Here is a 56,106-nt window from a genome sequence, read left to right on the forward strand (position 1 = left end):
ATGCCTCGACCGCAGGGTTCCAAAGTTCCTCCTTCTTGCCGACATCGCGCACGATCTCAGCGATGCCGCGGACGGAGACCCAGCTCGTCTTGTCGGAGAACGAGATGTTGATGTTGCGATCCTTCGCCACTTCCTGGGCGATTTCGGATTCTGTCGCGATGAAGAACCAGAGGTCGCCGTCGTCGGTGACTTGAACTGCTGTCAAGGGCCGGCTGAGCAGGTTCTCTCCCGACCGGGTGGTCAGCATGCCCACCTTGATGTCCTCGATGATCTTGACGACTTTTTCTACGTCATTGGTGCTCATGTGTTCCTCCAAAAAGAAGTATTGGATTTGCTTGGGCTGTTTTAGTTGGTTGGGATGCGGTTTGAGACGAGATGCCAACTTGTGAGTTTCAGTTAAAACCCTGGCAACCCCCTTGCGGCAGGAGCGTCAGGCGTAAGGTCGAACCCACGTGGAGCCAATGAACCTACAGAAATTGCCGATGAACCGCCGACCTCGCAAGCACCTGCATCTGAATCTCAACGATGACCAATTCGACGATCTCATCAGCGCCCTCGAGAACCACCGGGATTGCTTCCAACGCTTGAGCGAGGAAGCGGCGAACGGTTTTGGCCTTGGCATCCCCTATTGGGATGGACGGGTGAATGAGATCCAAGAGCTGATCGACGCGGTCCGGCATTGTGCTCGTGGCGATGGGGCGGAATAACCCGTTGCGGGTGTTCCTCCGTCCCTGCGGGATTCCAGGCTCCCGATGACATCACTTGTATGCCTGCCCCACAGAACGTTCTTCGGCGGCCCGGCCGCTGGGCGACCGATTACTGGTCTTTGCCCAGCAGCCAAGCGCCGGAATACGTACCGTGCAAAATCCTCGTCAACTATTGAAATGCTGGGCGTAGCTCTTCACTTCGGGTGCACCGTGGAAAACGGGGACTGGGTGCGTGACCGTGCTGCATTCCCAGTACTTCGAGCGAAAAGTCACCAAGCCCTGCAACTCGGCGCGCTCGAAGAGATCCGAAATCGGGGTTGAATCTTTTTCGCATCCCACGGTCTCCAAGGCCGGATTAGGCGTAGCCACATAGAGGAATTTCAGCTCGTCCGTCCGGGGATCGAGCATTGCGACCAGAACTGAGCGGCCATGCATGCTTACTAGTCCCATCACGTCGTTGACGGATTCCGTTGACACCGTCATCACGATTGGCATGCCCTGGGCCCATCCGTACTCGGACAAGTGCTTGCGGCCTTCACGTGACCCGAGAAGTTCCGAGACTCGCTCGGCCGTTTTCGTCCTGACTATACGTCCTGGCATCTGTTTGACCTCCACCTTGTTCGTAACTGTCCGGGTGATCCCGTTGTTCTTGGAACTTCGTGCAGCTCTGGCTTGAGGTTGCGAACTGCACGAAATCCACTGCATTTACGTCACTTAAGGAGTTCTATCTTAATTGGACCTGGTTGTCTCGAAACATGAAGGAAAGTCCAGTTCGCCAGGGAGTGAGCTCAGAAATTTCCATGTCAGATTGCGCTTTTGATGAATTATTATCACCGTGGATAGTTAAAAACGGCCTAGTCAATTAATGAAATATGGTTATATTTCAGCAAGCGACCACTTGAATTACCAAGTGCCCAGCAAAGCAAGACTTCTCGGGGAACTTTGAGGTTTTGTGTAGCCGGGGTCACTTTAGTTGCACTTGCATGTTTTGCCGCCCGGGGATTCGAGGGCATCGAATCGCGCCGTGTGCGGCTGCCTGACCCGATGTCGCCATGCAGGTCATTCCGGCAGTTGCGGAACTGCCGCGCGCGGCGGTCAATGGGGTTTCGGTGCGGGAAGGCAGTTGGCGGAACTCAGGGGCCACTCAGGAAGCGCTGGCCTGCGGCGGTCTGCGCGCACACTGGTGGCATGGAAAAACCGGAATCCGTATCCACGCAGCAGCTGACGGTCGCGCAATGGACCGAGAAGCTTTCGCAGACCACCGGAGTGCCTGGCGGGGGAGCGGGAAGCGGAGTGATGCTGTCCGTGGCAGCGGCGTTGATCTGCATGGCCGCCGGCTACAGCGAGGATGCCGAGGCTGAGGGAGAAGCGGGGCGCATTAGGCGACGAGGGCAAATCTTGCGCAACGAATCCCTCCAGCTGGCGGATGAGGACGCTGCTTGCTCTGCATCCTTCGGCGCGGCTTTCCATGCTCCGGCAGGCGCCGCCCGGTCGGCGGCGATTTGTGGTGCGGCACTGCAAGCTGCCCGGTCCTCGGCCGCCATCGGGAAGCGGGCCGCGGCGGCGGTTGATGACATCCGATGGCTGGCCGAATATGGAAACCAGGCCCTGGTTGCCGACGTGGTCGTCGCCTTGGGAGCGCTGCGGGCCTCGATCTCCGGGTGCCGTGCCAACGTCTGCTTTGATTTGTCGACGCTGCAAGCGCACCGGCACTCTGGGCGACCCGAGGGTGAAGACGCGCCTCTGCATGGCACCCTTGAACAGTTGGACCGCGCGCTGGCGAGCATCGATAAACTGTCCGCCGACATCGACGCCCGGATCAGGGACCGCCTGTCAGGCGACTAGCCCTTGTGGCGGGCTTTCATATGGTCGTAGGCTTCAAGGGCCTGGGCTCGCGAGGATTTCAGATCCACAATGGGCTCGTGGGCCACCGGGGCGAACCGCGCCACGTAGGATCCCTGCGGATCAAATTTCTTCGCCTGAAGCTCGGGGTTGAACACCCGGAAATATGGGGCAGCATCTGCGCCGCTGCCGGCAACCCACTGCCAATTGGCGCTGTTGCTGGCCAGGTCGGCGTCCACCAGGGTGTCCCAGAACCACTGCTCGCCGACCTTCCAGTGCACTCCTAGATTCTTGACCAGCAGGCTGGCCGTCACCATGCGGACGCGGTTATGCATCCAGCCGGTTTCCCAGAGCTGCCGCATGCCCGCGTCGACCAGGCGGAAGCCTGTCTCGCCGTGCTGCCAGGCGGCAACGTGGGCCGCGGCCTGCGGATCGTCGTCCGGCCACGCCCAGTCGAAGGCGTCGAATTCGCCGCGCAGGTTCTGCGTGGGCAGTGAAGGGTGGTGGTAGAGCAAATGCCAGCAGAAATCGCGCCACGCCAGCTGGCGCCGGACCGCGGCGACGCCCTCGGACGCGCCAGGATTCGACGCTGACTGCCGGCCCAGAGCTTCCCAGGCCTGGTGCGGACTGAGGTGCCCCCAGCGCAGGGCGGGGGACAGCGCGCTGGTCCCGTCCAGGTCCGGCCGGTCATGATGCTGCGGGTAGTCGGCGGCGATGGATTCGGCGACCTCCTCCAATCTTGAGTGCGCCTCGGCTTCTCCAGGGACCCACCTTGCGGCCAGCCCACCGGACCAGTCGGGGTTGGTGGGAAGCAGGTCCCAGCTCTCCAGGTCCTCGCTGTCTGGAAGGCTGTTCACGGTTTCCTGCGGTTCAGGGACTGGCAGGACCGGGCGCAGCTCGGCATCGCGCAGCTTGTTGTAGAACGGGGTGAAGACCTTGTAGGAGTTGCCCTCCTGGGTCTGGAGTTGCCAAGGCTCGTGCAGCAATGAGCCTGCGTAGCTGTGCGCTTCGCGTCCCGCGCCGCGAAGCTTCGCCTTGGCCAGCGCATCGACCTCTCGTTCGGCTTCCGAGTATCGGCGGGTCCAATGGATGCCCTGCGCTCCGCAGTCCTCGGCCAGCGTGTTGATGATTTCCGCTGCCTGTCCGCTACGCAGAACCAGTGGAACACCCAGCTCGGCCAGTGATTCGCGGAGGCTGAGCAAAGCGTGGTGGAGCCACCAGCGCGCGGCGCCGCCAAGCGCCCGCAGTCCGGGGGATTGCTCGTCGAAGACGTAGACGGCGATGGCCGGACCTGCAGCCATGGCGGCGGTCAGCGCCGGATGGTCTGCGGTGCGCAGGTCGTCGCGGAACCAGACAAGCTGGAGCGGGGCGGTTGTGCGGGGCATGCAGTTCCTTTGGCTTGGGAATAATGCTAGCTTAGCTAACTTTTAGCCCGGCAAAAGTCCACTATGGTGCGGAGTATCAGATGGCGACTGTGCGGACGCAAAAGGATGGGTGCGGGAACCTTCGGTTCCTGCGCCCATCCTCGGCCGAATTCAGGAGGGCCGCCTGGGCCCAAGGGCTTTAGATACCCAGCTCATCACGCAGGCGGGCCACGTGGCCCTTGGCATCCACGCTGTACTCCACATGACTGATCTTCCCTTCAGGGTCCACCACTGCCGTTGAGCGCAGCGTGCCCACGAAGGTCTTGTCCCCAAAGGTCTTTTCGCCGAAAGATCCGTAGGCTTTCGCCACGGCATTGTCCGGATCGGAGAGCAGCGGGAAGTTCAAGGACTCATCCGAAGCGAACTGGCTATTGGCTTCCGGCTCGTCGGGAGAGATGCCCAAAACCGAATAACCAGCAGCGTGCAGCGAATTCAGGTTGTCGCGGAAGTCGCAGGCTTCGGTTGTGCAGCCCGGGGTTGCCGCCTTTGGGTAGAAGTAGACGATGACATTCTTGCCAGCGTAGTCGGAAAGCGAAACAACCTCGGATTCGGTGTTGCGCAGGGAGAATGCGGGGGCCTGCTGGCCCACGGCCAGGGGAGCGGAATGTTCAGCCACGATCTCAACTTTCGTATTACGGTAATTTCTTTTCATTCTAGGTGTTTCCGGTCTCCCCTGCTAGGGGGAAGCCCGAAAAGAACTCGAGCGCTTCAGCAATAGTGCACAGCACCTCAAGGGCATGTAGGGACTGCCGCACCGAGTTCGTTTTGTGGAAATTTTCAGATTGCCTGGGGGCTCCATGCCGCTGACTTACACTGAGTGGCAACGACAGAGAGGAGCCCCAGTGGAATCGACACCAGTTATGTTTTCGCGTGGCGATAGGGCTGATGCCGCAGATCAAGAGGGCACATGGTGGGCCAGCGCGCCTCATCTGCTGGATGTGGCCGCCGGGTGCAAAGGCCACGCCACCCCCATCCTGCATGCGCTGAAACAGATCGAAGGAGAGCTGCCGGTGCCGGGCAACGGCTCGACGCGGCAGTTGTGGGAATTTTTCGCCTCGGTCGCGGCCCTGGATCTCGTCGCAGCGCGCACGCTCGAACCGCATTTTGATGCCGCCGCAATACTGCACCAGGCTGACATGCCGTGGCCCCAAGCGACCACGTGGGGTGTTTTTGCCGCGGAGGCACCTGGCCAGCGGCTCGAAGCCAGCCGTTTCTCAGGGCAATGGACGCTGACTGGAATCAAGCCTTGGTGTTCCCTGGCGGGAGAATTGACTCATGCCTTGATCAGCGCGCACACCTCGCAGGGCCGGCAATTGTTCATGATCGAGCTGGGTGGGCCGGAAACGGAACTTGCCGATAGCAGCTGGGTCAGCCGGGGATTGCAAGATGTCCCGAGCGGATCGCTTCGGTGCATGGATACTCCGGCGCAACCGGTGGGGGAAGCCGGCTGGTATCTTGAACGCTCCGGCTTCGCCGTGGGAGGCGTTGGCGTCGCGGCGTGCTGGTTCGGCGGGGCCGTCGGGTTGTTCCGGCACCTGCTGGGCACGGCGCGCACGCGCGAACCAGACCAGCTGGCCTTGGCTTGGCTGGGGGAGGCCGACAGGCTCCTCGCCTCCGGGGCCGCCATGCTCGAACGCGCTGCGGAGCTTGCGGATCGAGAACAGCTCGGCCCGCGTCAAGCCGCGCAGACCAGAGGAGAAATCGCCCGGATCTGTGAACGCATGATCCACATCAGCGGCCATGCCACTGGGCCCGGGCCGTTGGCCTTGGATGAAGAGCATGCCCGCCGGGTTGCAGATCTCTCGATATACATTCGCCAGCACCATGCCACACGCGATGATGCCGCGCTGGGACGGATGCTTCTGGAGGACCGGAGTAAGGAACAAGAACCATGGTGACGTTCAGCCATCTGCAGCAAGGAACCTCTGCCCAAGCTTGGCGTGACTGCGGAATCGAGGATCTGGAGGTTCTGCCGTTGGACCAGGTCTTCGAATCAGCGCAACGGCTGCTGGTTCTCGCAGCCCACCCCGACGACGAAACGCTCGGCGCCAGCGGTTTGATGCAGGAAGCCCTGCGGCGCAACATCACCGTGGAGGTGCTCCTCTGCACCGACGGGGAAGCTTCCCATCCTGGCTCCTCGACCCACTCCGCACAGCAGCTGGCCCGCTTGCGTGCAGGGGAAGTCTCCCAAGCCATGATGCAGCTTGGCCGGGACAGCGGCACCGGCCCCGGGATCACGGTTCGCAGGCTGGGTCTTCCCGACGGACAGCTGGCCGCACATCGCGCAGAACTCCACGAAGCCCTGCTTGACCGTGCACAGGAAGCACCGTGCGTGCTGGCCAGCACCTACCGGGCAGATGCCCATACGGATCATGATGTCCTCGGACTCGTCGCCGCGGGCATCGCGCAGCAACTGTCGCTCTTCCACCTGGAGTTCCCCATTTGGTACTGGCATTGGGCCTCACCGCTCGAGGACGGCCGATGGTGGCATTGGAACAGGCTCGAACTGGATTCGGCAGCGCTGGATGCCAAGCGAAAAGCCTTATCCGCGCACCAGTCGCAAACGCAGCCCCTGTCCGACCAGCCCGGGGACGAGGCAATGCTCAGTGCCGAAGTCATGGAGCACTTCCTGCAGTCCCAGGAGATCTTCCGGCTGACCCGTTCCGGAGAGAAAGATACCGCCATGACCTCTTCGGTTTTCGAAGATCTCTATCTGGATCAACCTGATCCGTGGAACTACAGGGACAGCGGGTACGAGGAAAGGAAACGCGGAATACTGCTCAGCTCCCTGCCCCGGAAGCACTACGGCACGGTGCTGGAACTTGGGTGCTCCATTGGAATCCAAACCTCGGCATTGGCTGAACGCTGTACGTCTCTGGTGGCGATTGACTCAAGCCGAACCGCGCTGGAGCAAGCGCAGCGCGAAACCGCGCGCTTCGAGCACGTGCGATTGGAACAGCGTCTGCTTCCCGAGCAATGGCCGGAACTCGCCCATGGCACGGTCGATCTGGTCGTCATCAGCGAGATCGGCTACTTCTTGGCCGCCGACGAGCTTGAAGAACTCCTAGGCCTGTGCGAATCTGTCTTGGCCCCCGGCGGTGAACTGCTGCTCTGCCACTGGCTCCACCCCATCGAGGGATGGCCTCTGGACGGGCAGGCTGTTCACCGGATTGCCCACCGCCGGCGGTGGGACCGTCTGGTGATGCATGAAGAGCGGGACTTCTTGCTGGAAATCCTTCGCAAACCCGGGCAGTTGGATGGCTAGAAGACTGCGGACAATACTGGTTGTCATTCCCGCCCATAACGAAGAGCGGTACATCCTCGACTGCCTGGAAGCCGTGGACCGGTCGAAGTTGAACCTGCAAGCGGTTTGCCCAGGCATCGCCGTGCACACCATGGTGGTGCTGGACACCTGCACGGACAGCACTGCGCAGCGTGCCAGCGACTTCGCGGCCACACACCCGGGCTATTTTGCCCACCACGTGAACTTCGGTAATGTCGGAGCGACCCGCGCCTTCGGTATTGCCCGAGGGCTCAACCGACTGCCGGGGCCGCACGGGACATCAGAAACCTGGATTGCCTGCACCGATGCCGACACGAGGGTTCCAGAGAACTGGCTGAAGGAATTCGCCGTGGCCTATCTCGGGGGAGCTGATGCGGTGACCGGCACTGTGGAACCCGACCGGGTCGAATTGGCCCCGCAACTGTACCGGCAGTGGCGGGAACGCTACGTGCTGGCGCCCCACCATCCGCATATCCACGGGGCAAACCTCGGGGTCAGCGCCACGGCGTACTTGCAGGTCGGGGGTTTCAAGACCTTGGCAGCCCATGAGGACGTTGAGCTCGTGGCCAGACTCAGGCGTCGCGGATACCGCGTGGTCGCCACGGACCAATTGCATGCGGTCACCTCAGGCCGCTTGGAAGGGCGGCTGAAATCCGGTTTCGCGGATTATCTTTCCGCGCTCGCCGGCGAAACTGGAACCTGCGCTGACAACTCCTTGGATACCATCAGAGCCGGTTGAAGCGGCAGCGGGATTTCATTGGCTGCGAACAGAGATGATGATTTGCTTCAAGCGCTGTCTCTTCCTGCCCGAACATGGAACGCTGGATGTGGAACATCGCGCAGAAATCCGAGCGCAGCCGAACGTCAGCAAGGAGCATCATGAGCCAGTACGCAGTGACCAACCCCGCGACCGGAGTTGTCGAGGCAACCTACCCTACTGCCACCGATGAACAGATCCAAGAAGCGCTGGCCACCGCAGATGCCGCCTATGCGGACTGGTCCCGCACCACGCTGGACGAACGCGTGGCGCTGCTGGAGAAAGTCGCGGACATCTACGAGGAGCGCGCCGAGGAGCTGGCCGCCATCATCACCCGTGAAATGGGCAAGCCCATCAGCCAGTCCTTGGGCGAGATCGGGCTGGTCGTTTCCATCTACCGCTATTACGCCAAGAACGGGCCGAAGTTCCTGGAAGACGAGGAACTGGAGGTCGCCAGCGGCGGCACCGCAGTAGTCCGCAAGGAAGCGGTGGGCGTGCTGCTGGGCATCATGCCGTGGAACTTCCCGTACTACCAGGTGGCCCGGCTCGCGGCTCCGAACCTGATGATCGGCAACACGATCCTGCTCAAGCACGCCCCGCAGTGCCCGGAATCGGCCCTGGCCATGGAGCAGATCTTCAAGGACGCAGGTGCCGCCCAGGGGCTGTACGTGAACATTTTCGCCACGAATGACCAGGTTGCAGACGTCATTGCCGACCGCCGCGTCCAGGGCGTCTCGCTGACCGGCTCCGAGCGTGCAGGCTCTGCGGTGGCGGAAATTGCCGGCCGCAACCTGAAGAAAGTCGTGCTGGAGCTCGGCGGCTCCGATCCCTTCGTGGTGCTTCCGGACGCGGACATCAACCGCACCGCGAAGCTCGGGATGCGGGCGCGCTTCGGCAATACCGGCCAAGCCTGCAACGCGGCCAAGCGCTTCATTGTTGATTCCTCGGTCTACGACCAGTTCGCCCAGGCCCTGACCGAGCAGGTCGCCGGCATCAAGTCCGGGGACCCCACGCAGAAGGAAACCTTCCTCGGCCCGCTGTCCTCGGCCTCTGCGCAGTCGGGGCTGGCTTCCCAGGTGGAAGACGCCATTTCCAAGGGTGCGACAGTGCTGGCTGGCGGCAAGCCGGTGGCTGGCGACGGCGCCTACTTCGAACCGACCATCCTTGCCGATGTGACCCCGGATATGCGTGCGTTCTCCGAGGAGCTGTTCGGCCCGGTGGCAGTGCTGTACAAGGTGGACGGGGAAGAAGAAGCCATCGCCTTGGCCAACAACAGCGACTACGGGCTGGGTGCGTCCGTCCACACCCAGGATCTGGAGCGTGCGCACCGCATCGCCGCGCAGCTTCAGGCGGGCATGGTTTCCATCAATGAGCCCTCCGGCTCGGCCGCAGAGCTGCCGTTCGGCGGCGTGAAGCGCTCGGGCATCGGACGCGAGCTAGGCAAGTACGGCATGGAAGAATTCATCAACCGCAAGCTCGTGAAGGTCTCCAGCCGCTGACCCGGACTGTGCATCTTAAGCGCATGGCGGCGCTCCCGGAGGGGAACGCCGCCATGAGTCTGCCGCCGCTAGTGCGAGCGGACCTTGGCTTCCAAGCCGCGCGTCCAGCGCTTGGTGACTGCCTGGATTACCGCAGCGCTGGCTCCGGAGATCACGGCAAAGGAGAGCACCTTGCCCAGCTTTTCCTGTTGTTGCTGCTCGGGGTTGGTCAGCGTGGGAGGGAGGTCGCCGGTAGTTTTCTTCCACACCGTGCTGACCAGCTTGGTTCCGACCCACCCGGCAGCCAGGGAAACCACCGTACCGAAGAGCTTGACCAGAATTTTCATTGTTCATACCTTCCGTTGACGTGCATTGCTCGTTGGATTACTTCATGAGGCTGCCGGGGTGTTCCCAGCGCACCTCAGCGGGCTCCTTGTCATCTCGCCAACCGCGCCAGACCGGATGCCGCAGCCGCCCGTCCTTTGTCAGTTCGCTGTAACGGACCTCCGCCACATATTTCGGGGTTACCCAGTGCGCATCGCGCTGGAACTGCGCCGGGATGTGCTTGACCGGTGGGGTCTTGCGCGCGATCTTCTCCAGACGTTCGCGGATCTCCTTCAACTGCAGATCCGAGAACCCCGTGCCGACCCGACCGATGAACTCCAACTCATCGCCGGCGGGGACGGCCAGCAGCAGCGAGCCGATACTTGACGCGCGGTTTCCCTGTCCCTTGGTCCATCCGATAACCAGGGCCTCCTGATCCAGCAGGTGCTTGATCTTCACCCAGCTGCCGCTGCGCCGGCCCGGTTCATAGTCGCCGGTGCATTCCTTGGCCAGCACCCCTTCCAATCCCAGCTCGAGGCTTGTCTTCAACGCGGCCTTCAAGGTGGGTCCGGTATGAGCAGGAGGTACCTTAATGTACTGTCCGTCGGAGACCGCATGTTCAAGGTATTTGCGGCGATCCACATATTGTTCACCGATCAGGTTCTCGGGCTTTCCGCCCTTGCTCCGGGGAAGCTGCAGGGCATCGAAAAGCATGAAGTTGAGCTTAATGGCCTGCGCTTGCCGGAGCCGGTTCTTGCGCCGATGCGAGATGCGCTGCTGCAACAGGGAAAAGCTCGGGCGCGCTGAACCGTCCAGGGCGACGATTTCGCCGTCCACGATCGCGCCCTCGGGTGCAAGCACCGCAAGTTCCTGTAGCTCGGGAAAATCTTCGGTCATGTCGTTGCCGTTGCGGCTGAGCAGTTTCACCTTCCCGTTCTCGACCTTGGCCAAGGCGCGGTACCCGTCCCATTTCATTTCGAAGCACCAGTCGTCGCCTTCGATGATGTCCTCCGGCACCCCGGAGCTGGCCAGCATGGGTTTGGGAACCTCGTCCAGCAGGCTGGATTCAGGGATGTCTTCCGGAACCGTCGAATCCTCGGAAGGCTGCTCCTTGGTGAGCTGCAGCAGCCAATTGTCCTGGTCTCCCATGCCGCGAGCCTGGATCAGCACGAAGCGGCGCGGAATGCCGCCGAGCCCTCCGTCTTCGCGTCCGGACAGCACCGCGATGATCTCCTTGCCATCCCGCCATTTCTCAATGGTGCATTCACCGGCATCCCAGATCGACACCTCTCCGGCGCCATACTGGCCCTTGGGAATCGTTCCTTCGAAGGTTCCGTAGTCCAAGGGGTGGTCTTCGGTCATTACAGCCAGCCGCTGGATTCCCCTCTGGAGCGGGGGCCCCTTCGGGACGGCCCAGGAGACCAGGACCCCCTCGTGTTCCAGCCTGAAATCCCAGTGCAGCCTGCGGGCATGGTGCTCTTGGATCACGAAAGACACGGGTTTTGCCGAATCCGGAGCCGCAGCCCGCGCGGTTTTCCCGACCGCGGGCGGGTGGGGCACGGGTTCTGGAGTGAGCTTTGCATCGCGCTTGGAGCGGTAGACCGCGAGCCGATCCGTGCCCTGCGCAGCCGAAGGCGCCAGGGCCGCCAAGGGATCAAGGCCGTCGGACAGCCGGTCCAATACTTCGTGGAAGTCTAGGTGCTCCAGACCGGGGGACTCGATTTCTTCCCATGTGCGAGGCGCGGCCACCATGGGACGCGAACGCCCGCGCAGCGAATACGGGCATACCGTGGTTTTCGCGGCGTTATTCTGGCTCCAATCCACCAGCACCTTGTTCTCGCGCAGGGATTTCTTCATATTTGCCACCACAAGCCGGGGGTGCTTGCGTTCCAGCGAGGCGGCGAGTTCCTTGGCCACCTCATTGACCTGGTCGGAGGTTGCCGTGCCGTCAAGACCGGCGTAAAGGTGGATTCCCTTGGATCCGGAGGTCACCGGAAAAGGCCGCAGGTCCATGCCTTCAAGGATTTCGCGGCATAGCAAAGCCACTTCGGCGCACTGGGCCAAGCCTGCGCCGGGACCGGGATCCAGATCCAGCACGAGCCGGTCGGGATGCTGTTGTTCCAGGCTCGCATTGAAACGCCATTGGGGAACGTGGATCTCCAACGCTGCGACTTGCCCGAACCATGCCAGTACTGCCGCATCGTTGGCCAGGGGATATGTATTGGAATGGGTTTTGTGCTCCAGACGGGCTGTGGGAATCCAGCTTGGGGCCGAATCCTCCAGATCCTTGCGGAAGAACACGGTTCCCGGGTTCTGTGCCGTGCCGATCCCGTCCACCCAGCGTTTTCTGGTTGCCGGGCGCCATGCCGCATGCGGCAGCAGCGCCGGGGCCACCCGCTGCAGGTAGTCGATGACTTCGCCCTTGGTCGTCCCGGTTTCCGGGTACAGCACCTTATCCAGATTGCTGACCTTCAGGGTGCGGCCATCAACGGTGACCGTTTGTTCCCTGCGAGCCATATCCACCCCTTTCCGTAGGCTTTGACCAACACTCTCCCTGCCTGTGCCCGGCAAATCCACCTTTCCTAGGGACTTTTGCGATTGGGCTGCAGGGGCACCATCGATGACCTTGAAACGGGCTGGCAAGCATGGTTTCGCTCTATGCCTGTGGCGGAAGCGGTGCTTCACTGGGCCTATGAGAGCTATATGGACTGGATCAATCGCCTTCGGGCTGGTCAATGTACCGGTGAAAGCCTACGGCGCGACCGAGGACCACGATATTTCCCTGCACCAGGTCCACTCCGCGGACGGCGGCCGGATCAAATACGAACGCCGCTGCGAGATCTGCGGCAAGAAGATCAAATACAAGGACATCGACAAGGCCTACGATGACGGCGAGCGCACCGTGGTGCTGACGGACGAAGATATGGACGCGTTGCCCGCGGAGAGAAGCCGCGAGATCGAGGTAGTGCAGTTCATCCCGGCTGACCAATTGGACCCGCTGATGCTGGAGAAAAGCTACTATCTCCAGCCCGATTCCAAATCGCCCAAAGCCTATGAGCTGCTGCGGCGGACCTTGGAGGATACCGACAAGTTGGCCGTGGTGCGTTTCGCCTTGCGCCAGAAGACCCGGCTGGGCGTGCTGCGGGTGCGGTCGAAGGCCATGGTGCTCCAGTCGATCATGTGGGCCGATGAATTGCGGGATGCCGGGTTTGCCGAACCGGAGAAGACCGCCCGGATCAGCGCGCAGGAGTTGAAGATGTCCGCCACGCTGGTGGAATCCTACAGCGGGGACTTCACGCCCGAGGACTTCAGCGACGACTACCAGATCCAGCTGCAGCAGCTGATCGATGCCAAAATCGAGCAGGGTGAAGACCTTGATACCGAAGCGACTTTCGGAGCGGCCTCCTCGCAGGATGGCGAGGAAGGTGTCCTTGATCTGATGGAAGCGCTCAAGCGCAGCATTGCAGGCAACGGCAAGTCCGCCGGCAAGGGATCTGCGGGCAAGCCATCCGGGCGTGCTTCCGGGACCAGGACACCCAAGAAATCCACGGCTTCCGCCAACAAAGCCGGGAAATCCGGGACAGCGAAAAAGAAGAAAGCCTCCTCCTCGGCGAGCAAGAAGAAGGCTTCCTCGGACGCCGAGAAGTCCGCCTGAGTCGGCTTTAGGGCTGCAGGACCACCTTGATGCAGCCGTCCTGCTTCTTCTGGAAGGTGCTGTACATCTCGGGCCCTTCGGACAGGGGCTTGGTATGCGTTACCAAGTCATCCAGGCCGATCGGATCCTTGGAGTCCTCGGTCAGCGGCAGCAGCTCATCGGTCCACGACCTCACGTTGCACTGTCCTTGGCGGATCTGGATCTGCTTGTCGAACAGCTTGACCATCGGCATCGGTGTAGCCGCACCGGCGTATACGCCGCTGATGGAGATCGTGCCTCCGCGCCGCACCGCGTCCGTGGCGGCGGTCAGCACGATATTGCGATCCATGGAGGCTGTTTGCATGACCTGCTGGGCGGCAGGATCCGGCAGCAGGCCGGTGGCTTGCTGGAGCAAGGCCGCGGTAGGGGAGCCATGCGCTTCCATCCCCACGGCATCGAGCACCGCGTCCGGGCCGCGGGAGGTCAGATCCCGCAGGGCAGTGGCTGTCTCCTTGGTGAAGTCCAGGGTCTCAATGCCATGGCGGGCAGCCATGGCGCGGCGCTCGGGGACCGGATCGATGCCGAGGACGCGATACCCCAGATGCCTGCCGATGCGTGCCGCGAGCTGGCCTACCGGGCCCAAGCCGAAGACGGCCAACGATCCTTCCTCGGGGACGTCGGCATACCGTACGCCTTGCCATGCGGTAGGCAGGATGTCGGAGAGGAACAGATAGCGGTGGTCCGGCAGGTCCGAACCCACCTTGATCGCACCATAGTCCCCGTGCGGGACCCGGAGGTATTCAGCCTGCCCGCCGGGAACCTGGCCATACAGTTCCGAGTAGCCGAGGAACGCCGCGCCTTTGCCATGGCTGCGCACCTGGGTGGTTTCGCACTGCGATTGCAGCCCACGAGTGCACATCCAGCAGTGCCCGCAGGAGATGTTGAACGGGATGACAACCCGGTCTCCGGGTTGCACGGAGGTGACTGCGGAGCCGACCTCTTGGACGATGCCCATGGTTTCATGCCCCAGGACGTCGCCTGCGTGCATGAAAGGACCCAAGAGCTCATACAAATGCAGGTCGGAACCGCAAATCGCGGTTGAGGTGACTTTGATGACGATGTCGGTCGGTTCCTGGATCCGGGGATCCGGGACCTCGCTGACCTCGACTTTCCGCTTGCCCTGCCAAGTGAGTGCCTTCATTTTCCCTCCAGTCTTCGTTGTTTCCGAGTGCGTCCCAATGCTTGGTGCGCTGATGTCAGTCCGTGTTGAACTGGGCGGTCTCTTCCTGGTCCGGATCCTGCTCCTTGGCTTTTTCCCTCCGGGAGCGCTGCTGCGATGCGGACTGCGTATCCTCCTGCTCGGGCAGCTGCTGATCCTGCGATGGTTCGTTGGCATCTTGCGAAGGCTCTGAGTGGTTCATAGATGTATTCCTTACCTGGAAATGGGGCGGGGAGCATTGCGATCCTGACCATTCCACATGCGTTGCGGGTCTTCAAGAGATTGCGCATAAGCGTTTGCTGGGAATGCCGAACCCCGGAATTCCGCGGATTTCCAGCATTTGTTGGTCCGGGAACCTGCAAGCAAGCTGGACACAGCTTGGAAGGGCTTTCGTGACTGCCTACGGTGATGCGAAAGGCCGGATTCCAAGTGATAGGGAGGGATTTTGCGTGGAAGATCATCGGGAGGCGCAGCCCAGACCTTCCAGGGTGGTTGGACTTATTGCCGACCCGGGGATCGCCCAGGGCATGGCGAACAAGGTCCACCAGAAGCTGGAGAAGAAGCTCAACAGCGACGCGGAGCGGCAGTTCAACTGGGAAATCATGATCGATCCGCTCAGCCTTCCCCTGAGCGAGTCGGGAAGCGTGATCTTGAACGAGAATGTCCCTCGATTGAGGGAGAAATACACGTGGGACTACATCATCTACCTCACCGACGCACCCCACTACGAACAGGGGCGGCCGGTGCGATCGGTGCTCAGCCCGGAACAGGGCACGGCGACGCTGAGCCTGCCCAGTCTCGGACTGGTGACCGCGGGGAGCGTTGCCCGAGCGCTTGAGGAGGTTCTGGCCGAGCTTGCCACCGGGAATCTGCCGGAGCCGTCCCCGTCTCCCCTCGGTAAAGCCCTGAGCGTGCGCGGCAGCATGCGCAGCGACGAGGACACCCCCTCGCGCATCGACAGCATCGAGGGTTTTCGCGGCCGGGTGCTGCTGACCATGGGGATGATCCGCATCAACCGGCCGTGGCGCTTGGTGCCGCAATTGTCTTCCGCGATGGCCGGCGCAGCGGCGACCGGTGCCTTCGGCGTCTTCTACACGAGCATTTGGTCGATGGCCGACTACCTGGCCAGTTCGAGGCTTGCGTTCATCACGCTCGCCAGCATCCTCATGCTTTCGCTGTGGTTGCTTTTCCATAACAGGCTGTGGGAAAAACCGCGCGGACACCGGCGCAAGGAGCGCTTGCTCATCTACAACGTAGCTACGGTGCTCACGGTGGCCTCGGCCGCAGCCGCCATGTACCTCCTGCTGTTCCTGGCGCTGCTCGTGGCGTCGCTGGTGGTTATCGACCAGGAGTTCCTCGCCTCCCAGCTGGGCCACGAGGTGTCGATGTCCGAATACCTGAACCTTGCCTGGCTCGCGGCGTCGCTCGGCACGTTGGGCGGTGCCATCGGTTCGAGCTTCGATGACGTGCAATCTGTGCAGCGAGCGACCTTCAGCCAACGCGAATACGAGCGTCGCAATCTCAGCTTGGATGACGCGGACGAGTTGTAGGACGCGCAAAACGGTGCGGGTGCCAGCTCATTGGCTGGCACCCGCACCTTGTCTTCAGCCGGTATGGGCTACGGCTGGTTCTTGCCGCCGTTGACGTGCACGGTGGACCCGACCACATAGGAGGCGTCGTCGCTGGCGAGGAAAACGTACGCCGGGGCGACCTCGACCGGCTGGCCAGCGCGCCCCAGCCAGGTGTCGTGCCCGAACTCGGGCAGCGCCTCGATGGGCTGGCCGTCCGAAGGCTGCAAAGGGGTCCAGATGGGCCCGGGAGCCACTGCGTTGACCCTGATGCCGCGCGATGCGGCCTGTTCGGCCAGCGACTTCGTGAAGTTGCTGATGGCCGCCTTAGTGGCCGCGTAGTCCATGAGGTGCGCCGAGGGATCGAACGCCTGGATGGAGGTCGTGTTGATGATCGCGCCTCCCTCGCCGATCACCTGCAGCGCGGCCCGGCTGAGGGCGAACATCGCAAAGATATTCACGTCGAAGGTGGCCTCGACCTGGTCATCGCTCAATTCCTCCAGCGAGTCCACGCTGATCTGCTTGCCCGCGTTGTTCACCAGGATGTCCAGTCCGCCCAGCGCGGAAGCGGCTTCGTGGACCAGCTTGTCGCGGTATTCGCGGTCGCGCAGGTCGCCGGGCAGATGATGCACCTGGACCCCGGCGTCCTCCAGAACCGAGGCAATGGTCACGGCATCGCTTTTCTCTGCCGGCAAATAAGCAAGGGCCACATCGGCGCCTTCACGGGCGAAGGCGATGGCCACGGCGGCGCCGATCCCGGAATCGCCGCCGGTGATCAGCGCGCGCTTGCCCTCCAGCCGGCCGCGACCCTGATAGCTGCGCTCGCCGTGATCGGCCTGCGGCTTCAGCTTGCTGTCCAGCCCCGGCTCGGGCTGGCGCTGCTCGGGAGGACTGATGCGCTCCTTGTTCACGGGTTCAGTGTGTTCTGGCTGAGATTTCTCGGTCATGAAGATTCCTTCCAGAGTTCCAAGACACCCGGACCTGTCCAGGCCGGGCGTCGCGCGGTACAAGCCCAGTGTTCGACCAGGCGCACCGTCGATAAACCTTTGCAGAGGGTTTAGCGGTGGGAACCAGCATTTTCACGGATTCGACTCAGCAACCGCCGATGCTGGCGGGATTTGTGCTAGGGGTCGAAGTCTGGGTTTTCCCGCAAAGCGGGAACCAGTTCCTTTCGGTCCTTGGCCCAGGCGGCTAGCGTGGGCTGAACAGCCGGATGCCATCCGCATCGCATCCGGGGATCGAGGCTCGGAAACGGAGGATTTTCATGGCCGAGAAATCTAGCAGTCGCATCAAGGACGAAGAACTGTACGAAGAGCTCCGCGAAGAAGGCAATTCCAAGCAGAAGTCCGCACGTATCGCCAACGCGGCGGCCAGGGATGGACGCAAGGCTGTTGGAAAGCGCGGCGGCAAGTCGGGCAGCTACGAGGACTGGAGCGTCAGCGAACTGATGGAAAAAGCCCGTGAAGTCGGTATCAATGGGCGCTCCAAGATGCGCAAGAGCGAGCTCATCGAAGCCCTGCGCAATTCGTAGTCTCTCAAGGAGATCAAGATGACCCAGAAACGAAGCCGGGACGAATCGGCACGCACTACTCAACCGGACCAGGAAACAGAGCCCCGGGAGCACACCGAGGACGAGCAGGTAGCCCAGCGGGGCCGGATTTCCCAGACCACCTCGACCTCGGAAAGCCACGACGAGGATGACGAACGATTCGACGCAGGGTAACTAGCAGGTATCAAGGATCAACAAGGAGGTCCCCATGTCCTACGGTCAAGCAGCACCACGCAAGAAACGGCCAGGAATCTGGCTGATGCTCATCGGCGGATTGCTAGCGGTGGGATTCGCCATCTTCGCACTTCTCGCCTCTCCCGACAGTTCACCCGGTCCCTTGTGGATCGTTGTGGGCTGGGGTGTCCTGGTTTTCCTTTACGGACTGTACCGGGCCGTGAAGGGACCAAGCAGCCTGGACCACCGGCGCGGTGGAACGGACGCCAACGGGCGCTAGCAAGGTTTTCCGGGAGAAATGCGCAATGGCCGCCTCCGGCAAGGAGGCGGCCACCTGCTGGGTGAGCGGCAAGCAGTTAGGGCTCGGAAATTTCCGAGACCATCTCGCCGGTGCGGTGCTCGTCGGCGTGCCGGGCGATGTCGGCCTGCGACAGCATTCCCACGAGCTTGTGGCCGTCGATCACGGGCCGGCGGCGAACCTGATGCTGTTGCGTAATTCGGGTTGGCTCTTCGAGGGTATCGTCCGCGCCGATGGTGATCGGCTTGCCTTGGGCATGCTCCGCGACCTTGGCCTTGGACGTTTCCACGCCGCTGGCCACCGCACCCACGACGATTCGGGCCCTTTCCCCGCTGTCTGCATTGCCGCTGGCGCTCAAGCGTTCCCAGCGACCTCAAAGGCCCGGTGGCAAGCATCCTGACAGGTCCCGATTAATCCTGTACTCACGTTGGCGCCAAGTGATAATCGGTAGAACCGAGGACGTTGCCAACCGGCGACGGCAACCGAAAGGAGCAGCACCATGGGTTTTCTGGACAAGGCCAAGGATGCCATCAGCCACGCCGCCGAGCGCATCAAGGACCCGGACAAGGACGTAGTTGAGAACAACTGGCCGGCAGGTGAAACACCCGAGGACCTGGGGATCGGAGAAGAGGCTGTCACCGATCCAGAGCTGGATCTCGATCCCATCCAGGGCACCGATCCGGAGCTGGATAACTCAACTGACGACCAGTACGACAAGGACTAGGCAGCACAACTTAGCGCGCAGGCCATCGAGCGGAAGGAAGTCGAACAATGCAGAACTGCAATACTTGCGGAGCACCGGCGCAACGCCCTATCAGCGTGGACTTCGAAGGCAAGTCGGGAATCTATGACAGCTTCGAGTGCGCCATTCATGATGTGGCCGAGCGTTGCTCGCACTGCGACTGCGTGATCCTGGGCCATGCCGTATATGCGGGAGAAGCGCCGTACTGCTGCGAACACTGCTCGGGACGCAGCTGAGCCATGGACACGACGGGATCCCTTCAAAGCCCGGCGCTGTTGCTGATCGACATGCAGGAGGGATTTTTTGAAACCGAGGACTTGGCGCAGCACCGCGCTCGGCTGGCGTCCGCGTGCAACAAGCTCGCCGCCGCGGCGCGCAAGGCCGGGCTGCCGGTCATTGCGGTGCGCACCGTGCACAAGAAAGACAAGTCCACCTGGACGTTGAAGATGCTGGAGGACGACCAAGGTTACCTTTTCGAGGGGACCGGCCAAGCGCGGATTCTTCCAGAGCTGGATCTGGCGGGAAGCATCGAGCTGATCAAGCGGCGCGACAGCGCCTTCTGGGCCACGGAGCTGCTGACGCTGCTCTTGCAGCACCGGGTTGCCTCCCTCATCCTGGCCGGGGTCTCCTCGGAAACCTGCATTGCCGCCACCGCGACCGACGCCTTCAGCGCCAATTTGCCGGTGTTTCTTGCCCGAGACGCCCTGGCTTCCGCGGACCCGGACTTCGAGGATGTGACCTTGAAGTTCCTGGAGGAGCACTACCGCCAGCGGATCCTCAGCAGTGAACAACTGATAGCACAGCTCCCTGGCGGTGCCGCCGCCACGAAGAATTAAGGAGAAGGACATGACCTTGAATAATGCCGAATTCGACGAGGTGCGACGCGACGAGGACGCGGATGAGCCATTCGACGGCCGCGACAGCCAGCCCGCCGCAGGTTCCTCGGACGCCCCGCAGTCGCTGGACGCCGAGGATCCGTTGCGCGGGCCGGACCGGATCCTGGATGAAAGCGACGCTGACCCCTTGCAGCTGAACCCGGAAACGCTGCTTCCCGAGCCGCTGGATGAAGATCGCGCGGTCGAGCCCGACGACGAAGCCGATGACGCAGCGGATATCGGTCTTGACGACGAGCGCCGGGTGAACCTCCCGGACCAGCGTGAAAGTCCCGACCAGCTCTGAACATGACCTCAAGCGGCCGCGGGCCTTGCGGATGGCAATCCATCCGCAAGGCCCGCGGCTTTCCTCGACGTTCCGCGAGGCCGCCGCCCGTGGCTGCGACGCGGCCTAGGAGGGGCGCTTCGCAGACCGGGAGGTGATCCAGCGGGTTGCGAAATACAGGACCGCACCCAAGGCGAGCAACGCGAGCCCGCGTAGCCAGATCCCGCCATCCTGCTGGACGAGCAGCACAGCGCAGGAAGCCAGCGCGAGATACGGAATGATGATCGGGGCCCGGAAATGCCGGTGCTCCACGCGGTCCCGCCGCAGCACGATGACGGCAAGATTGGTGCTGGTGAACACGAAGAGCAGCAGCAGCACGACGGTCTTGGCCAAGGTCGCCAGATCACCGGTCAGCGTCAATAGCATGGCGATCGCCGTGGTTCCGATGATCGCCACCCACGGGGTGCGGCGATGCGGCAGGACGCGCCCCAGGACAGGCGGCAGCAGTCCCTGCTCCGCCATCCCGAACGCCAGCCGGCTGGACATGATCATGGTCAGCAAAGCGCCATTGGCCACCGCCACCAGGGCTACCAGGCTGAACAGCCAGCTGGGGATCCCGACCCCAGTGGCCTGCACGACATCCAGCAGGGGGCTGGAAGATCCTGCAAGCTCCTTGGGATCCATGGCGATCGAGGTGAGCACGCCAAGCGCCAAGTAGACCACTCCGGCGGTGAGCAGTGCGGCAAACAGCGCCCGGGGGTAGACCCGCGGCACGTCTACGACTTCCTCCGCGACGTTGGCGGAGACCTCGAATCCGACAAAAGAGTAGTAGGCCAACAGCGAGCCCGCGAAGATCGCGGCAACCGGCGTGGTGTCTTCGGGGAACTGGGCCAGACGTGACGCGTCCCCGTTGCCGCCGCCCAGGAATATGGCCGCCACGACGATCACCAGCAGCAATCCCGACAGCTCGATTGCCGTCATCCCGACATTCGCCCGCACCGATTCCTTGATGCCGCGGGCATTCAGCAGCGCGACTAAACCCAGGAATGCTATTGCAACAGGAATGGTGGGTGCATCGAAGAACACCGAAAGATAATCCCCGGCAAACGCAATGCTCAAACCCGCCGCACTGGTGACGCCGGCCGCCAGCATGGAGAAGCCGACAAGGAAGGACACCACAGGTTTCTTGAAGGCCCGCTCGGCGAAAATGGCCGCACCGCCTGCCTTGGGATATTTCGTGACCAGCTCCGCATAGGAGGTGGCCGTGAGCAGCGCCAGGATCAAGGCGACGAGCAACGGGGCCCAAATGGCTCCGCCTGCTTCCGCGGCCACCTCGCCCACCAGCGCGTACACGCCGGCTCCCAGGATGTCGCCGAGGATGAACAGGTACAGCAGGGGGCCGGTGATGCCCTTCTTCAACTTGCTTTCGGTATTGACGCTCATGGCTTGGCCTCCGCTTCCTTGGTGAAGAAGGAGACCTTTCCGCTGGACTCCAGGATGGCGAGCCTGATCGAGCTGTATTCCTCGATCCCCGCCTGGCGTGCCAGCATGCTCAACTCGTCGAGGCCGATGCGTTCCCCGCTCAATGCCCGCCGGTCGATCACGCCGTCACGCACGAGCACGATGGGCCGGCCCAGGGTGAGTTTTCCGATCCTGGGCCAGCGCATATTGGCATAGGACAGGACCACTGCCAGGACGATCATGGTGAGGGCGGCCAATAGGCTCCCGGTCAGCGACCGGTCTTCCATGGTGATGCCCTGCTGCACCAGGTCCCCGAGGACGACGAACAGGATCAACTCGAACGAGCTCAGCTCGCCCAGGGTGGAACGGCCTGCGGCACGGGTCACCAGCCACAGGACCACGAAGGCGATGGCGGCGCGAATGACAATTTCCATTAGGGAACCCTCCAGGTGGTGAACGGTACGTTGACGGTGGAAGCGCCGACTTCGACCTCGAGGTTCCCGTCGGTGCGCAAGTCCCACTGGTCAGAGGCCCGGCCTGTGATGCGAACCAGCATTTGCGTGGCCCCGGGTTGGGGAGCAACCTCGAATTCCACCGCACCGGCCGCGTCGGAACTTTGCGATTCCGGGTCCGGGAAGACCGCCAAGTCCTCGAAGAACAACAGGTAGTCCTCGGCGAGGCGCAGCTTACAGGTATCGGGCAGCGGTTCGTCGGAACTGACAAGTATTTCCAGCTCGACCTCATTGCCTGCCCGCGCCACCAACGGGTGGCGCACGTGGACTTGCATACGGTCCTCGGACTGGTCGGTGCTGGATTCCACATCGAACGCTCCAAGCGCCGCGGCCGCGACGATGGCTGCGACGATGAGGATGATGATCCGGCTCACGATGCGTCGCGTGCGGTGAGCAGTCTCGTCAATGACATCGTCCAACGTTGAATCAGAGACCTTGGCGTTGTGAATATTAGTCATCAAAACTCCTTGTGCCCATATTTGCCGAGATTAGCCGCGGCCGGTGCCGCTCTCCACGGAAGACGGATGTTCACAGCAGTTATCCAGTACGCCGCAACCGTCCGTTGTTTCTGGCAGTCTGCGCAGGTCCATTGAACTTCGCCCCCTCGGGTGGGAAGGTTGCCGGAGAAAGGAGAAACGCATGCCTGCACAGGACGTAATTGCCCAAGACCAGCTCAACGAATACCTCCAGGGGATGCCGCAGTGGCGCCAGATCCCCGGAGCCATTGCCGCGGTTTTCGAGACCAAGACCTCCGCGGCCGCGATCGAGCTTTTCAGCGATATCGCAAGCGCCGCAGAGATGGACAACCACCACCCCGACGTGGACTGGCGCTACAACCGCGTGTTCGTGACAACCGCCTCCCATGACGCCGGCGGCCAGATCACCACCCGCGACATTGCGCTGGCCAGCAAGATCTCCGAGCGGGCCGCGGCCCTCGGGGCCAAACCCCGCGTCGACCTGATCCGCGCAGTGGAGATTGCCATCGACACCGACAAGCCCCAGGAGATCGCGGAGCAATGGGCCGCCGGGCTTGGGTACAAGTCGCTGGAGGACGGCAGCATCGCCGATCCCCACGGTCGCGGCCCGGCGATCTGGTTCCAGAAAACCGACACTCCCAATACGAACCGGCTGCACTTGGACGTGTGGGTTCCGTATTCGGAAAGCGGTCCGGTGCTCACGAAGCTGGAAGAAGTTGGCGCCCACTCCGACGGCGATGCCGCGCCGTCCTTCACCGTCATCACCGACGCCCAGGGCAATCGCTTCTGCATCTGCACCGAGGCCGACCGCTAGCACCGAGCGAACTGCAGTCAAAGGTGGACTTGTCCACCAGAGTCGATGGCTGATCCGGTGTCCGTACCTGTGAAGGCATGGGCACCGGATCTGCTGTATCCGGCGCCGCGGCCATACTGTCGGTAGCTGCGGGTTAGGCTGGATTCCAAGTTCAAGAGCTGCGACGCAAAGTACCTGGCTGGTCGCACGGCAACCCTCCTCATCGAGCGGGGTGCCCCAGGGGAAGAACCGACCCGGACAAAAGTCCCGGGTAAGTCGGTGGGCCAGTCCGGCACAATAGGTGCTCGGCCGGCTCCCTGAGCAGGAGCGAACAACAATGCAGAACCCAGAATTCTCGATCAATCACCCAGAAGGCACCCTGCAGGAACGGCTGTGGAACAGCGTGGTCATGGACTACCCATTTTTCGGAGAACGTCCGGTCGAGCAGTCGGCTTACCGGCAGGCAACCCGCAGCGGGGAATTCGCCAGCGGCAAGCTCAGCGAGACGCCGGAACACCTGCAGAACTACATCCTCCGCTGGATCGCCGCAGGCTTCACACCTGAACTGTATTGGGCCGTCAGTTTGGGAATCAGGGAAGCAGCAGCGCACGCACGTCGGCGTTGCAAGAGTCCGGAGGACCTGCTTCGCCTCGAAGATCGGATGAGACGGCTGGGCATCTTGGCGCCCAACCCGAGGGCAGGGCAGCTCTACAAGGAACTGCAACGCGATGAGCGGGGTGGGGCGGTTCTGGTGGACAGCTGCTACCCGGCGCATGTTGTGCAGCTGGAACCGGAAGAATGGGCGGAGTTTCCGCAACGGTTGCTCTTCGGTCGGCCATCTGCCGCGCTTCAGCAGTTTATTTACGGTGACCCGCTCCATCAAGGGACCACCAACTGAATCGCCCCACGGCAGGAACGCCTTCAAGCGGCAACGATGCGGTGCGCTGGCGCAGCAGGGGGATATTCCTCCCCGGCAAGGAGGAAGGCGCGGCCTACAACCCCCTGCTGCCGCCGTCCTGTTCAGCTTCCGGATCTTGTTCAAATCCGCTGGGCGCTTCGTAGCTCCCTGCCACCCCGGGGAACCATCCGAAGGATGCGTCTTCGCTGAATTCTTCCGGCTCGTCAAGATCCGGATCGTTGGTTCCCCCGAGGAAGTTTCGCGTGAGAGTGGCCGCATCGCTCATAAGCTCCGCGGCGGCTTCGAGCAGATGGGCGTCACCAGGAGCCTGGCCCGCGACTGCCGCGTTGAGGATGGATCGGCGAACCAATTCCCTGATGAACGAGGCAGTCGTTCCATCGACAAGGTGCGCAACCTGTTGCACGGTGTCGGAGCTGGGCTTCAGCTTGGCTGCATACAGTTCCAGCAGGGCAATACGTCCTTCGAGATCAGGGCGTGGAATCTCCACCGCAAGATCGATGCGCCCGGGGCGCTGCACCAAGGCGCGCTCAAGGGAATCCACGCGGTTCGTGGTGAGCAGGAAGGTGACGTCCGCGTCCGGTTCCAGGCCGTCCATGGCGTCGAGGACTTCGAAAAGCAGCGGCTGGGGGCCGTGGCTGAAGCTGCGGTCTTCGGCGATCAGGTCGCAGTCTTCCAGCACGACGATCGATGGCTGCAGCGCATGCGCCATGGCGGCGGCTGGGGAGATGTAGGCCAACGAATCGCCGTTGAGCAGGATGACAGTGTGGTCTTCAGCCGCCGAGGACAGATACCTGACGGTATGGGTTTTCCCGGTGCCCGGCGGGCCGAAGAGCAGGACTCCGCGTTTGAGATGCGCACCGAGCGCAGTCAGGACATCGCGGTGGGTTCGGACGCCGAGGACTTGTTCCTCAATGCGTTCACGCAGGCCGTCGGGCAGCACGAGCTGTTCGCGCGGGAAGGGTTCGCGCCGGTGGAAGGCGACTCCGGCGTTCGATTCCTGGTACTCGTTACCCTTGAACGAGATGACCTGGCCGTTGAAGATGCTCGAGGTGCGCAACCCGTTGCGAAATTCCTTGAGGAATGCGTCGGTCACCTGTTCGTCGGGGGACAGGATCTCCAATGCAGCTTCGGGCTTCCCGTACTCCGGATTGGCCTTCCGGATCAAAACTGCCAGCGGGCTGGAGTGGTAATGCAAGAGGTGGATTCCCAGTGTCAGGAATCGACGCTGCTGGTCCGGGCCCACGGCAAGTGAAGCGTAGGAAGGCTCACCCACAATACCCATGTGGTTCTCCGGCATCAGCAGATCGGCCAGATCCGCATGGTACCTTTGCTGCCCGGCGATACCGACGATCTTGGCGGAGGGATCACTGCCGGCAATGCGGTCGAGAACGATATTCGCATCCGCGAGCCGGTGGGAGCCGAAAGCCTCGGTGATCAGCGGAAGCGAGCTAGGCGAAACTTTCAGATGTTTTTCCAACACGGGTGCCAGCTGAGCACCATTGGGCTTCTGGCCGAATTCTTCAGCGAGGTCCGCCAGCTTGTTGAAGGACATCATAAAGGCACGTAATTCTGCATCCATGAGCAGAGCCTAGCAGTGAAAGTCTCCTAGTGGGTACGAAAATTACAGGCAGTCAGCCGGCCGGCTCGGAGTGCTTGGCCAGAGCGGGTGCCTGCGCCTAGCGCACCGAGTCGCGGCGAATCGTGGCCCCATAGTCATCCAGAATCTTCAGGATTCGGTCGTGCTGCCAGACGCGGTTTCTGCGCAAACCAGACTTCTCTTTCAGGACCCCGCGATCGCTCAAGGTTGCGATGGCGCGATGAGCGACTGCGTCGGTAACGCTCAGGGCGTTCTTCAAGTAGCTGGCGTTGACGACGGGTTGCGCTATCAGCAGCGGTAGTACCTTGAACGCAGTCGAATTCGACCGGAGTCCATCCAGCTGCCTGTGTGAATCTTCCAATGCATCTGCCAGAGCCAGCAACAGCACTTGCCCCGTTGTCGCTGCGTAGATCGAAGCATCGATGAAGATCTTGATGATTCCGTAGGCGTTTCCCTGCCGATAGGCGGTGAGTGCATCGAAATAACCGGTGGTATCCCGCAGGATGCCTGCTGAAATGGGCGCGGTCGAATGAGTGGTCACCTTGCGATGGCGGAGCATTGCGTGGGCAAGGGCCCGTCCAGTTCTGCCGTTCCCGTCGACAAAGGGATGGATGCTCTCGAAATGGGCGTGCGCGATGGCAACCTGGATGAGGGCAGGCAGGTCTTGACGGTGAATGAACGTTTCAAGATCAGCCAATGCCCCCGCGATCAGTTCATGCTGGGGCGCGATATAGCTGGCGCCACGGGGGCCGGCGGAATCTTTGCCACCGATCCATACGAGTTCTTGCCGGAATTTTCCTGCTTCTTCGACAAGGTCGTCTTGATGCCGCAACAATTCGTGATGCATGGACAAGATGCTGGTGACGTTGAGTTCTTCCGAGAGCTGTAATGCGGCTTCCATTGCGCGTACGTTGCCGATTACCGTGCGAGCATTGGATTTTTCACTTTCGTTGATTTCCCAGAGCGCAAGTTGCCGGGCGGAGGTGGAAAGCTGCTCGATCTGGCTGCTGGAGGCACTTTCCGTGCGCAAGAGAATGCTCGACATGGGTCCGAGCGCAGGGTTCTCTTGCCCCAGCAATAAGAACGCATAGGCATCGAAGAGACGCAATGCATCGTTTGCTTCCTCGAGTTCGGACATCAGGGATGATGAAAAATCGGGTGACCAGTTGGCGATCGATGGAACCACTGCCGATTGGTATTCGCCTGTCTGCCTGGAGACTTGTGCATTTGAAAAGATTTGGGGTTGTTGCGGCCGCCAGTGATGTGTTTCCGAGCCAAGCGCAGGAATCTCCACGAAGCTGTTGCTCTCTTTGGACTCCATGGTTTCGCACTTCCTAAGTGATAGTTACTGATCCACCTTACTATCACTTAACCGCTAAGTGATAGTAAGGAAATTCCTTACTATCACTTAGTTCCATGCGTTCGCGGCCGCTGGCTACTTCTTCAGCGAGACCTGGTCGATGGACCAGAATGCCGAATTGGTGCCGGTGTAGCGGAAGGAGACCTGTGCTTTCTTCGCTTTCTTCGGAACATCGATGGCGATGCTCTCCACGCCGTTGTAGTTCTTGTCGTAGGACTTCACCAATACCGGCTCGCCCCCGTCGAAGCTGACGAAGACTTCGCCGGACTGCGGGCCGTCGATCTTGTAGTTCGAAGCGAAGCTCAGGGTGGCGCTCTGGCCGCCCTTGACCTTGTACTCCGGACTGATCAGGGTGGAGTCGAACTGGCCGGGATCGTGCGCCTTGTCGTCCCACTCGTCCGAGTCGGCAACGGCGAAGACGTTGCGGTTGTGGACGCTGGTTTCGCGGCCCTGGTTCAGATCCGTGTTGGTCCAGAACTCGTCGGTGGTGAAGGACCAGCCGCGCCACTCGCGCACGCCGCCATTGGGCATGGCAGAGTTGTCGATGGTCCAACCGCTCGGTGCGGTCGTGGTCCAGCCCTTGGTCTGGGCGCTGAGCTTGGCCTCGTCCTTGGCCTTCTTCAGGTGCGGGCGCAGGGTATCGAAGTCGTCGGCGGCGATGGAGTTGATGTTCTTGCCGTCGAGGTTCCACTCGTCCTCGACGCGCACGCCCTGGTGCTTCAGCACGGTAGGGGCGATGTCGGTGATCTTGACATCGTGGCGCTCGGTGCCGGCCTTGAACTGCTTGCCGTTGGCAATGACGAAGGTCGCGCGCTCGCGGATGCTGCTGCCTCCGTGGCCGCCGCCCGGGGTGTGGCCATGGTCGGAGGTGACCATGACGACCCAGTCTTCCTTGTGGTAGGTCTTGCGTTGCTCGATGGCTTCTAGCATCTGGCCAATCTGCTGGTCGGCGGTCTTGTGGCCGCGGGTGTAGGCGATCGAGTCGCTGCCGTTGCTGTGCCCGGCGCCGTCGATCTCGTCCAGATGCACGAAGGTGCTGTCCGGGTTGCCGTTCAACAGATAGTCCACGGCCTTGGCGGTGGTGCCTGCATCATTGCCGCCGCGCAGCTTGAGGTCCGCTCCCTTGGCGAAGACCTTGTCTGGAATCGGGGACCAGGTGCCGACCACGAGGGTCGAGCTCTGGGCGCGGGCATTCTCGATGCGGGTCAGGTAATCCGGGTACTGGTCGTAGTTCGGGTTGGAGAAGGAATTGTCCGGCACCTTGTGCTTGTCGGGCCAGACACCGGTGGCGATGCTGGACCAGCCTGCACCCGAGACGGTTGGGGCCATCGGGTTCGCGTACAGGTTCGATTCCGAAACCATGCCTTCGCTGATCAGCTTGGCCATGTTCGGGGTGTTCTTCTTGTTGATCTGCGCCATGGCGGCGCCGTCCAGGCCGATGACGAGAGTCTTCTTCTTGTTGACACCCGGCGGCAGGCCTTCGTAGACCGGGGTCGACTTCTTTGCCGCCGCCGGGGCAGGCTCCGGTGCAGGCGAAGGCGAGGCAGTGGCCGCGGTGGGAATGACAACTGCCAGGGCAAGTACCGAAGCGGTGATTGCAGCACGGACGCGCGCGGATGACTTCACTGTGATGTTCTCCAGATTTTATGAAAATGGGGATTTGACCGCCGGCATCCCGGCGAGCCAAAACCATAGTGAAGCCACTTCAAGCTCGGTGACAACGTGAAATGGGGCTTGTTCTAACAAGTTCCGTTTAAGTTAAGACCTTGTCCATTCAAGGCGCTTTGAATCTACCTGCCGTTTCCCGATTGTCCTTGTGAGCGGTGGTTAACCTTATATGAACAGGTTGCCTACCAGCAGCCTTGGAGCAGTGCTTGGAGGTAGGGGGTGCAGATGGCCAGCCATGCGGCGCCGAGCAGCGCGAAGCAGAGCGTCAGTGCGAGCGCGGGCCGAAAATTCGTCTTCCCAGCGTGCGCGCCGACTAGCTGCTGGATGCGTCCGGATCCTGCAGCGTTAAGCACTGCCACGCCTTGCCGTTCAGCTGGCATGGAGGGAGCGGAACCGCCACCCATTTTCAGCAGTGCCGAAGCCAAGGTGGCGGTGTCGACCTCACGCTGGGCGGCGTTGTCAGCGGCGATCTCCTGCAGTTCCGCAATGCTTTGAAGCGTGGCTGAAACCAGCGGGATGCGACGTACCAGCAGCGGCAATGCCTCGAGGATCTGGCTGGTGAGATGGTGCCGCTGGGACAGGTGCGCTTTTTCATGGGCAAGCACCCCGGCAAGTTCGTTCTCGTTGAGCTGATGCAACGTCTGCGTGGAGAGGACTATTCCACCCCTGCGTGCAGGAAAGGTGAAGGCCAGCGGGCGGGAATCCGGGACGACGAGCACCGTGGCTCCGGCAATGGTTCGGGGCTCTCCCTGGGCGTGTAGATCCCGAGATAACTGTTCGGTGCTGCGCTCGGTGCGGACCAAGCGCACCAAACCGATGGCGATCAAGCCAGCCAAGGCCAGCAGCGAGAAAGAAATGGTCAGCAACGCCGGCGGGGCCCAAGGCAGCTGGGCGGATGCGAACGGGTTGGTTGCCTGCAGGCAGCTAACGCAGATCTGCGAAGCTCGGTCCGAGAGGATCTGCGGGCCGGTGCCTGCCCAGACCAGCAGCGGCGCCAGTGACAGGGCGGCGGCGATCCAGAGGAATATTCCGGTTCCCAGCAGCCCGACGGCGATCCGGGGTCGGCGCCTGAACGACGGTCCGGCGGCGTGAACGAGCTTCGGTCCCCATGCGCCAAGCGCAATCAGACCGGCGGCCAGGACCAGGGCGATGACCAGCGCCGTCATGCGTCGGTCCCCGGCTGGGGCGAGTCGAGGAATCCCCGGAGCAGCTCGATTTCCTCGGCGGACATCGACTGAACGAAAAAGCGCATGGAGGCTGCACGATCCCCGCCGGTCTCCAGCGCATGGGACATCACGCTCGCCGCATGCTCTTCACGGCCTACAACGGCCCGGTAGCTCACGGATTTGCCCTGGCCACGCAGCGGCGCGACCAGTTCCTTGCGTTCAAGGTTTCCCAGCACGGTGGCGATCGTGGTGTACGCCAGGTCGCGTTCAAGGTGATTGATGATCTGTCGAATGGTGCACGAGCCTGCCTGCCACAGGACGTTCAGAACCTGGGATTCAAGTGGTCCCAGCCGCTGGGGCTCGCTAGTCATTGCGCTCCGATCCGAGAGACTTTCACGTTGTCCTGAGGGTTGACGATAGCACCCATTGATCGGTGCGACTGGCCGCCGTTTCTTTACTATGACACATAGTCGACTATGCTTCATAGTAAATTATGGCAGATGCAGGCTTCGCGGGACCTAGACATCAAGGAGAGCTCATGGAAAACCAGACTGAGGCAAAGCCGAAACGCCGGTGGGCCGGCCTGGTCCTGGCCTTGGTGGCCATCGCCGCACTGGTCTTCGTGGCCTTGAATCTGGGAAATATCAATTCCGACGGACAAGCCGCACCGAATGACCAGTCGGCCGTCCAGCAGCCGGGGGAGCAGACCGGCGCAACGGAGGAGATGCCGGACCTGACCCAGTTCGAGCTGCGTGCAGCTGACGATTTGCTGGCCGCCGGACCGGTAGACGCGCCGGTGGGGATCGTGGTCTTCTCCGACTACCAGTGCAAGTTCTGCGCCAAGTGGTCGACCGAAACCCTCCCGCAGGTTCTGGACTACGCCAAGGACGGCAAGGTCCGCATCGAATGGCGCGACGTCAACATCTTCGGCGAGGATTCCGAACGGGCATCGCTGGCTTCCTACGCCGCGGCCAAACAGGGCAAGTTCTGGGAATACCACGACGAACTGTTTGCCGGAAGCGCCATCCGCAAGGGCGCGGATCTGAGCGAAAAGTCGCTGACCGGGCTCGCAGCCGAACTCGGCCTGGACACGGAACAATTCGCCAAGGACCTGAAGTCGGAACAAGCCGCAACCGTGATCGAGGGCAATGCGCAGCTCGGGTTGCAGCTGGGCGTCTACTCGACCCCTGCATTCCTGATTGACGGTGAGCCGGTCATGGGTGCCCAGCCCAAGGACGTGTTCATCGACAAGATCGAGTCCGCGCTGGCTGCCCAGGACGCCAACTAATGGATATCGGCCTGCTCTCGGCGTTCCTCGGGGGGATGCTGGCGCTGCTCAGCCCATGCAGTGCGCTGTTGCTGCCGGCGTTCTTCGCTTCCACCGTCGGCAGCGGGCCGCGCCTGTATATTCACGGGCTTGTTTTCTACCTCGGCCTCGCAGTGGTGCTGGTTCCCGCAGGCCTGGGCATGGGCGCGGTGGGGCTGTTCCTCGCGACCCAACGAGATCTGATTGTCCTCATTGTCTCGCTGATGCTCATCATCATGGGTGTCCTGTACTTTTTCGGCGTCGGTTTCGACCTGGCCCGCTGGATTCCGGGCATGTCCAAGCTCCAGCATCGGGCCAGCGGGGGCAAGGGCATGCTGAAGACGTTGGCCTTGGGCGCTGTCGGCGGCGTCTCCGGTTTTTGCGCAGGACCGATCCTCGGGGCAATGCTCACCCTCGCCGCGGTCCAGGGCGATGCGGTTTCCGGTGGCGTGCTGCTGGCCGTTTATGGTGCGGGCATGGTGGTGCCGATGTTCATCCTGGCGCGGATCTGGAACCGGCTCGACGCGGGCGGCCGCAGCAAATTACGCGGACGCACCGTGAAGATCTTCGGGCGTGAACTGCACGTGATCTCGATGGCCACCGGCATCCTGCTGATTGTGGTCGGGGTGGTCTTCTGGCTGACCAATGGCCTGATATCCGCTCCCCAGCTGGTGCCGCTCGAGGTGCAGGACTGGCTGCAGCAAAACAGCGCCGCGCTGTCGAGCCCGCTGGTGGATGTCGCGGCCTTGGCGGTCCTGGCCGCCGTCGTGTTCTGGCTGTGGTTTCGACGCGGCACGAGCCCTGAACGGGAGACTGCCCAGCAGGCGGATTCCGCGCCCGACGACGCCGCATGGGAAGGCCGACAGGGGTAATTCCCGTGGCCCAACTCACGGCAAATTCTGGTGTGATTTTTCCCGGAATTCCGCGGGATTTCACTAATTGGTGAAAATCAATCGCAAGGATGACTTCACATGTCGATTGCGGGGGTTAGACTAGCAATCGCTCTTATTTCGCCATGCCCCTAACCCGGAGGGAGATGGCGTCATGGAGCCCGATGCTAGCGAGGACAAACCCGATGCTTCTGAAGCTCATCCTGAAACATTCAAAACCTTATTCGGCATGGATTACAGCGGTCGTAATCCTGCAGTTGGCCACCACCATGGCCACGCTTTACCTTCCAAGCCTTAACGCCAAGATCATCGACGTCGGCGTGGTCAACGCAGATATCGACTACATCTGGCGCACCGGCGGCCTGATGCTGATCGTGGCCTTGGTCCAGGTGGCCACCGCCGTGGCCGCCGTGTACTTCGGCGCCAAGACCTCGATGAGTATCGGACGCGATATCCGCCAAGCGGTGTTCGAGAAGGTCTCCACGTTCTCCGCCCAGGACGTCAACAAGTTCGGTGCGGCAACCCTGATCACCCGCGGCACCAACGACGTGCAGCAGATCCAGATGCTGACCTTGATGGCGTTGAACTTCATGATCAATGCACCGATCATGTCAGTGGGCGGCGTCATCATGGCGATCCGGGAAGATCCGGGGCTGTCCTGGCTGGTCTGGGTCTCGGTGCCGGTGGTGCTGATTGTCGTCGGCCTGCTGGTCATCAAGCTCATGCCGTTGTTCCGCGACATGCAGGTTCGCATCGACGGGATCAACGGCGTGCTGCGCGAGCAGATCACCGGCATCCGCGTGGTGCGCGCCTTCGTCCGCGAGAAGCATGAAACCGAACGCTACGCCGACGCCAACCAGAAGCTGACCGACCTCGGCGTGAAGGTCGGAAACCTGTTTGTGCTGATGTTCCCGGCGATCACCATGATCCTGCACCTGTCCACCGCCGCGGTGCTGTGGTTCGGCGGACACCGCGTAGACAACGGCGACGTGGAAATCGGCGCGCTGACCGCATTCCTGCAGTACCTGCTCCAGATCCTGATGGCCGTCATGATGGGTACCTTCATGGCCATGATGGTTCCTCGCGCCATGGTTTCGGCAGACCGCATCAGCGAAGTGCTGGATACCGATCCGAGCATGCGCGACGCCCAGGAACACAACACCCTGCTGCCTGAGCCGGGCACCGTCGAGTTCCGCAACGTGACCTTCGGATACCCGGGTGCCGAAGCGCCGGTGCTGTCCAACATCTCCTTCACCGCGAAGCCGGGACAGACCACCGCGATCATCGGATCCACCGGCTCCGGGAAAACCACCTTGCTGAACCTGATTCCGCGGCTCTACGACACCACCGAGGGCGAAATCCTGGTGGGCGGCATGCCGCTGAAGCAGCTGGGACGCGAGACCATCTCGCAGAACATCTCCGCGGTGCCGCAGCGCCCGTACCTGTTCTCCGGAACCATCGCCAGCAACCTGCGCTTTGGCGCGCAGGACGCCAGCGAGGACGACCTGTGGGATGCGCTGCGCGTGGCCCAGGCCGAGGACTTCGTGCTCGAACGCGAAGGCCAGCTGGAATCCGGCGTATCCCAGGGCGGAACCAACGTTTCCGGCGGCCAGCGCCAGCGCCTGTGCATCGCCCGCGCCCTGGCCGCCAAGCCGAAGACCTATCTCTTCGACGACTCGTTCTCCGCGTTGGACGTCAACACCGATGCCAAGCTGCGCGCGGCACTGGTCGAGCCGACCAAGGACGCGGCGGTCATCATCGTCGCCCAGCGCGTCTCCACAATCACCGGCGCGGACCAGATCCTGGTCCTCGACCACGGCGAGATCGTCGCGCGGGGAACCCACGAGGAACTGCTTGAATCCTCGGAAACCTATCAGGAAATCGTGACGTCCCAGCTCAGCGTGGAGGAGGTGGCCTAAATGGCGAAGAAGCAGAACAAGAGCGGATCCGCTGCCAACAGCACCGACACCATGGCGGACCTGGACGCCGAGCTGGCGGCAGTCGATGAGTTCGACGCCGCAGCCGGCTCGGACGACTGGAGCGGCGGCGCGCCGGTCCGCAAGGCGCAGCACTTCTGGCCGTCGGCCAAGCGCCTGATCGGGCTGATGTCTCCGTACAAGCTCGGCATGGTGGTCGTGTTCGCGCTGATCGCGGTGTACGTCGTGCTCTCCGTGGTTGCCCCGCGAGTACTCGGCAAGGCCATGGACGTGATCTTCGCCGGCATGATCGGCAAGAACATCCCGGCCGGGACTCCAGCTGATGTGATCATCCAGCAGCTGCGCGACTCCGGCCAAGGGACCCAGGCTGACATGCTGTCCAAGGTGGACTTCGTGCCTGGCCAAGGCATCGACTTCACCCAGCTGTCGCAGTACATCCTGATCGTGCTGTCCATGTACTTCATCGCCTCGGTCTTCTCCTGGGCCTCGGGCTGGTTGCTGAACCGCCTGGTGATGCGCGTGGTCTACAAGCTGCGCAAGGATGTGGAGGACAAGCTCAACCGGCTGCCGCTGAACTACTTCGACACCCGCCAGCGCGGCGACCTGCTTTCGCGCGTGACCAACGACGTGGACAATATCCAGAATGCGTTGCAGCAGGCGTTGAGCCAACTGGTGCAGTCTGTCATGACCGTGATCGGCATCGTGATCATGATGTTCGTGGTCTCCTGGCAGATGGCGCTGATCGCCCTGGTGGCGCTGCCGCTGTCCGCCGCGGCCGCCGGCATCATCGGCAGCCGGGCGCAGAAGTTGTTCACCGCGCAGTGGAAGAACACCGGCGCGCTGAACGGCCAGATCGAGGAGTCCTTCTCCGGCCACGAGCTGATGAAGGTCTTCGGCCGCGAGGACGACATGGTCGACCGCTTCACCGCACGCAACGAGGAGCTGTACAAGGCGAGCTTCGGCGCCCAGTTTGTCTCCGGCATGATCATGCCGGTCATGAACTTCGTGTCCTACCTGGCCTATGTCGGCATCGCTGTGGTCGGCGGCCTGCGTGTGGCTTCGGGCAGCATGAGCCTGGGCGACGCCACCGCGTTCATCCAGTACTCGCGCGAGTTCACCCAGCCGCTGGGCCAGATCGCCGGCGTGGCGAACATGCTGCAGTCCGGCGTGGCTTCGGCCGAGCGCACCTTCGAGCTGCTGGACGCCGAGGAGCAGGAGCCGGACCAGGCGTCTGCCACGCTGCCAGAACGCACCGACGGGCACGTTGCTTTCGAGAACGTGACCTTCTCCTACACCCCGGAAAAGCCGCTGATTGAGAACCTGTCCTTCGAGGCCGACCCGGGGCACACTGTCGCCATCGTGGGGCCGACGGGCGCAGGCAAGACCACGCTGGTGAACCTGGTGATGCGTTTCTACGAGCTGAACTCCGGGCGCATCCTCCTGGACGACCGCGACGTGACCGAGCTTTCCCGCGCGGACCTTCGCTCGAAGGTCGGCATGGTGCTCCAGGACGCGTGGCTGTTCGGCGGATCCATCATGGAGAACATCCGCTACGGCCGGCTGGACGCGACGGACGAGGAGGTCATCCAGGCCGCCAAGGCGACCTTCGTGGACCGCTTCGTGCGCGCGTTGCCCGACGGGTACGACACAGTGATCGACGAGGAAGGCACGAATGTCTCGGCCGGCGAGAAGCAGCTGATCACGATCGCCCGCGCGTTCGTGGCCAACCCGTCGCTGCTGATCCTGGACGAGGCAACCAGCTCCGTGGATACGCGCACCGAGCTGCTGGTGCAGCAGGCCATGGCTGCGCTGCGCAGCGACCGCACCAGCTTCGTGATCGCCCACCGCCTCTCCACGATCCGTGACGCCGACACCATCTTGGTGATGGAAGCCGGCCGCATCGTGGAGCAGGGCAACCACGAGCAACTGTTGGCGGCCAAGGGCGCGTACTACAACCTGTACCAGTCGCAGTTCGCCGGCCCGGCCGGGGACGTCGACGCCAACCCGGACGCGTTGGCGATCCCCGCCACCGGAGGAATTCCAGTGGTCGGCGCGCCGGCTCCGGAAGCCGGCCAAGGCCTGGATTCGTAGCAACCCGGCATAAATGGAAGCCGTGGTTGCGGAGGATTTTCGTCCTCCGCAACCACGGCTTCCGCTATTCCTCCGGGTGCTTGGACTCAAATCCCGGCAGGGAAAATGGTTGACATAAAAATTTTTTCGAGGGCGCGCAGTGATCAAAATTTTTGTTCACTTTTCCTCGCTCAGGGTGTTGCCTGACTCACAAACGTAAACTAGAGTCTAGTTTCAGTTATTAGCAATAGGTAATCCCGATCACACTGATTCCGGGGTTATGCAGTTCCCTGATTGGAGCACCGGAAATGGCCTTATCCTTGACCGAGGAACAGATTGATCTCGCGTCGGCAGTGGTTGACTTTACCCGCCGCAGCGTAGACACGATGACCACTCGGGACGAGCACGAGAAGTTGGCTACCGGTGCACTGCCAAGCTTCTGGACCGAAATGCTGGAGACCGGTCTGCACGCCCTGCACATCCCTGAGGAGCTCGGCGGCCAGGGCGGAACGCTGGTGGAAACCGCCATCGTCATCGAGGAATTCGGCCACCGCTATGTCTCCGGCCCTTTCCTGCCGACCATGCTGGCCAGCGCCGCCGTCACCCTGGCCGAACCAAACGGCTACAACCAGCCAATCCTCGCGGACTTCGCCGAAGGCGCCACCGGAACCCTGGTGCTGGCCTCCGAACAGCTCAGGGTCGTGCAGATCGCCGAAGGCTGGGCCGTGGCCGGCCAGCTGCAGGTCATCGGCGCACTTGCCGCCAAGTACCTGGTGCTGGGATTCACCGTCGCGGATACCGCGCGCTACGCGGTGATCGAAGCTCAGGCCGCCGGGGTCTCCCTGGTTCCGGCCGAAGGCACCGACCTGGGCCGCGACGCAGCCACCCTGGTTCTGGACAACGTGGTCATTCCCGCCGACGCGGTGCTGGGCAACGCCACTGCCAGCAAGATCGCCGCGCTGCACGCAGGCTTCACCGGATCGGAAGCCGCCGGCATCATGCGCTGGGCCAGCGAGGAAAGCACCGAATACGCCAAGATCCGCGAACAGTTCAACACCCCGATCGGATCCTTCCAGGCCATCAAGCACAAGTGCGCCAACCTGGCGATCGCCGCCGAAATGGCCACCTCCGCCGCCTGGTCCGCCGTCGTGTCGGTCGGCCAGGACGAAGCCCAGCAGCACTTGGCCGCCGCCGGCGCGCTGGAAGCAGCGATTGTCCCATCTATTGAAGCAGTTACCGAAGCGATCACCATCCTCGGCGGCATCGGCTTCACCTGGGAGCACGACACCCACCTGTACTGGCGCCGCGCCATCAGCCTGAACGCGCTGAACGCGCCGCTGTCCGGCGAACTGGCGGCGGCCGGCGAAGCCGCGCTGCACACCGAACGCAAGATCGAGGTGGAGCTGGACGAGCCGGACCCCGAATTCCGCACCCGCATCGCCGCCCTGCTGGACACCGCGGCAGGCCTGCGCAACGAGCACGAAGCAGGACGCTGGTACTCCCGCGGCTCGCGCCGCAGCTTCCTGGCAGAGAACGGCCTGGCCGCTCCGCACTGGCCGGCCCCCTACGGACTGGGCGCCAGCCCGGCCGAACAGGTCATCATCTCCCAGGAATACGCCCGCCGCGACATGCTGCAGCCATCCTCGGTCATCGGCGAATGGGCCATGCCCACGATCCTCGCCTACGGCTCCGAAGAGATCAAGGAGAAGTTCGCGCTGCCCACGCTGAAGGGCGAACTGATCTGGTGCCAGCTGTTCTCCGAGCCCGGAGCCGGCAGCGACCTGGCAGGCCTGTCCACCCGCGCCGTCAAGGTCGACGGCGGCTGGAAGCTGACCGGCCAGAAGGTCTGGACCTCCGGAGCCCACGAAGCCCACTGGGGCATCTGCCTGGCCCGCACCGACGCCGAGGTCGCCAAGCATAAGGGCCTGAGCTACTTCTTGGTGGACATGTCAGCTCCCGGCCTGGACGTGCGCCCGCTGCGCCAGTCCAACGGAGAAGCCGAATTCAACGAGGTCTTCCTTGACGACGTGTTCGTCGCGGACGACTACCTGCTGGGGGAGCCTGGCCAGGGCTGGCGCATCACCGCCACCACCTTGCAGAACGAGCGCACCCAGATTTCCTCCGGCGTCTCGGTCGGCACCGAGGACGGGCTGCGCGAACTGATCTCCGGCGACAATTTCGTTGGAACCCGCGAGAACGCGCTGGAGGTGCTGGGCCGCGCCGCCGCGATCAGCACCGCCATCGGCGCGATGAACCTGCGCGAAACCCTGCGCCAGGTCAATGGCCTGCAGCCGGGGGCCGGCTCCTCGCTGGCCAAGGTGGCCCACGGCCGCCTGGCCCGCCAAGCCGCCGGGGACCTGCTGAAGCTTGCCGGCCCCGCGGCGCTCTTCGCCCACGCGCCGGCCGCCGCCGTCAATTCGCAGCTGACCATTCCGGCGGCGCTGATCGGCGGAGGCACCATCGAAATCCAGCTCAACGTGATTGCCGAGCGGATCCTGGGGCTGCCGCGCAGCTAACCCGCCCTTGCAGTACCCAGAGCTCGACCCTCCAGTATTCCTCCGGGCCCCCAGCCCGAAATGCGCCCGCCGCCGATGACGGAGCGCGCCGTGAAAGGACAACTAAGGCATGACCGCTGTGACCAATGAAATTCACACCGCAGGCCCCGTCACCCCGGGCCGTTTGCGGGAACTGCTTGAACCGCGCTCGATCGTGATCATCGGGGCGAACAGCAAGTCCACCTGGTCCCACTTCGCCCACTCCAATCTCTTGGCCGCCGGCTTCGCCGGCGAGCTGTACCTGGTCAACCGCCGCGCCGAGGAATGCCACGGCCAGGCCTCCTACGCCAGCATCGCGGATCTTCCCGAAGCCCCGGAACTGGCCATCGTGCTCACCGGCACCAACTCTCTGCCTCAGATCCAGGAACAGTGCATCGAGCGCGGCATCCGCAATCTGATCGTGCTGGCCTCCGGGCTGGGCGAAGCAGGGGAAGAAGGCCAAGCGCTGCAGCAGCAGCTGGTGGACCGCGCCCGCGAAGCCGACCAGCTGATCCTGGGCCCGAACAACCTGGGATTCATCAACGCGCATGCAAAGGTCGCGTCCTTCGCCCATATGACCGAGCTGCCGCTGGTGGCCGGCGGGGTGGGCGTGGCAAGCCAGTCCGGCGCACTGGCCATCTACCTGCTGCCGTACATGGCAAGCCGCGGGGTGGGCACCTCGATTTCCGTAACCGTGGGCAACGAAGCCATGATCTCCGCCATCGACGTCATGTCGCTGCTGGTGGATGACGAGAACACCAAGGTCATCGCCGCCTACCTGGAACAGGTCACCGACACCGAGCAGTTCCTGGACGTGGCCCGCCGCGCCCGCGAGGCCGGCAAGCCGATCGTGCTGTTCAAGGCCGGCGCCTCCGAGGCCTCCGCCAAGGCCGCCGCCGCGCACACCGGCTCGCTGGCCGGGGACGACAAGATCTTCGACGCGGTCTGCAAGCAGTTCGGCGTGATCCGCGTGGCGAACATCGAGGATCTGGTGGCCACCGCAGGCATCCTCGAATCCTACGGCGCGCTGCCCGGCCCGCGCTTCGGCGTGGTCACCGGCTCCGGCGCGATGTGCGCGCTGGTCGCGGACAAGGCCGAGGCCGCCGGCCTGCAGCTGCCCGCCCCCGCAGAGTCCACCGTGCGCCAGCTGCGCGAAGACGGCCTGCCTGAATTCGCCGCGGTGAACAACCCGATGGACACCACCGGCTACATTTCCGTGGACCCATCCATCCTCACCAAGGCCGGGGACGCGTTCATCAACGACGAGAACTTCGACTTCGTGGTGCTGAACACCTCCTGGCCTAACAACCAGTTCATGGTGGACCTGGGCAAGCCGACCCAGGAGGGCCTGCACCGCCAGCTCAAGGGCTCGGCCAAGCCGGTGGTGGCCATGAGCTTCCTGCCCACCGAGGTCAACGAGTTCGCGCGCAGCTTCGCCGCCGAGCACGGTCTGCCGCACGCCTCGGACTCCTTCGACCGCGGCATCGAAGCCGCCGGGCACAGCGTCTGGTGGGGGCAGCGCACCGCGCAGCTGTCCGCCGAGCCGAAGCTGGAGGCTCCGGCCGCCATCGCCAAGCCAGAAGGCGCCGAGCACTGGACCGAAATCGAGACCGGTGACTTCCTGCGCGAACAGGGTGTGCCCTACGTGCCGGGACGTGTTGTCACCTCCGCCGCGGACGCCGTGGCTACCGCACAGGAGATCGGCTACCCGGTGGTGCTGAAGGTCGCCAGCGAGGACATCGCCCACAAGACCGAGGTCGGGGGCGTGCGCCTGATGCTCAAGGACGCCACCGAGGTGTCCGAGGCCTATGAATTCATCGTGGATTCCGTGGCCAGGCTGGCTCCGGACGCGCAGGTCCAGGGTGTGGCGGTCTCGCCGATGCGCCCTGCCGGCAACGAGCTGCTGGTCGGCATCATCACCGACCCGCAGTGGGGTAAGGTGCTGGCCGTCGGCTTCGGCGGCGTGCTGGTGGAGATCCTGAAGGATTCCGCGCTGCGCCTGCTGCCGGTCAGCCCGGAGGAGATCCGCCGCATGCTCGAATCGCTGCGCGGCATCGACCTGCTCAAGGGCTTCCGCGGCAGCGAGCCCACCGATCTGGACAAGCTCGCGCAGGTGATCTTCCAGATCACCCAGGTCGCCCAGGGGCTGGGTGAGGATCTTGAAGAACTTGAAATCAATCCGCTGCGGGTTGCCGGAAACCAGATTGAGGCGCTGGACGCCCTGATCCGCTGGAAGGACCGGTAAATGAATACCGGTGATAGGCAATTCGCCCAAAACTTGGTGATACCGTGGGAATCCACGGCACACACCACTTACGAGGCACATCATGGCAGGAACCATTTCCACGGAGCAGGCAGAGCTTCCGGCCTACCAGGTCGTCAGGCGCCAGCGCATCATCGATGCGGGCAAGGACCTGCTGCGGGTGCAGGACTACGACTCGATCCAGATCCGCGACGTGGCCTCCGAAGCGAACGTCGCGCTGGGCACGCTGTACCGGTACTTCAATTCCAAGGAACACCTGTACGCGAACGTGGTCTACGACTGGGCGTTGCCCTTCGCCCAGCGGACGGCGGCTCCGGATGCCGGGCTGAGCACCACGGAAGTGATCTCCCGCAGGCTGCGCAATGCCTTGAGCAGCTTCGAGAAGCACCCGTACTTCTACAAGGCGATCCTGCAGCTGCGCAGCAGCACCGCGGAGGACGTCGCCCCGGTCATGGCCCGGCTCGGCGAGGTGCTGGAAGCACCGATCCGCGAGGCAATGAGCGCTCTGGACGATGCGGAAGCCGCGGACATCACCGTGATGGTGTGGGCGCTGCTGCTGGACGTCGTCTCGCGGGTGATTCTGAAGGACAAGACCATGGAACAGGCCTACGGGGTGCTCGACCGCTTCGTGGCGCTGATCCAGCACCGTCTGGAGCAGGCCGAAGCCTAGGCCGCAGCCCTTTCCCTTCCAGTTCCATCTCCCGTCTCGGGGGTGTCTCATGAGCGCCCTCGAACTGGACCATGTCGCCTTCGCCGTGCCTTCCTGGCATTCCGCCGGAGACAGCGTGCACCGCGCGCTCGGCGCCCGCTGGGTCTCGGGATTCCACCAGGGTGCCTTCAGCCCCTGCCAGCTGGAACTGGCCGAGGGCATGCGCCTGGAACTGCTGCAGCCTCCCGCAGACGGCGGCGGTTTCGTCGCCGAGCACCTGGCCCGCAGCCACGGCGCAGCCAACCCGCACCACATCACCTTCAAGGTGGCGGACATCCATGCCTCGATGACCCTCGCCCGCGCGGCCGGGGTGCGCACCATCCTGGAAAACCTGGACAACCAGTGGTGGAAGGAGCTGTTCCTCCACCCCAAGGACACCGGACTGGGTTTCCTGGTTCAGCTGGTGCAGACCGAGCTGACCCTGGACGGACAGGACGAGATCACCGCGCCCGGTGCGGTCGACTGCCCCTGGGACGAACAACCCCGGGCACAGAATCCGCCGCAGCGGCTGGACTTCATCGCCGGCCGCATCCGTTCCGCGGCCCAGGCCCGGCTGGTGCTGGGCACGGTGCTCGGCGCCCAGGTGATGAACCTGGAAGACGACCCGCAGACCCTCATGTTCTCCTGGCCGCTGGGCTCCAGCCTGGTGCTCCAGGTCGACGAGCAGGCCGAACCGGGACTGCAGGCCCTGTCCTTCACCGACCCCGCGCTGCCCGCACCGATCATGGACGCCGGCCAGCTGCAGGCGCTGCGCGAATCCGGGAGCAGGTTCGAGGCCCTGGGCCTGGACATCCTCGCCGGCCAGCACGCGCCCGCCGCCTGACACACGAACTTCACCATCAAAGAATTAGCACTAAGGAGTCACCCCATGGGACTGAGAGGCGAAGCCGCCATCCTCGGCTACTGCGAACTTCCACCGCAGCGAAAGCTCACCCGCGAACCGTCGTTCAACCTGGAGCAGTGGGCCCGGCTGTCCAAGGCCGCGCTGGATGACGCCGGACTGTCCGCCACGGACGTCAACGGCGTGATCACCCCGCTGATCGGGGAGGCGGACATGTTCGTTCCATCCACCGTCACCGAATACCTGGGCATCGACGCGAACTTCGCGGAGATCGTCGATCTGGGTGGCGCGGGATCCGCGGCCGGCATCTGGCGCGCCGCGGCCGCCGTGGAGCTGGGCCTGTGCGACGCGGTGCTGGTGACCTTCCCCGGCACCCACCACTTCCCGATGGACGACCGCAAGCCGTTCGTGATGGACGACAAGATGCACTTCGGGGCTTCCTCCAACGCCTTCGGCTCCCCACAGGCCGAGTTCGAGATCCCCTACGGCAACCTGGGCCAGAACGGCCCCTACGGGCAGATCGCCAAGCGCTACGGCTACGAGTTCGGCTACGACGAGCGGGCCATGGCCAAGATCGCCGTGGACCAGCGCACCAACGCCTGTGCCACCCCGGAGGCGGTGTTCCACGGCCAGCCGATCACCGTGGCCGACGTGTTGAACTCGCCGATGATCGCCGACCCGCTGCACATGCTTGAAATCGTCATGCCCTGCCAGGGCGGCGCGGCAGTGGTGGTGGGCAACGCGGATCTGGCCCGCAAGTCCAAGAACCGCCCGGTGTGGATCACCGGCTTCGGTGAACGCGTGCCCTACAAGACCCCGACCTACGCCCGCGACCTGATGACCTCGCCGATGGTGCACGCCGCCGAGCAGGCGTTCTCCATGGCAGGCATCACCCGCTCCGAGGTGGACATGGTCTCCATCTACGACTGCTACTCCATCACCGTGCTGATGAGCCTGGAAGACGCGGGCTTCGCGGAAAAGGGCAAGGGCATGGACTTCGTGACCAACCACGATCTGACCTTCCGCGGGGACTTCCCGATGAACACCGCCGGCGGGCAGCTGTCCTTCGGCCAGGCCGGTGTGGCAGGCGGCATGCACCACGTCATCGACGGGGCGCGCCAGATCATGGGCCGCGCCAACGCCGCCCAGGTGGCCGACTGCAACCGCGCGTTCGTCAGCGGCAACGGCGGCATCATGAGCGAGCAGACCGCGCTGATCCTGCAGGGCGACTAGAAAGGGAAAACCAGAAAATGACCACCTACACCCCGGAAACCCTGTCCCGGCCGCTGCCGGTTCCGACCCCGTTGACCCGCCCGTTCTGGGACGCCCTTGCCGAGCGCAAGATCCGCATCCAGTACTCGCCGTCCCTGGGGGAGTACATCTTCTACCCGCGCCCGCTGGCCCCGCGCACCCTGGCCGACGACCTTGAATGGCGCGAGATCTCCGGCGCCGGCACGCTGTACACCTACACCGTGGCCACCCGCCCGCCAGCCGCCCATTTCGCCTCGGCCGGGGAAATGATCCTGGCCATCGTCCAGTGGGACGAGGGACCGAAGTTCTCCACCGAAATCGTCAACGCCGACCCGGCGCAGCTGGAGATCGGCATGCGCGTCCGCCCGGTCTTCTGCGACCACCCCGAGGGAGACATCACCATGCTTCGCTACGAACCGGAGACCAACTCATGAGCGTCGAAACTGGCATCCAGCTGCCTGCCCCGTCCCTGCGCATCGGTGCGCAGGTGATCCTTCAGGGCGACACCACCCACGAGCACATCGACCCTGCCACCGGGAAGGTCAACGGCCTGGTGCCCATGGCCTCCACGGAACAGATCGACCAGGCCGTGCAGTCAGCCCACTCCGCCTTCCTGGAATGGCGCGCGTTGCCCGCCAGCCAGCGCTCGCGCAAGCTGATGAAGCTCGCCGAGCTCATGGAGGAGAACACCGAGCTGCTGGCCGCCGCAGGCATGGCGGACAACGGCGCCCCGCGCATCACCGCGGGGAACATGGTCGGCGCCGCAGTGGAATGGACCCGCTACTACGCAGGCTGGGCGGACAAGCTGCCGCTGGGCCGCATCACCAGCAACGGCGGGGCCGGCGGATCCTTCGGCCACACGCTGCGCCAGCCCTACGGCGTCATCGGCGCCATCATCACCTGGAACGCGCCGCTGATGTCCCTGGCCATGAAGGTCCCGGCGGCCCTGGCCGCCGGCAACACCGTGGTCATCAAGCCCAGCGAGCTGACCCCGTTCACCCCGACCGTCTTCGCGGACCTGGCCCGCGAGGCGGGGATCCCGGACGGCGTGATCAACATCGTTCCCGGCGGCCCGCAGGCCGGCGCCGCACTGGTCGAGCACCGCCTGGTCAAGAAGATCACCTTCACCGGGGGTCCGGCCACCGCGCAAATCATCGCCGCCTCCTGCGCCAAGACCTTCAAGCCGATGATCCTGGAACTGGGCGGCAAGTCCGCCAACCTGGTCTTCGAAGACGCCGATCTGGACAAGGCCGCCGGCCACGCGGCATTCTTCGCCTTCGGCATGATGAGCGGCCAGGCCTGCGCGCTGCCGACCCGCCTGCTGGTGCAGGAATCGGTGTACGAGCAGTTCATTGAAAAGGTCGCGCAGGCCGCGGCGCAGTTCCCCATCGGGGATCCGGCCGGCGAATACACCATGTGCGGACCGGTCATCAACCAGGCCGCGATCGACCGCATCGACTCGATGCTCGGCGACGCGCTGGAAGAAGGTGGACGCCTGGTCACCGGCGGGCAGCGCCTGGGCGGGGATCTGGCCGAGGGCTTCTACTACCCGCCGACCATCGTGGCCGACGTGGAGCCGGATGGATCGCTAGCGCAGAACGAGGTGTTCGGCCCGGTGCTGGCGGTGATTCCGTTCCGCGATGAAGCGCATGCGCTGGAAATCGCGAACGGCACGGATTACGGACTTTCGGGGTACATCTGGACCTCTGATCTGGGACGCGGGCTGCGGCTGGCCGAGTCGATGGAGACCGGCGAGATCGCAGTCAACGGCGCCTTCAATGCCACGGCCGAACGCCCCTTCGGCGGCATCGGCCACTCAGGCATCGGAAACGAAGGCGGACTTGAAGGTCTGGAAGAGTTCTTCTGGACCAAGTCGGTGGGTATCGCAACCCACTAAAACAGCTGCCCGCTCGGCCAAGAACATCACCGCATGGCCTTGCCCGGGCGTCCTGTCCGGAGGGTGCCTAGGTGACCCCTCAGAGCGCCGAAACGGCGCGGTAAGGCAGGACAAAGATGTCTCAGGCTAGACCCCCAAAGCTGAGTGCGACGCGTGCATCGGCTCCGGGATTCGTGGCGGTAGTCGCGGTCTTGGTGCTGACAGAGATTGTTTCAGCGTTCGAGCTTTCAATGATGTACGTAACCCTCCCGACGCTCATGGCGGACTTCCACGTGGATGCGAATGCCGTGGCCTGGGTGGTCACCATCTACCTTCTGGTGTCCGCGTCGGCGGCGCTGCTCGGCGGACGCTTCGGCGACCTGTACGGCAGGCGCCGGGTCATGGTGGTGGTGCTGGCCCTGGCCGCCATCGGCTCGCTGATCTCCCTGGTCGGCAGCAGCCTTGAAATGATCATCCTCGGCCGCGGCATCCAAGGTGCGGCCGGTGCCGTCATGGGCCTGGCCTTCGGCCTGGCCCGCGAGCACCTCGACGAGAAGCACCTGCCCGTGGGCGTCTCCATGATCGGCGCCTCCGCGCTGATCGCCGGCGCCGGCGGCGCCCTGATTGCCGGCCTGATGATCGACTCCTTCTCCTGGCATGGAATCTTCCTATTCGCCGGCGTGCTGGCAGTGCTGGCGGTCATCGCCGTGCTCGTGGTGCTTCCGAAGGACAAGCCCCGCGAAACCACTTCTGGCCGGCTGGATGTCGCCGGCGCGCTGCTGCTGCCGCTGGGTGCTTCCGGCATCCTGCTGGGCCTGTCCAACAGCGCCAAGGCCGGCTGGGCCTCGCTGGGCGGCGGCGGACTGCTGATCGCCGGTCTGGTAATCGTCGCCGTATGGGTCTGGTGGGAACTGCATTCCCAACGCCCGATCGTGAACCTGAAGATGTTCAAGAACCGCCAGATCGCCTTGGTCATGACCGCCACCTTCCTGGCTGCGGTCGGGCCTATCGGCGGCATGTCGGTGCCAAGCCAGTACGTGCTGCAGTACCCGGTGGAAATGGGCTTCGGCCTGGGCTTCTCCGCCGCGGCCGCAGGCCTGTTCAGCGGGGGCACCGCGCTGCTTGGCTACTTCTTCTCCCCGCTGGGCGGCAAGCTCGCCCAGGTGTTCAACGCGCGCTTCGTGTTCATCACCGGCTTGCTGCTGATGCTCGCCGCTGTCGCAACAATCATGTTCACCCTGGGCAACATGCTGGTCTTCCTGGTGGCCATGTCGGTCAACGCGGTGGGCATCGCCCTGACCTTCGGCGCCCTGCCGAACGTGCTGATTGAGGCGGTTCCCGAGACGCATACCTCGGAGAGCGCCGGAACCAACACCATGGTCCGCAATATCGGCCAGTCCGTGGCCACCGCCGTGGGCGCCTACCTGCTGGCCCGCCATCAGGACCCGGTCACCACCGCGGTGGGAGAGCAGGGCGTCTTCGAGGCCTTCGGATTCGTCGCGGTCTTTGGCCTCGCCGCGCTGGTGATCGCATTCATGCTCAGCCGCACCCCGAAGGTTTGGGTACCGCAGGATGCCGCCATGGTGATGCCGGTCAAGGCCGAACCGGCTGGCGACTTGATTTAGGGCAACACGCCAAAGGGCGCAGCACTCCCCGGAGCCCGCCGGGGAGTGCTGCGCCCTTTGGCGTGTGAACTGTCCCTGCGGACATCCTGCGCAAACTCCGCTCGAATCGTCGCTGGGCAAGAATCATTTCCAAGAAAAAGCTGACTCACGTTCGCGTGCCCGCGCGGACAAGGCGCGGGATGCAGCAAGGAAGCATCCCGCCAGCGGCGTTGCCTTCTTGCGCATTTGGATTCCTGATGTCGTGCGATTACGCCATTGCCGGGAACGCACCAGTATCTCGTCCCACGGCGGAACAGCTTAAGAATTATCCAGGGCATCTCAGTGCCCCCGCGCGGAGGCACCTGCGGGTTCTGGTCGGCAAAGGGCTCCTCCCGCCCAGCGGAAGGGTACGGGATGCGTAGGAGCCCAGGGCCGCTGGGACAAACCGGGGCTTCCCCTGAACCGGGTGCACCGATATCACGACGCCCGGTTGCCGAGGCCCGGTGGACAGCGGGGAACTATGCTCCAGGAACATCGACGCCTCGGAGCCGGTGGTGAAGCAGCTGCCTGCATTCCGTGAAGCTTGAACTCCAGTGCCGCTGCTTTGCCGGATGGCAACGGATGCGGCTTCTACTATTCACTGTGGGGTCATAAGCGCGCGCATGCAAGCCGCGCCGGCTGTGCGCTCATGCCGGGCATCGGCAGCCGTCGAGGGCGAGGCATGCGCCTGCACAGGTTTGTCCGCATTTCCCGAAAAACACTCCCCGAGGCATCTTGCGTACCGCCACGAGGCCGTGTTATAAAATCTACATCGTCAGACATAGATCTGACGGGATATGAATTGCACCATCACCGAGTATCAGCTTCGAAAGGAATGAGTTTCGATGATGCAAACCGACGTTCTTCGCGATTTCGACCGCTTGGTCCAACGCGCTTTCAACACCCAGCTCAGCTCCGAGCCAGTCCACGCCATGCCGATGGAGGCGTGGCGGGACGAGGAAGGGTTCCACGCGGAGTTCGACCTTCCCGGCATGGAGGCCCAGCAAATCGAGATGGTTGTGGAAAAAAGCATTCTCACGATTCGTGCCGAACGCGCCAAGCCCGAAGGCCGTCAATATATCGCGGGCTCCGAGCGCCTTTGGGGCCAGTTCAGCCGAGAGCTGGTGCTTGGCGACCATCTCGATCCGGCATCCATCCAAGCTCGTTACGCAGACGGTGTCCTGCGCCTTGACATCGCGGTGGCTGAGGCCGCGAAGCCGCGTCGCATCGAGATTTCAACGGCGGCAAAGGGCGAGGCTCCCAAGGAACTAGCGAGTTGACCCTAGCCACAGCAATTGGGACGAGAGCCGAGGCGAGCGGCCATCGCAGTGCCGCTGGCCTGATTCATGAACCGCTGGTTGTCGATGGCGCGTTGTTCTCGGTAATGTGCGGGCTTGGATTGGCCGCTGAGGCATGTCGAGATCAGGCACTTTCCCCACACGGGTCCATTTCGCCGCGGTAAGCTTCGAGGCTCGGTATGCGCTGCCAAGAAGCACAAGGTGCTTCGCAGTTGCGCGAAACAGCGAAGCGGAGAGATATGCAGTGGCGGCCTTATTCACGATTTCCGCTGTCGTAGCGGGAAATTTCTGGTAGGGCCTAAGTAGTTGTTCGAAGTGTGTGCCTGGCAAAGCCGTCAGGCCCACCCCGGGATGCAAGGAAGGTCTGAAATGTCAGGGTCGTTATTGAACATCCACCTCGACGATGATCAAATCGCCGAGCTGAATGCTGCGCTTTGCGCTTATCGCGATCACTTTGTTGAGCTGATTGAGTCGAATGACGGGTACGAGGGATTCCGGGCTCGGGAGAATGATGCGTTCTGGCGCGGGAAAGTCGCATCGCTCCAAGATCTCATCGACCAGATCAATCGATCGTTATACGGGATCCAACCCCATGCGCCCAGCGTATCGGAGCAGACCCTGCCCGCTCAACAGGGGACGCCGATGCTCCTGTCGTGACTCGCTCGCGTCGCGCACCAGGGCCGGCATCCTGTGAGGGATGCCGGCCCTGGCGCTAATCGGTTTTCGTCAGGCTTGGTCCTTGTAGTCCTGGACGCTGCTCTTGGCTTCTTGCTTCAGATGCTCGGATTCGCTCACGGCCTCCGATTTCACCCGATCCACGGACTGCTGAGCGGTGTCCTTGAGGTCATCCACTACGGCCGACACCGGCTCTTTCATGTCTTCAGCCACCTGCTTGGCCGCATCGGTAAGCTCAGTCGTCAACGGCTCGGCCTTGTCCTTCAAGCGTTGAACCATCTCTTCCTCCTGGCGGCTTCCCGGAATAAGGGACGAGGCGAGCAGCCCCGCACCGAAAGCGATGAGCCCGGCGGCCAGGGGGTTGCCGCGGGTCTGCTCTGCGACCTTCTGCGGTGCTTCATGGACTGCGTCGCTGGCATCGTGCGCTGCTTGCTGGGTTCGTTCGCTCACGTCTTCACTCCGTCCCATGACTGTTTCCTTGACCCTGCTCACCGAATCCTTGATTCTGGCGGTTTGCCGGTGTGCGATGTGGCTGGGGCTGACCTTGTCGACAATCGCATCGACATCGTTGCGCAGCTCATCGCGGGTCTGCGCGATGTCTGCTCGAAGTTCATTTGAATCCTTGCTCATCGGGTTTCCTCTTTCGGATTGAAAGCTGACGGGATCTTCTTCACTGTTTGGGCGGTCTTCGGCATGCCCTTGACCGACTTGAGCTGCTTGCGCGCCACGACCGCGAGAATCGCGGCAATGACTGCCCAGATCACCGCGACGATCACCGCGGACCAGCCATGGCCAGTCCACTGGCCGATTCCTACCCATGCGGCTACGGAGAGGAAAAGCAGGACGAAATGCGCTGCGATCCCGGCTCCGGCGTACATCCCGGCGCCCTTGCCCGCATTGCTCGCGGACTCCTTCAGCTCTGTCTTGGCCAGCTCCACTTCCTGCCGGACCAGGACCGAAACGTTCTGCGTCAGGTCGCTGAAGAGGGTTCCCAGAGTGTTTGGTTCTTCCATCCGGGGGTCATGGGGGCGGGTATCGGGGTTCTCTGGATGCGGTTCGTAGTCTGGAGCAGAATGACTCATCGGTGCCTCCTACCGGTAGTCTTCAGGGCGCGGGTTCAGCCCTGGGTATTTCTGAAGTGGATTGTCGTTCAGCTCGTCCTCGGTCGTGCCGGTGCGAAGCGCCGATGGATCGGCCTGGCCCAGCGGTGGCGGCGTGACACGGGGGGCGGTCTTCAGCGGTTCGGCGTGCGGTCGCTCGGAAGGATAGCTGGTGCCCGCCGGGGCATCGGCGGTTGCCTCTGGCGACTGCCGCTGACGTTCTTTCGAGGCGCTGGCGTTGCGCGTGATTCGACCCGCCAGCAAGCCAGCGCCCAGGGCGATACCCAGGAACGCGCCGGGGCGTTTGCGGGCGAAATCCTTGACCTCGTCCACCAGATCGCCGGGTTCGCGTTGGTCCAACCAGTCCGCGACGCGGCCACTGTGATGGGACGCCTGATCCACCAGCGTCGCCGCGGTGCCGGTGGCCTGCGATTGGTCGAGCATTGAGCGGAACTCGTTGCTGATATCTCGAAGGTTCTCGGCAACCTTGCGTTGCTGCAGCGAAGTTTGCTCGCGCAAATCCGCGCCGAGCTCTTCAAAGAGGTGGGCAGCTTGTTCCTTGGCTTGGCCAGCGACCATGGTCGCTTCCTGCTTCGCGGTGTCCATGACTTCGGCTGCCGAATGCTGGCCCTCGGCGGCAAGGTCCTTGGTCGCCTCGCCGGCCTGGGCTAGCTTGGATTCGTCCTGCCCGCCGTGGGCAGCGCCGACGCGCGGTGCAGAGTCGGTTTCCACGTGCTCAGGGAGGAACTGGTCATTCACTGGAGGAACTGGCGGAGCCGGGGCCACCCGTGGCTGGGGAGGGACTCCCGTCCCGCTGGCCGGCTCGGACAGATCGGGAGACGGGCTGGTGTTGGGAAAATTCTCGTTGCTCATGTCACGCCTTTCTCTAGGGACGTACGTGAAGTCGGATGCGCATCCCGACGTTCGGTTGCCATGGATCTATACAGAGCGACCCTGTATGCCCCTGAGCTTAGGAGTGGGCCTTCGGGCAAGGAGGCATCTTCGAGAATCAAGAGGTTTCTCTCAGGTTCGAGGGGTGTTCATTGTCAGCAATGCCAAAAGCTGGCCTATGGCTCTGCTATGGGCCGGCAGCTTCCCGTTCTTGATCTGGGCAATCCCTGAGGCAAGGACCCAAAGCAGATTTTGCGCGGGGAAGCCCTAGACGAAAATTAGAATCTAGTTATAGTCTTGGTGAGGATAAGTGACCCGCATCATAGGATTGCGGGATGGAAGGGCAAGATCATGGCAATTTTTACTCAGAATATCGGCAAGGTCACCGTAGGAGAACCCGTCACTTGGGACAGCGATGCAGCCCTGCTCTATGCGCTGAGCATCGGCGCCGGGCGTCCCGACGCAACCGAAGGCATCGAATACACAACCGAGAATTCCTTTGGAGTCCGCCAAAAGGTCTTCCCGACCTTCCCTGTCGTCCTCGGCGGCAGCGGCGGTTCCATGGATCACCTCGGAGACTTCAAGCTGCACCAGATCCTGCACGGCGGCCAGTCGCTCGTACTGCACCGGCAACTCGCCCCGCAGGGTTCCCTCACCCCGCGCAGCTACATGAGCGCCGTCTACGACCAAGGCAAGAACGCGATCATCGAGCTGACCACCGATCTGGTGGACCCTGAAGACCAGCTGGTCGCCACGACAGTGATCTCCATGATCATCCGCGGCGAAACCGGCTATGGGCCGCGACCGGAAGGAGCTGGCGGTTGGACCGCTCCGGCGACCGAACCTGACGCAGTCATCATGCAGGCGACCAGCGTCGACCAGGCGCTGCTGTACCGCCTGAACGGCGACCGCAACCCGCTGCACTCCGACCCCGTGATGGCCAGCAAGGTCGGCTTCCCTCGCCCGGTGCTGCATGGCCTGTGCACCTACGGCATGGCGGCCCTTGCGCTGGTGCGCAACTCGCGGCTGCTGGCCGAACGAGGCCTGGGCTCAATCAACGCCCGCTTCGCCGCTCCGGTCTTCCCGGGGCAAATGCTGGAAACCCGCATCTGGAACACCAGCGACGGCGCCCTGTTCCAGGTGCTCGCCGACGGGAAGATCGTGCTGGACCGCGGAGTCGCCACGGCCGCGGCAGTCGCGGAAGGTTCCGTTGAGCTCAAGGACGCTGCCGTGAAGTAGCCGGCAATTGATCGACCCATGCGCCGCACCGGGCTGCCGAATAGGCCAGCCGGGTGCGGCGAATTATTTTGCAGGCAAACGGCGACTCAGTGTCATTCCCGCGCACCGGATATGATCGGGTTTAGCGTCCACAGCTAAGGAATCAAGAACGTGAAGACTGAGCAACGCCCCATGAAGCCGTCCGGAGAGAAGCAGGGCAGCCGCGAAAAGATCCTCGATGTCGCCACCGATCTGTTTGTCGAGCACGGCTATGCAGGAACCCCGCTCAGCGCCATCGCCGCGCAACTGGATTTCACAAAGGCCGCGCTGTACTACCACTTCAAGAGCAAGGTCGATATCCTCTCCGGAATCCTCTCGCCCCTGTTGGATGCCATTGACGAGCTGCTGGAGCGGGCTCCCGAGCGCTTCCCCGACGCGCAGCAGCGCTGGGAATTCCTCTACACCTATTCGCAAGTCCTGCTCTCTCACTCGCGCGCGGTGGAAGTGCTGGCCATCAACAGCAGCAATACCTGGCTGCCGGATGAGATCAAGGAACGGATCGAGTACCACCGCCGCCGCACCATGGAATTGGCAATGCTCCCGGACATGAGCGACGAGGACCAGGTCAAGGCCATCCTGATCATGGACATGCTGCACCGGGAGATCGTTTTCACCGATGACCGCATGGTGGTTCCGGGGATGACGCCCGAACGCCGCCGCGAGATCGTCTACGCGTTCATCCACGAGGTGCTCGACGCGACCAGCTCCGCCCACTGACTCCATGCCAGGGCTGCGTTGCGCGTCCGGGTTCCCGCTGGAATGAAACTGCCGAACCGCTGGCCGGCGCGCGGACTATGAGTCCAGGGCGCCGCGCTTGATCGACCAGCGGGAACCAGCGGCAGGCGTTCGTCCGAGGAGCAATACGGACCACCTTCCGAAGGCTCGAATCGACGGGTTTATTACGAGGAGAGCCCCCGTCGATTGCTTGATTTCGGCAGTTTTCTGCCACCGATCTTCCCCCGGAAAAATTTCCGGGGGATTTTTCGTCCCAGTGGCCGGGACTGCTGGATTTTCACAGGAGCCATTGGCTGCTCGCTACCGAAGCTCCGCGATGCAGCGGGAATGAAAAATCATCATTTCTTGCTGCGGACGGCATTCGTGGCCGGTCGAGGGCGGCTTCACCGGCCCACTGCGCCACCAGGTCCTTGTGTCGTCCGGCGCCCAGCGCCGCTTGGGTCGCCTGCATCCGCTGGATCCCCCGTTGAACTGCAATAAGATTCCAATTCTTGTTCAGCCAGGATCAATTGCCACTTTGCGACGCGGAGCCTGGCTAACAGATTCGCGGATGACGGTTCGGCGCCGGTGGGCTCTGGTTCGGTGGAAAGAAACGCATTTCTTCGCAGCAGGGGTCGTTGCGCCCCGCGAAGAGGGCTTTGCGAAAAGAAATATTTATCCCTAGGGAATTCCTCCGGGTAGCCGAACAAAGTTCAGCGCGCAAGGCGTTGACTACTTGCCGGCCGGTAAGTAATCTGAATCACATTCCACCGTTATTTTCGGTAAACGCCTAGTCAAAGACGAAAGGCAACGTAATGCATTTACGTTCTTCCACGGAGATCCAGTCTCTCCGCGAGGAGCTTCGCTCCTATTTCGCAACGCTCCTCACCGACGAGGTGCGCGCGGGCTTGAAGCAAGAAGGTGAGGCCGGGGGCCCGGTCCACTCCGCAGTGCAGCGACAGATGGGCCAGGACGGATGGCTCGGCATCGGATGGCCCGTCGAGTACGGAGGCCAAGGCCGCGGCCCAGCCGCGCAGTTCGTCTTCTACGACGAGGCCTACCGCGCCGACGCCCCGATCCCGATGATCACCATGACCACCGTGGGCCCGACCCTGATGAGCCACGGCAGCCAGGAGCAGAAGGACTACTTCCTTCCCAAGATCCTGGCCGGCGAGCTGGTCGTGTCCATCGGCTACACCGAGCCGGAGGCGGGCACCGACCTGGCCTCGCTGACCACCCGCGCGGTCCGCGACGGCGACGAGTACGTCATCAACGGCTCCAAGGTCTTCACCTCCGGCGGCGACGGCGCGGACTGGATCTGGCTGGCCGCCCGCACCGACCCGGATGCCCCGAAGCACAAGGGCATCTCGCTGATCCTGGTGCCGACCACCGACCCCGGCTTCTCCGCCACCCCGATCCACACCGTGGGCGGCTTCAGCACCACCGCCACCTACTACGACAACATCCGCGTTCCGGTCTCCAACGTCGTGGGCAAGGAAAACGAAGGCTGGAAGCTGATCACCACCCAGCTGAACCACGAACGCGTGGGCCTGGCCGCCTTCAGCGGCATCTGCGAAGCCCAGCTGGACGAGGTCCGCGAATGGCTCAAGGACCAGGTCACCGCCGACGGCACCCCGCTGGGCGACGAGCCCTGGGTCCGCTCGCTGCTGGCCACCTCCACCGCCCGGCTGCGCGCCATGCGCCTGCTGAACTGGAAGCTCGTGGAGACCACCGCCCAGGGATCGCTGGATCCGGGTTCGGCTTCCGCCGCCAAGGTCTTCGCCACCGAAACCGTGATCGACGTGTACCGGTCGCTGCTGGAGATCGTGGGCGGCACCGCCACCCGCATCTCGGACGCCCCATGGAACTTCGACACCGGACGCCTGGCCCTGATGAACCTGGGCGCCCAGATCAACACCTTCGGCGGGGGAGTCGCCGAAATCCAGCGCGAAATCGTCGCCTGGACCACCCTCGGCATGGCAAGGAGCGCACGTTGAGCACCGCGAGCATTAACAACACCATCGAGGCCCCGAGCATGGAGTTCTCGCTGGACGAGGAGCAGCAGGGCCTGACCGACCTGGCCGCGCAGATCTTCTCCTCGCTGAGCACCGACGAGCTGTACACCGCCGGCGAAAAGGCCGGCGCCGCCTTCGACGAGGCCCTGTGGGGCCAGGTCGTTGAATCAGGACTGATCGACGCACTGCTGCCGATGGACGAGGAGGAGCCGGGACTGGGCATGGCCGGGCTGGCGCTTGTCGCCCGTGAACAGGGCCGCACCCTGGGCCGCATCCCGTTCATAACCACCGCAGTCGCCGCCTTGGCCATCGCCGAATTCGGCGGCCACGAGCAGCTGCTCGAAGGCATTTCCGAAGGGTCGGTGCGCATCGCCGCGCTGCAGCCGGAGGTGCGCCGCCGCGTCAACGGCACCGCCGCCGGCACCGGCTGGGTGCTGGACGGCCGCATCGAGCTGGGCTACCTGGTCCCTTCGGCCACCCACCTGATGGTGCAGTTCCACACCGCATCCGGCCAGCTGACCGCGCTCATCGAGGCTGACCGCGCAGGCATCGCGGTGGACGAGTACCGCGGCCTGTCCCGCCAGCAGCACGCGGAGCTGTCCTTCACCGGCGTGCAGATCGAGGCAGCCGACCTGATCGGCGCCGACCAGCCGGCCGGCGCGGTCTCCGCCTGGATCCGCCCGCGCCTGCTCACCGCAGCCGCCGC

Annotated in this window: 55 protein-coding genes and 1 riboswitch (2 of these 56 running past the window's edge); of the genes, 34 read left to right on the plus strand and 21 right to left on the minus strand. The window is 63.2% G+C overall.

The genetic code is table 11. The features are described 5' to 3' along the window. Positions 1-304, minus strand: partial view of a pyridoxamine 5'-phosphate oxidase family protein gene (locus ATC04_RS02325; RefSeq protein WP_047120304.1) — the 5' portion only. 173 nt of this gene lie to the left of the window's left edge; the window shows 304 of its 477 coding nt (coding positions 1-304); it begins with the start codon at positions 302-304; its stop codon lies beyond the left edge, outside the window. A gap of 157 nt (positions 305-461) precedes the next feature. Between ATC04_RS02325 and ATC04_RS19175 the strand changes: the two genes are divergently transcribed. Continuing rightward, positions 462-707, plus strand: coding sequence for a hypothetical protein (locus ATC04_RS19175; protein WP_152666902.1), 246 nt, complete (start codon positions 462-464; stop codon positions 705-707). Positions 708-872: 165 nt separating this feature from the next. Here the strand turns inward: ATC04_RS19175 and ATC04_RS02335 are convergent, their stop codons facing one another. After that, positions 873-1,202, minus strand: a complete 330-nt coding sequence (locus ATC04_RS02335; protein WP_231735887.1) for a hypothetical protein — start codon at positions 1,200-1,202, stop codon at positions 873-875. Between the two features lie 693 nt (positions 1,203-1,895). Here ATC04_RS02335 and ATC04_RS02340 point away from each other — a divergent pair. Next, a complete protein-coding gene (locus ATC04_RS02340) occupies positions 1,896-2,552 on the plus strand; it encodes a cyclodeaminase/cyclohydrolase family protein (protein WP_047120959.1) in 657 nt (218 codons plus the stop codon). On the opposite strand, the gene ATC04_RS02345 is transcribed toward ATC04_RS02340, so the two are convergent. Together ATC04_RS02345 and bcp are read right to left on the minus strand one after the other, a co-directional pair. Continuing rightward, entirely contained in the window at positions 2,549-3,934 is a 1,386-nt protein-coding gene (locus ATC04_RS02345) for a deoxyribodipyrimidine photo-lyase (protein WP_047120301.1), read from the minus strand. The two genes, ATC04_RS02340 and ATC04_RS02345, sit on opposite strands and share 4 nt — an antisense overlap. Before the next feature lie 178 nt (positions 3,935-4,112). After that, positions 4,113-4,589, minus strand: a complete 477-nt coding sequence (gene bcp / locus ATC04_RS02350) for a thioredoxin-dependent thiol peroxidase (RefSeq protein ID WP_047120300.1) — start codon at positions 4,587-4,589, stop codon at positions 4,113-4,115. Between the two features lie 226 nt (positions 4,590-4,815). On the opposite strand from bcp, the gene ATC04_RS02355 reads away from it, so the two are divergent. The 4 genes from ATC04_RS02355 (at position 4,816) to ATC04_RS02370 (ending at position 9,512) form a co-directional block, all read left to right on the plus strand. Then, a complete protein-coding gene (locus ATC04_RS02355) occupies positions 4,816-5,871 on the plus strand; it encodes an acyl-CoA/acyl-ACP dehydrogenase (RefSeq protein ID WP_146955974.1) in 1,056 nt (351 codons plus the stop codon). After that, positions 5,865-7,238 (plus strand): PIG-L family deacetylase, encoded by a 1,374-nt coding sequence (locus ATC04_RS02360; RefSeq protein WP_047120298.1) that lies wholly within the window; start codon positions 5,865-5,867, stop codon positions 7,236-7,238. The genes ATC04_RS02355 and ATC04_RS02360 overlap by 7 nt, the downstream gene beginning before the upstream one ends. Continuing rightward, positions 7,231-7,995 (plus strand): glycosyltransferase, encoded by a 765-nt coding sequence (locus tag ATC04_RS02365; protein ID WP_047120297.1) that lies wholly within the window; start codon positions 7,231-7,233, stop codon positions 7,993-7,995. The genes ATC04_RS02360 and ATC04_RS02365 overlap by 8 nt, the downstream gene beginning before the upstream one ends. 140 nt (positions 7,996-8,135) lie before the next feature. Beyond that, complete coding sequence (locus ATC04_RS02370) at positions 8,136-9,512, plus strand: NAD-dependent succinate-semialdehyde dehydrogenase (RefSeq protein WP_047120296.1); 1,377 nt, start codon at positions 8,136-8,138, stop codon at positions 9,510-9,512. Positions 9,513-9,580: 68 nt separating this feature from the next. On the opposite strand, the gene ATC04_RS02375 is transcribed toward ATC04_RS02370, so the two are convergent. Together ATC04_RS02375 and ATC04_RS02380 are read right to left on the minus strand one after the other, a co-directional pair. Next, on the minus strand, positions 9,581-9,838 hold the full coding sequence (locus ATC04_RS02375; RefSeq protein WP_047120295.1) for a DUF4235 domain-containing protein: 258 nt from the start codon (positions 9,836-9,838) through the stop codon (positions 9,581-9,583). Between the two features lie 37 nt (positions 9,839-9,875). Next, positions 9,876-12,332: an ATP-dependent DNA ligase gene (locus ATC04_RS02380; RefSeq protein ID WP_047120294.1), complete on the minus strand. Its 2,457-nt coding sequence runs from the start codon at positions 12,330-12,332 to the stop codon at positions 9,876-9,878. A 175-nt stretch (positions 12,333-12,507) separates the two neighbouring features. Here ATC04_RS02380 and ATC04_RS02385 point away from each other — a divergent pair, with 175 nt between their 5' ends. After that, positions 12,508-13,470 (plus strand): Ku protein, encoded by a 963-nt coding sequence (locus ATC04_RS02385; RefSeq protein WP_047120293.1) that lies wholly within the window; start codon positions 12,508-12,510, stop codon positions 13,468-13,470. Between the two features lie 7 nt (positions 13,471-13,477). Here the strand turns inward: ATC04_RS02385 and ATC04_RS02390 are convergent, their stop codons facing one another. Next, entirely contained in the window at positions 13,478-14,650 is a 1,173-nt protein-coding gene (locus ATC04_RS02390; protein ID WP_047120292.1) for a zinc-dependent alcohol dehydrogenase, read from the minus strand. Positions 14,651-14,705: 55 nt separating this feature from the next. Further along, positions 14,706-14,870, minus strand: a complete 165-nt coding sequence (locus ATC04_RS19180) for a hypothetical protein (RefSeq protein ID WP_157359271.1) — start codon at positions 14,868-14,870, stop codon at positions 14,706-14,708. Between the two features lie 286 nt (positions 14,871-15,156). On the opposite strand from ATC04_RS19180, the gene ATC04_RS02395 reads away from it, so the two are divergent. After that, positions 15,157-16,218, plus strand: a complete 1,062-nt coding sequence (locus ATC04_RS02395; protein WP_052772522.1) for a hypothetical protein — start codon at positions 15,157-15,159, stop codon at positions 16,216-16,218. A 68-nt stretch (positions 16,219-16,286) separates the two neighbouring features. Here the strand turns inward: ATC04_RS02395 and ATC04_RS02400 are convergent, their stop codons facing one another. Next, positions 16,287-17,183, minus strand: a complete 897-nt coding sequence (locus tag ATC04_RS02400; RefSeq protein WP_047120291.1) for an SDR family oxidoreductase — start codon at positions 17,181-17,183, stop codon at positions 16,287-16,289. Between the two features lie 317 nt (positions 17,184-17,500). Here ATC04_RS02400 and ATC04_RS02405 point away from each other — a divergent pair, with 317 nt between their 5' ends. The 3 genes from ATC04_RS02405 to ATC04_RS02410 are packed head-to-tail and all read left to right on the plus strand — an operon-like array spanning position 17,501 to position 18,239. Next, positions 17,501-17,767 (plus strand): Rho termination factor N-terminal domain-containing protein, encoded by a 267-nt coding sequence (locus ATC04_RS02405; protein ID WP_047120290.1) that lies wholly within the window; start codon positions 17,501-17,503, stop codon positions 17,765-17,767. Positions 17,768-17,785: 18 nt separating this feature from the next. Continuing rightward, a complete protein-coding gene (locus ATC04_RS19185) occupies positions 17,786-17,959 on the plus strand; it encodes a hypothetical protein (protein WP_157359272.1) in 174 nt (57 codons plus the stop codon). 34 nt (positions 17,960-17,993) lie between these two features. After that, entirely contained in the window at positions 17,994-18,239 is a 246-nt protein-coding gene (locus tag ATC04_RS02410) for a hypothetical protein (RefSeq protein WP_152666901.1), read from the plus strand. Between the two features lie 76 nt (positions 18,240-18,315). Here ATC04_RS02410 and ATC04_RS02415 read toward each other — a convergent pair whose 3' ends face one another. Beyond that, a complete protein-coding gene (locus ATC04_RS02415) occupies positions 18,316-18,615 on the minus strand; it encodes a CBS domain-containing protein (protein WP_047120288.1) in 300 nt (99 codons plus the stop codon). Between the two features lie 141 nt (positions 18,616-18,756). Here ATC04_RS02415 and ATC04_RS02420 point away from each other — a divergent pair, with 141 nt between their 5' ends. The 3 genes from ATC04_RS02420 (at position 18,757) to ATC04_RS02430 (ending at position 20,178) form a co-directional block, all read left to right on the plus strand. After that, on the plus strand, positions 18,757-18,981 hold the full coding sequence (locus ATC04_RS02420; RefSeq protein WP_047120287.1) for a hypothetical protein: 225 nt from the start codon (positions 18,757-18,759) through the stop codon (positions 18,979-18,981). 257 nt (positions 18,982-19,238) lie between these two features. Next, entirely contained in the window at positions 19,239-19,835 is a 597-nt protein-coding gene (locus ATC04_RS02425; RefSeq protein WP_047120286.1) for a cysteine hydrolase, read from the plus strand. 10 nt (positions 19,836-19,845) lie between these two features. Then, entirely contained in the window at positions 19,846-20,178 is a 333-nt protein-coding gene (locus ATC04_RS02430) for a hypothetical protein (protein ID WP_047120285.1), read from the plus strand. A 105-nt stretch (positions 20,179-20,283) separates the two neighbouring features. On the opposite strand, the gene ATC04_RS02435 is transcribed toward ATC04_RS02430, so the two are convergent. Genes ATC04_RS02435 through ATC04_RS02445 form a run of 3 tightly spaced genes read right to left on the minus strand, consistent with a single transcriptional unit; the run spans position 20,284 to position 22,588 of the window. Then, entirely contained in the window at positions 20,284-21,600 is a 1,317-nt protein-coding gene (locus ATC04_RS02435; RefSeq protein ID WP_047120284.1) for an APC family permease, read from the minus strand. Beyond that, positions 21,597-22,052, minus strand: coding sequence for a YetF domain-containing protein (locus tag ATC04_RS02440; RefSeq protein ID WP_047120283.1), 456 nt, complete (start codon positions 22,050-22,052; stop codon positions 21,597-21,599). The genes ATC04_RS02435 and ATC04_RS02440 overlap by 4 nt, the downstream gene beginning before the upstream one ends. Further along, the gene (locus ATC04_RS02445; RefSeq protein ID WP_047120282.1) at positions 22,052-22,588 is read right to left on the minus strand and encodes a hypothetical protein; all 537 of its coding nucleotides are present in this window, start codon (positions 22,586-22,588) and stop codon (positions 22,052-22,054) included. Before ATC04_RS02445 ends, ATC04_RS02440 begins: the two co-directional genes overlap by 1 nt. A gap of 181 nt (positions 22,589-22,769) precedes the next feature. Between ATC04_RS02445 and ATC04_RS02450 the strand changes: the two genes are divergently transcribed. Both ATC04_RS02450 and ATC04_RS02455 read left to right on the plus strand, forming a co-directional pair. Then, positions 22,770-23,420, plus strand: coding sequence for a 4a-hydroxytetrahydrobiopterin dehydratase (locus tag ATC04_RS02450; RefSeq protein WP_047120281.1), 651 nt, complete (start codon positions 22,770-22,772; stop codon positions 23,418-23,420). 149 nt (positions 23,421-23,569) lie between these two features. Then, a riboswitch (SAM riboswitch) is annotated at positions 23,570-23,683 on the plus strand. 53 nt (positions 23,684-23,736) lie between these two features. Then, complete coding sequence (locus ATC04_RS02455; RefSeq protein ID WP_047120280.1) at positions 23,737-24,297, plus strand: hypothetical protein; 561 nt, start codon at positions 23,737-23,739, stop codon at positions 24,295-24,297. Positions 24,298-24,391: 94 nt separating this feature from the next. Here the strand turns inward: ATC04_RS02455 and ATC04_RS02460 are convergent, their stop codons facing one another. From ATC04_RS02460 to ATC04_RS02480, 5 genes are all read right to left on the minus strand, one after another. Beyond that, entirely contained in the window at positions 24,392-25,897 is a 1,506-nt protein-coding gene (locus ATC04_RS02460) for an ATP-binding protein (RefSeq protein WP_082124007.1), read from the minus strand. A gap of 97 nt (positions 25,898-25,994) precedes the next feature. Beyond that, positions 25,995-27,236 carry a Fic family protein gene (locus tag ATC04_RS02465; RefSeq protein ID WP_047120279.1) on the minus strand — a complete coding sequence of 414 codons (1,242 nt, stop codon included), beginning with the start codon at positions 27,234-27,236 and terminating at the stop codon, positions 25,995-25,997. Between the two features lie 114 nt (positions 27,237-27,350). Beyond that, on the minus strand, positions 27,351-28,901 hold the full coding sequence (locus ATC04_RS02470; RefSeq protein WP_231735888.1) for an alkaline phosphatase family protein: 1,551 nt from the start codon (positions 28,899-28,901) through the stop codon (positions 27,351-27,353). A 224-nt stretch (positions 28,902-29,125) separates the two neighbouring features. Then, complete coding sequence (locus ATC04_RS02475; RefSeq protein ID WP_047120278.1) at positions 29,126-30,109, minus strand: M56 family metallopeptidase; 984 nt, start codon at positions 30,107-30,109, stop codon at positions 29,126-29,128. Further along, positions 30,106-30,480, minus strand: coding sequence for a BlaI/MecI/CopY family transcriptional regulator (locus ATC04_RS02480; protein WP_047120277.1), 375 nt, complete (start codon positions 30,478-30,480; stop codon positions 30,106-30,108). Before ATC04_RS02480 ends, ATC04_RS02475 begins: the two co-directional genes overlap by 4 nt. Positions 30,481-30,647: 167 nt before the next feature. On the opposite strand from ATC04_RS02480, the gene ATC04_RS02485 reads away from it, so the two are divergent. The 14 genes from ATC04_RS02485 (at position 30,648) to ATC04_RS02550 (ending at position 49,384) form a co-directional block, all read left to right on the plus strand. Further along, the gene (locus ATC04_RS02485) at positions 30,648-31,397 is read left to right on the plus strand and encodes a thioredoxin domain-containing protein (protein ID WP_047120276.1); all 750 of its coding nucleotides are present in this window, start codon (positions 30,648-30,650) and stop codon (positions 31,395-31,397) included. Further along, positions 31,397-32,287, plus strand: coding sequence for a cytochrome c biogenesis CcdA family protein (locus ATC04_RS02490; RefSeq protein ID WP_047120275.1), 891 nt, complete (start codon positions 31,397-31,399; stop codon positions 32,285-32,287). Before ATC04_RS02485 ends, ATC04_RS02490 begins: the two co-directional genes overlap by 1 nt. Before the next feature lie 203 nt (positions 32,288-32,490). Beyond that, positions 32,491-34,224, plus strand: a complete 1,734-nt coding sequence (locus ATC04_RS02495; RefSeq protein WP_047120274.1) for an ABC transporter ATP-binding protein — start codon at positions 32,491-32,493, stop codon at positions 34,222-34,224. Further along, positions 34,225-36,333, plus strand: coding sequence for an ABC transporter ATP-binding protein (locus tag ATC04_RS02500; protein ID WP_047120273.1), 2,109 nt, complete (start codon positions 34,225-34,227; stop codon positions 36,331-36,333). A gap of 287 nt (positions 36,334-36,620) precedes the next feature. Further along, complete coding sequence (locus tag ATC04_RS02505) at positions 36,621-38,828, plus strand: acyl-CoA dehydrogenase (RefSeq protein ID WP_047120272.1); 2,208 nt, start codon at positions 36,621-36,623, stop codon at positions 38,826-38,828. Between the two features lie 109 nt (positions 38,829-38,937). Next, a complete protein-coding gene (locus ATC04_RS02510; RefSeq protein WP_047120271.1) occupies positions 38,938-41,091 on the plus strand; it encodes an acetate--CoA ligase family protein in 2,154 nt (717 codons plus the stop codon). Between the two features lie 82 nt (positions 41,092-41,173). Further along, a complete protein-coding gene (locus ATC04_RS02515; protein ID WP_047120270.1) occupies positions 41,174-41,779 on the plus strand; it encodes a TetR/AcrR family transcriptional regulator in 606 nt (201 codons plus the stop codon). 49 nt (positions 41,780-41,828) lie between these two features. Further along, positions 41,829-42,641, plus strand: coding sequence for a VOC family protein (locus tag ATC04_RS02520; RefSeq protein WP_047120269.1), 813 nt, complete (start codon positions 41,829-41,831; stop codon positions 42,639-42,641). Between the two features lie 45 nt (positions 42,642-42,686). Further along, positions 42,687-43,892 carry a thiolase family protein gene (locus ATC04_RS02525; protein ID WP_047120268.1) on the plus strand — a complete coding sequence of 402 codons (1,206 nt, stop codon included), beginning with the start codon at positions 42,687-42,689 and terminating at the stop codon, positions 43,890-43,892. A 17-nt stretch (positions 43,893-43,909) separates the two neighbouring features. After that, on the plus strand, positions 43,910-44,344 hold the full coding sequence (locus tag ATC04_RS02530) for an OB-fold domain-containing protein (RefSeq protein ID WP_047120267.1): 435 nt from the start codon (positions 43,910-43,912) through the stop codon (positions 44,342-44,344). Continuing rightward, positions 44,341-45,807 (plus strand): aldehyde dehydrogenase family protein, encoded by a 1,467-nt coding sequence (locus tag ATC04_RS02535; RefSeq protein ID WP_047120266.1) that lies wholly within the window; start codon positions 44,341-44,343, stop codon positions 45,805-45,807. The genes ATC04_RS02530 and ATC04_RS02535 overlap by 4 nt, the downstream gene beginning before the upstream one ends. Positions 45,808-45,923: 116 nt before the next feature. Beyond that, complete coding sequence (locus ATC04_RS02540) at positions 45,924-47,411, plus strand: MFS transporter (protein WP_082636912.1); 1,488 nt, start codon at positions 45,924-45,926, stop codon at positions 47,409-47,411. Between the two features lie 863 nt (positions 47,412-48,274). After that, the gene (locus ATC04_RS02545) at positions 48,275-48,709 is read left to right on the plus strand and encodes an Hsp20/alpha crystallin family protein (protein ID WP_047120263.1); all 435 of its coding nucleotides are present in this window, start codon (positions 48,275-48,277) and stop codon (positions 48,707-48,709) included. A 387-nt stretch (positions 48,710-49,096) separates the two neighbouring features. Continuing rightward, complete coding sequence (locus tag ATC04_RS02550; protein WP_047120262.1) at positions 49,097-49,384, plus strand: hypothetical protein; 288 nt, start codon at positions 49,097-49,099, stop codon at positions 49,382-49,384. Between the two features lie 69 nt (positions 49,385-49,453). Here ATC04_RS02550 and ATC04_RS02555 read toward each other — a convergent pair whose 3' ends face one another. From ATC04_RS02555 to ATC04_RS02565, 3 genes are all read right to left on the minus strand, one after another. Next, a complete protein-coding gene (locus ATC04_RS02555) occupies positions 49,454-50,032 on the minus strand; it encodes a DUF3618 domain-containing protein (RefSeq protein WP_047120261.1) in 579 nt (192 codons plus the stop codon). Beyond that, entirely contained in the window at positions 50,029-50,415 is a 387-nt protein-coding gene (locus ATC04_RS02560) for a phage holin family protein (RefSeq protein ID WP_060616989.1), read from the minus strand. Before ATC04_RS02560 ends, ATC04_RS02555 begins: the two co-directional genes overlap by 4 nt. A 78-nt stretch (positions 50,416-50,493) precedes the next feature. After that, entirely contained in the window at positions 50,494-51,375 is an 882-nt protein-coding gene (locus ATC04_RS02565; RefSeq protein WP_157359273.1) for a hypothetical protein, read from the minus strand. A gap of 369 nt (positions 51,376-51,744) precedes the next feature. Between ATC04_RS02565 and ATC04_RS02570 the strand changes: the two genes are divergently transcribed. The 4 genes from ATC04_RS02570 to ATC04_RS02585 form a co-directional block, all read left to right on the plus strand. Continuing rightward, positions 51,745-52,632, plus strand: coding sequence for a MaoC family dehydratase (locus tag ATC04_RS02570; RefSeq protein WP_047120260.1), 888 nt, complete (start codon positions 51,745-51,747; stop codon positions 52,630-52,632). A gap of 150 nt (positions 52,633-52,782) precedes the next feature. Continuing rightward, complete coding sequence (locus ATC04_RS02575) at positions 52,783-53,388, plus strand: TetR/AcrR family transcriptional regulator (protein ID WP_146955970.1); 606 nt, start codon at positions 52,783-52,785, stop codon at positions 53,386-53,388. Between the two features lie 812 nt (positions 53,389-54,200). Further along, positions 54,201-55,382 carry an acyl-CoA dehydrogenase family protein gene (locus ATC04_RS02580; protein WP_047120259.1) on the plus strand — a complete coding sequence of 394 codons (1,182 nt, stop codon included), beginning with the start codon at positions 54,201-54,203 and terminating at the stop codon, positions 55,380-55,382. Beyond that, on the plus strand, positions 55,379-56,106 hold the 5' portion of the coding sequence (locus ATC04_RS02585) for an acyl-CoA dehydrogenase family protein (RefSeq protein ID WP_052772518.1). 409 nt of this gene lie beyond the right edge of the window; 728 of the gene's 1,137 nt are visible here — the first part of the coding sequence; the start codon lies at positions 55,379-55,381; its stop codon lies beyond the right edge, outside the window. Before ATC04_RS02580 ends, ATC04_RS02585 begins: the two co-directional genes overlap by 4 nt.

The organism is Arthrobacter sp. YC-RL1, assembly GCF_001454985.1.
GTDB lineage: Bacteria > Actinomycetota > Actinomycetes > Actinomycetales > Micrococcaceae > Glutamicibacter > Glutamicibacter soli.

Bases quoted from the DNA above. Each gene is read 5' to 3' on its own strand.
- ATC04_RS19175 (WP_152666902.1), top strand. From the start codon at position 462: ATGAACCTACAGAAATTGCCGATGAACCGCCGACCTCGCAAGCACCTG.
- ATC04_RS02335 (WP_231735887.1), bottom strand. From the start codon at position 1,202: ATGCCAATCGTGATGACGGTGTCAACGGAATCCGTCAACGACGTGATG.
- ATC04_RS02340 (WP_047120959.1), top strand. From the start codon at position 1,896: ATGGAAAAACCGGAATCCGTATCCACGCAGCAGCTGACGGTCGCGCAA.
- ATC04_RS02345 (WP_047120301.1), bottom strand. From the start codon at position 3,934: ATGCCCCGCACAACCGCCCCGCTCCAGCTTGTCTGGTTCCGCGACGAC.
- ATC04_RS02360 (WP_047120298.1), top strand. From the start codon at position 5,865: ATGGTGACGTTCAGCCATCTGCAGCAAGGAACCTCTGCCCAAGCTTGG.
- ATC04_RS02365 (WP_047120297.1), top strand. From the start codon at position 7,231: ATGGCTAGAAGACTGCGGACAATACTGGTTGTCATTCCCGCCCATAAC.
- ATC04_RS02370 (WP_047120296.1), top strand. From the start codon at position 8,136: ATGAGCCAGTACGCAGTGACCAACCCCGCGACCGGAGTTGTCGAGGCA.
- ATC04_RS02375 (WP_047120295.1), bottom strand. From the start codon at position 9,838: ATGAAAATTCTGGTCAAGCTCTTCGGTACGGTGGTTTCCCTGGCTGCC.
- ATC04_RS02380 (WP_047120294.1), bottom strand. From the start codon at position 12,332: ATGGCTCGCAGGGAACAAACGGTCACCGTTGATGGCCGCACCCTGAAG.
- ATC04_RS02385 (WP_047120293.1), top strand. From the start codon at position 12,508: ATGAGAGCTATATGGACTGGATCAATCGCCTTCGGGCTGGTCAATGTA.
- ATC04_RS02390 (WP_047120292.1), bottom strand. From the start codon at position 14,650: ATGAAGGCACTCACTTGGCAGGGCAAGCGGAAAGTCGAGGTCAGCGAG.
- ATC04_RS19180 (WP_157359271.1), bottom strand. From the start codon at position 14,870: ATGAACCACTCAGAGCCTTCGCAAGATGCCAACGAACCATCGCAGGAT.
- ATC04_RS02400 (WP_047120291.1), bottom strand. From the start codon at position 17,183: ATGACCGAGAAATCTCAGCCAGAACACACTGAACCCGTGAACAAGGAG.
- ATC04_RS02405 (WP_047120290.1), top strand. From the start codon at position 17,501: ATGGCCGAGAAATCTAGCAGTCGCATCAAGGACGAAGAACTGTACGAA.
- ATC04_RS19185 (WP_157359272.1), top strand. From the start codon at position 17,786: ATGACCCAGAAACGAAGCCGGGACGAATCGGCACGCACTACTCAACCG.
- ATC04_RS02410 (WP_152666901.1), top strand. From the start codon at position 17,994: ATGTCCTACGGTCAAGCAGCACCACGCAAGAAACGGCCAGGAATCTGG.
- ATC04_RS02420 (WP_047120287.1), top strand. From the start codon at position 18,757: ATGGGTTTTCTGGACAAGGCCAAGGATGCCATCAGCCACGCCGCCGAG.
- ATC04_RS02425 (WP_047120286.1), top strand. From the start codon at position 19,239: ATGGACACGACGGGATCCCTTCAAAGCCCGGCGCTGTTGCTGATCGAC.
- ATC04_RS02430 (WP_047120285.1), top strand. From the start codon at position 19,846: ATGACCTTGAATAATGCCGAATTCGACGAGGTGCGACGCGACGAGGAC.
- ATC04_RS02435 (WP_047120284.1), bottom strand. From the start codon at position 21,600: ATGAGCGTCAATACCGAAAGCAAGTTGAAGAAGGGCATCACCGGCCCC.
- ATC04_RS02440 (WP_047120283.1), bottom strand. From the start codon at position 22,052: ATGGAAATTGTCATTCGCGCCGCCATCGCCTTCGTGGTCCTGTGGCTG.
- ATC04_RS02445 (WP_047120282.1), bottom strand. From the start codon at position 22,588: ATGACTAATATTCACAACGCCAAGGTCTCTGATTCAACGTTGGACGAT.
- ATC04_RS02450 (WP_047120281.1), top strand. From the start codon at position 22,770: ATGCCTGCACAGGACGTAATTGCCCAAGACCAGCTCAACGAATACCTC.
- ATC04_RS02455 (WP_047120280.1), top strand. From the start codon at position 23,737: ATGCAGAACCCAGAATTCTCGATCAATCACCCAGAAGGCACCCTGCAG.
- ATC04_RS02460 (WP_082124007.1), bottom strand. From the start codon at position 25,897: ATGGATGCAGAATTACGTGCCTTTATGATGTCCTTCAACAAGCTGGCG.
- ATC04_RS02465 (WP_047120279.1), bottom strand. From the start codon at position 27,236: ATGGAGTCCAAAGAGAGCAACAGCTTCGTGGAGATTCCTGCGCTTGGC.
- ATC04_RS02475 (WP_047120278.1), bottom strand. From the start codon at position 30,109: ATGACGGCGCTGGTCATCGCCCTGGTCCTGGCCGCCGGTCTGATTGCG.
- ATC04_RS02480 (WP_047120277.1), bottom strand. From the start codon at position 30,480: ATGACTAGCGAGCCCCAGCGGCTGGGACCACTTGAATCCCAGGTTCTG.
- ATC04_RS02485 (WP_047120276.1), top strand. From the start codon at position 30,648: ATGGAAAACCAGACTGAGGCAAAGCCGAAACGCCGGTGGGCCGGCCTG.
- ATC04_RS02490 (WP_047120275.1), top strand. From the start codon at position 31,397: ATGGATATCGGCCTGCTCTCGGCGTTCCTCGGGGGGATGCTGGCGCTG.
- ATC04_RS02495 (WP_047120274.1), top strand. From the start codon at position 32,491: ATGCTTCTGAAGCTCATCCTGAAACATTCAAAACCTTATTCGGCATGG.
- ATC04_RS02500 (WP_047120273.1), top strand. From the start codon at position 34,225: ATGGCGAAGAAGCAGAACAAGAGCGGATCCGCTGCCAACAGCACCGAC.
- ATC04_RS02505 (WP_047120272.1), top strand. From the start codon at position 36,621: ATGGCCTTATCCTTGACCGAGGAACAGATTGATCTCGCGTCGGCAGTG.
- ATC04_RS02510 (WP_047120271.1), top strand. From the start codon at position 38,938: ATGACCGCTGTGACCAATGAAATTCACACCGCAGGCCCCGTCACCCCG.
- ATC04_RS02515 (WP_047120270.1), top strand. From the start codon at position 41,174: ATGGCAGGAACCATTTCCACGGAGCAGGCAGAGCTTCCGGCCTACCAG.
- ATC04_RS02520 (WP_047120269.1), top strand. From the start codon at position 41,829: ATGAGCGCCCTCGAACTGGACCATGTCGCCTTCGCCGTGCCTTCCTGG.
- ATC04_RS02525 (WP_047120268.1), top strand. From the start codon at position 42,687: ATGGGACTGAGAGGCGAAGCCGCCATCCTCGGCTACTGCGAACTTCCA.
- ATC04_RS02530 (WP_047120267.1), top strand. From the start codon at position 43,910: ATGACCACCTACACCCCGGAAACCCTGTCCCGGCCGCTGCCGGTTCCG.
- ATC04_RS02535 (WP_047120266.1), top strand. From the start codon at position 44,341: ATGAGCGTCGAAACTGGCATCCAGCTGCCTGCCCCGTCCCTGCGCATC.
- ATC04_RS02540 (WP_082636912.1), top strand. From the start codon at position 45,924: ATGTCTCAGGCTAGACCCCCAAAGCTGAGTGCGACGCGTGCATCGGCT.
- ATC04_RS02545 (WP_047120263.1), top strand. From the start codon at position 48,275: ATGATGCAAACCGACGTTCTTCGCGATTTCGACCGCTTGGTCCAACGC.
- ATC04_RS02550 (WP_047120262.1), top strand. From the start codon at position 49,097: ATGTCAGGGTCGTTATTGAACATCCACCTCGACGATGATCAAATCGCC.
- ATC04_RS02555 (WP_047120261.1), bottom strand. From the start codon at position 50,032: ATGAGCAAGGATTCAAATGAACTTCGAGCAGACATCGCGCAGACCCGC.
- ATC04_RS02560 (WP_060616989.1), bottom strand. From the start codon at position 50,415: ATGGAAGAACCAAACACTCTGGGAACCCTCTTCAGCGACCTGACGCAG.
- ATC04_RS02565 (WP_157359273.1), bottom strand. From the start codon at position 51,375: ATGAGCAACGAGAATTTTCCCAACACCAGCCCGTCTCCCGATCTGTCC.
- ATC04_RS02570 (WP_047120260.1), top strand. From the start codon at position 51,745: ATGGCAATTTTTACTCAGAATATCGGCAAGGTCACCGTAGGAGAACCC.
- ATC04_RS02580 (WP_047120259.1), top strand. From the start codon at position 54,201: ATGCATTTACGTTCTTCCACGGAGATCCAGTCTCTCCGCGAGGAGCTT.